Here is a 51,490-nt window from a genome sequence, read left to right on the forward strand (position 1 = left end):
AAATCACCTTGCATAAAAAGTTGTTCAAGCGCGATTTTTGTGGGCTTCCAATTCCACCAACTGCTATTATTTTTACTGAAACTTTCAAATTCTCTCGATTTTTGCGGGCCATCGATTCTTATCTTGTCATATACATCACGCATGACTTGAGCATCAGCCTTAAAGTAACGAGATTCACCATTTTTTATGCTTAACATTTTGGGAAGCACAAATCGAAAATCCTGCATCGGCAAATATGCGGCAGCATGAAACCAATATTCAAATATCCGAGCTTCATCAACTAATTGATCGAGCCATCGTGATTGATAATCTGGAATTCGAGTCCAAAGCGTATGATGATGTGCTCGAGCGACAACAGATAAGGTATCGATTTGTACGTAACCTAACTGTTCAATTGCAGAAAGCACAGCTTCTTTCCCTGATCCAAATGGCTGCTTTTGAGTTAATCCTTGAGCTTTTAATGTCATTTGTCTTAGTTTTTTTGATAGATCCGTGTGTATTATCGACATAATTTCTCTCAGTTATTTCTATTCAAAAATTGAGTATTTCATATTACTTTTACTCTAAATTTTAAATCATTTCTTTTGTTGGTTGAGATGCTAGATGATTATTTGCGCTATTTTATCAAATAATAAAATCAACTTCTTTTTCTATACAGCGTTGGCTATGATTGGAGCATAAATATTTTAAATCAATTTATTAAGAGCACTTATGAGTACTGAGTTTTCATTAGATAAACAACAGCAAAAAGAAATTTTACCCTTCGCACCTAAAAATTTATGGTTACTATTCTTTCAACCGAAAAAGTTTTTTTCTTTACCAGCTATTTATCATCCTCGAAGTATCATCCTTGCTGCCTACATTATTGGCATGTTTTCTGTCATGGATCGAGTCGATCAAAATTTGCTTAAAGCCGAATTCAGCAATCGTCAATCGTTCATGCTTGATGTTGCCGATGCTTGGTGGAGTTATTGGTTACTCGTTTTGGGTGTAGGAACACTGTCTGCCGTAATTGTTTGGCTCATACATGGTTGGTGGTATAAAAAGCGTTTACAATTTTCTGGTGTCAAAGATGCAGATCCTCAACTGGCAAGGCATGTTTGGGCATTACAGTCATTGGTTGCTGCTTTACCCGTTATTGTGGTCACGGTGTTACAAACGTTGTTGTATAACAACTATCTTGATGCTTATGAAAACTCGACTATTCTCAACTTCGTGGCGTTGCCTTTTATGTTTTGGTCATGTTGGGTGAGTTATCGAGCAGCAAGTTTGGTGTTTAATACGAATGCTTGGGCAAAGTTTTGGTTCTTAGGATTACCCATTATTTTTTATTTGCTCGCGATGGGGTTGTTGACGGCTTTATTTATAAATGCATGAATGGATTAAGAAGGAAGGCATCTAGCCTTCCTGCTTTTAATATCAACGTGCAGTTAATGCTTCACCTTCAAACTTCACACCATCCCAACCATTTTGCATAAATTGGCGAATGTTCTGATGGTCACTTGCATCAGGCGTGGCAACAACTGAAGCATAATGTTCAGCAAATAAAGCTAAAGTATCTTCTGTATTTAAGCCTTCGATTTTAGCAAAAGAAAACACTTTGGCACTGCCTTGGTTTTCAGTGGCAGCGTTGTATTGTGCGCCGTTTTGAAAAGCGGTCGGAGTATGTACATAACGTGTTTCAATAAATGCTAATACATCTGCAAATTTTGCTGAGCCATCTTTTAATTTTGCCAATAATGCTTGAGCCATGTTCAGTTCCATGTTGATTGAATCAATGGCAAGCATCATAGCATCGAAAAGCAAGAAGAAAAGTATTCTGCTCTATCAACTAGACCTGAGTACATAAGCAGTTTATGCTCGTGAAATTTTTTAACTTAATGAAAAATAATGAATAGACACCATTTTAAGTTATCTTCACAGCATGTTTTTATGCGACTTTTAAGCGGTATTTTAAGTTGTGGTTTTTTGCTGAGTATACGACGTTTGGTTCTGAGATTATTACCATTCATGCGTTTACAAAGTCGAGTTAGTAATATCGTTTATCTATCTTGGCTTGTCGATGTTGAACAAGTCCGCCAACATCATCCGAAGAATATGCCCATATGGGAAAAGCAGGGCAAAACAATTTTTACAATTCTCACTTACCAACATCATTATTTGGGATTTCAGTTTTTAGGTCGATTAAGAAAGTTAATGCCATCCCCTAAACAAAGTAATTGGCGGTTCTATTTAAATCAATCGTTTCCTAAAACCGTGATTTTTGAACAAGTGATTTTAGATCAATATTTATATGTCATCGGAGGACGTCTCGCCAGTGATGTACTTCCAGCACAATACGCTTCAAAATTTCATCATCAAAAGAACGATCTACAACAAACTATTAAAACAGAGATCGTTGTAGATGAAAATTACTCTTTAAATAGCGAGGTCAAAATTACAGCACAGAAACGGCTTCCCAAGGAATGGCAAGACCTGTTTGCTTCTTGGGATGATGCGGTACTGTTTTTGGTAGATCAAGATCATGCATGGGCAGAATGGGTCGATCAACCGACAGAGATGTCACAAGGTGATATCAATATGCCTATACAATTTCAACAGATTGAAGCAGCTGAAATTTGTGCATTAAAAGCACCAGTGTTATTAAAGCAATTTGGACTAAACAGTGATGCAGAGGCTTTGGCTTTTGTGGTGCCAGCATTAGATTTTTATGTGATCGGAGAAAAAAAGCTAGCAACTGGTACATACATTGTGGATAACTAAGTGCTTATACACAGTCTAATGACGCTTCAAAAGATGTATTGAGTTGTCTAAAATTTATGTTATTTTAGGGAAAAGGAGATGGCATTCCTCCTACTACAAACCGCCACTATGGCTAATGATGCCTACGTTACCCTGAACAGGGGACGTAGGTCTGTGCGTGCTCTGTTCCCTTTTTGGAGTTCGCGCATGCAAAAATCTTACAATAATATTGATCAATTGATATCTAAAGCGTATTTATCTCCGACGCTGTCTTTGGAGTAAATGATGTATTTTCCACTACTTTCAATCGCTTTAGGTTCTGTCTTAGGCGCATGGCTGCGTTGGTTTCTTGGTTTAAAACTAAATCCGATCTTTCCGAATATTCCTTTGGGAACAGTGACTGTTAATTTTGTCGGTGGCTTTATTATTGGTTTTGCCATTTCCTATTTTTCTCAAAGTTCATTAAGCCCCAATTACAAACTATTTGTGATCACAGGTTTCTGCGGCGCTTTAACGACTTTTTCGACATTTTCTGCTGAGATTATTAGCTTATTACAAAGTGGTAAATTGGGTTATGCCTGTGCAGCCATTCTGATTCATGTGATTGGCTCTCTGATATTCACAATCATTGGTATGAGTTTACATCAATGGCTGAGCGCTGCTTAGAAGGAGACAATAGGATGAATACTGGATTTTTAATTACCTTTTACACCTCACAAAATCGTAGTTTTGAGGGGCAGCCAATCAATGAATGGCTCGTTGTATTAGCAAAGCAAATGAAATTACGTGGAGCTACAGTAGTAGGCGGATTAGAAGGTCTAGATCATCATGGTCTATTTCATTCTGCTCGTTTCTTTGAATTGGCTGATCGACCTATCCAAATCCAATTTGCGGTAACAAATGAACAAGCAACTGAGTTATTAAGTTATTTGGACAGTCAACAGATTTCACTCTTTTATGTAAAGACGCCAATAGAATTTGGTTTTATTGGACAAGCTAGCAACGATAGGTAATTTTTTAGGCATAAAAAAAGAAGTCTAAGTGGAGGAGATAGGCTTAGACTTCGAATAGATACAGATTAAATCACGAAACTTAAATGAAGATTAAGCTTTGCGGCTAAAGCGTGAAAAGCGTTTGTTAAAGCTTGCAACACGACCTTCATTACTTGCTTGACGTACTTCACCAGTATAGAAAGGATGTGAGGCACTTGAAATATCAAGGGTTACATATGGGTAAACTGTGCCTTGATATTCTTTAGTTTGTTTGGTTTGCAATGTGCTACCAATTAAAAAGTAAACATCAGCATTGGTATCATGGAAAAGGACTTGCTGATATACAGGATGAATATCTTTACGCATTTTGATTGACTCCTACTAATATTGAAATGTTATAACATAACTATGTGTGAAGTCAATTTTGAGTTTTTCAAGCCTACTCGAAGCTATGCTAGAGTCGGATTCATTGTATGAAATAGCAGATGAAAGTCGTAAAAATTATTTTACTAAATGAATATTTTTCTAAAATAACGAATATCATTCATAAAACTAAAATTTTAAAGATGCTTAACTGGGTACTAATTCTTCAAATAAATCATTCAGGTTGTCATGCACTTTGAGGTGAATGAGGTTCCAGTAATGTCCTGAAATGGTTCGATTAACCATTAATGTATCTGGAGACGGCTTAAATACATCCCAATATTTCAATGACTTTTTAACAAGTCGCATGCCATCATGATGTGATGAATTTTCAGCAAAATCATAATCTGTGCTAAGTGGACGTAATAAAATTTCAATCCATTGCACATACAACTCACTTGGGAACTTTTGTTTTTCTGCAATCGAATGTAGTTCAACTAGTAAGTCTTCAACCTGAGCAATATCTTCTTGACGAGCTGCATTAACCAGTGCTTTGAAGTGCTGAATGATTTCAGGTGAAAGTGTTTTGACGCTGCCATAATCATAAATAATCACGCTGCCATCTTCACGGAAAGCAAAATTGCCAGGATGTGGATCGCAATGGAAACGTTTTAGGAAAAATATTTCCTGTCCTAATGCTCGAATAAGACGACGACCTATTTGATTACGGGTTTCAACTGACCATGAACTTGCCGTTTCAATGGACTCGCCTTGTTCAAGGCTTAAAGTGAGGACGCGCCGAGATGAGTATTCTTTATAAACTTGAGGAATGATAATTTGCATATCCAGCTTTTCATGGAATGTTTTAAAGACTTCTAAATTCTGCGCTTCAATTTCGTAATTCAATTCAGCTGAAAGACTTTCTTGGATTTCTTGAAATAGTTGATCTTGTAGCTTCTTATCAATCTTGATGACACCCATTAAGCGCAATGCCAAACGGACTTGTTTCAAGTCACTTTCACAGGCTTGGTCAACGCCTGGATATTGTACTTTCACCACAACGGCTTGCCCATTCGGGAGTACGGCACGATGCACTTGACCAATAGAGGCTGCTGCAAAAGGTTCAGATTCAAAAGAACTAAAGATTTGGTTTAAAGGTTTTCCGAGTTCTTTTTCAACTTGTTGTTGAATCGCAGCGAATGGCATAGCGGGGGCTTGGCGCTGTAATTTGGCAATTGCTTTCGCCACTTCAGGTGGGAAAATATCTTTGTATTGAGATGCAATTTGTCCCACTTTCATCACCGCACCTTTCATTTCTCCAAGGGTGTCAGCAATCTGCAAGCCGATATCTTGGAACAACTGGCTACGTGCCGCATTTTTTTGTTCTTCATCTGCGGTTAGATTTCGAATTGAATTGGCCACACTTTTGCTAGCAATACTTGCGGTCATACCCGCCAGTTTTAAAAAACGCTTACTGGGAGAGCTTGCATGTTTTGCCATATGTGCTTGACCTCAGACGACCATTTTAAAGTGATTCTTTGATCATAGGCGACAAAACTTAAATTGCCTATAACAAAATGTTAAGTGATGTAAGTATTCAATTATGGTGAGCAGCAGAAGAATCTGAATAGCAGCAATCTACAAGAAAGGAATTTCAAAATAGGGACATTACCTCTATGTAATGTCCCTATTGGCAGCGTATCTATGCCGCCTGTAATTGGAATCGGAAATAATTTATATATTTTGTGCCAAACGTTTATTGTTCAAATATAAACGTCCAATCAGTAGAACGCAGGCAATGGTTAAACCAATAATTAAGCCGAGCCAAACACCTGCAACGCCCCAAATGGTATAGCGAGCTAAATACAAACCGATTGGGAAAGCAATCACCCAATACGCCATAAGGGTAATCCACATCGGTGCTTGTGTATCTTGCATACCACGTAAGCATCCTGCAGCACTGACTTGCCATGCATCCATCAATTGATATGCCATAGCAAACCAGAGTAAGTACATCGCGACTGGAATAACGTTAATATCAGTGGTGTAGATCGCTACAATATAAGGACGAGCAACAGCAATTAAGGTCATGGTAATGGCTGCAAAAACAGTTGCGCTGATCAAGCCAACAGTTTGTACTTGACGCATTGCTTGCCAGTTCTGTTCACCATAATACATACCAACTCGAATTGTCAGGGCGATGGCGAGTGATAAAGGAATCATGAACAACTGTGAGGTGACCGAAATCGCAATCTGGTGCGCTGCGATCGCATTTTCACCCAATGGACTCAGCACAATAGCGCCCGTACTAAAAATACTGACCTCAAAGAAAACTGCTAAACCGATGGGAAAGCCAAGTTTTAAAATTCGTTTAACCCATGTTGGATCAATTTTTTCCCATTTTGTGAAAATTGGTGCTTGTTTGTATGCTTTTGCTTTTGAAATATAAATGGCTAAGGTAATGAACATTAACCATTGTAAAATTGCCGTTGCGAAACCACAGCCCGCACTTCCTAAAGCTGGAATTGGTCCAAAGCCATACATGAAAATCATATTTAATGGGATAAGAACTAACAGTGCAGCTAAGCTAATCACAGTTACAGGACGTGGATGCCCTAAAGCTTCTGAGTAACTGCGTAAAGCGGCATACATCATCACCGCAGGCATACCAAAGCCAATCGCGTGTAAAAAGAGACTCGCCTTTGGTAATAAGCTTTCAGGCACACCAAACAAGGGTAAAAACATAGGCATACATTGCAAAATAAGCATTGCAACAATACCGAGGATTACAGCAACCCATAGTGACTGACGAGCAATCGTTGGAATCTTTTCAGGTGTTTTAGCACCACGTGCTTCCGCAACCAAAGGTGTCGTTGCAATCATGATTCCTGCAAATAAAAGCATAATAGGAATCCACAAACCGACGCCAACTGCAATCGCTGCAAGATCGGCAGCTGATAAGTGTCCCGCCATTATGGTATCAACCAAACCTAGACCAGCTTGCGCAAACTGTGTGATAAGTATAGGAAGCATGAGATGGAATAGTTGTTTAAGTTCAAATCGCTTGGTTGTAGCGTGGGGCACAAAAAAATACTCTTATTAAAATGAGGGGAATTAGCGCTGTAGTGTGAGTAAAACGCCAATAAAGATGACAATACTACCGATTACGCGTTGCCAATTAATCGATACTTTTTCGGTTCCTAACCACCCAAATTGGTCAAGTAACATTGAAATAAACAACTGTCCGAAAATGACTAAGCCTGAAAAAGTTAAAAATCCGAGCTTTGGTGCAGTATAAATGCTCATACTAATCGCATAAACCCCAAGACAGCCGCCAATCCATAAAAACCATGGAATTTGTGAAAGTTCACTTAAATTTGGTTTGCTTGCACTTTGAAAATAAACCAAAACGGCTAATACGACTGTACCGACTAAAAAAGAAAGAAGAGCCGCTTGCAGTGGGGATTGTAGATGTTCACGTAGTTGCGCATTAATCGCGGTTTGAAATGCCATTGCCACTCCTACACCTAAAGCAAGAGGAAGAAAAAGAAGCAATTGACTTGAAATTTTAATCATATTATCCGTCTAATTGTTGTTTGTCGTTCCAGTCTAACTGAATACGTAGATGATGATAAGCCGATTGATGGAGTCATGTTAAAATAACAAAATTCTAGTATCGAGCTTCTATTTTGAGTCAATTAAACCCAGCCAGTATTCCACTTTCACTTTATATTCATATGCCTTGGTGTGTGCGGAAATGTCCGTATTGTGATTTTAACTCGCATGCTGTTCCTGATGGGCAATTGTCAATGGATTTGGAGCAGCAATATCTTGCTGCATTAGTGGCTGATTTTGAAACTCAAGTCGGAATGGCACAAGGTCGAACAATTCATAGTGTGTTTATTGGCGGTGGGACACCATCGTTGATTTCTGCAAAGGGTTATCAATGGTTATTTGATCAACTTAAAGGACTTTTAGCTTTTGACGAAAACTGTGAGATTACTTTAGAAGCAAATCCTGGCACTGTTGAGCATGACCCATTTAAAGACTATTTAGCCGTTGGAATTAATCGCCTATCTCTAGGTGTGCAAAGTTTTGATTCTGAGCATTTACAGCGTTTAGGACGTATTCATTCAGCGAATAATGCTTTAGATGCGATCCAACAGGCACGTCAGGCGGGTTTTGAGCGCGTTAATGTCGACTTGATGCATGGTTTGCCACAACAAAGCCTAGAGCAAGCATTAAATGATCTGAAACTTGCTGTAGAGCAAGGTGCGACACATATCAGTTGGTATCAGTTGACTATAGAGCCAAATACTGTTTTCTTTAGAACTCAGCCTGTCTTACCTCAAGATGAAGTTTTAGAAGAGATTCAAGCACAAGGTGAAGCTTATCTGAAAGCCAATGGCTACATTAATTATGAAGTTTCTGCATGGCGAAAAGAAAAGCCTTCAGCACATAATTTAAATTATTGGCAATTTGGGGATTATCTAGCGATTGGTGCAGGTGCTCATGGAAAAGTGACACGACCTGATGGAATTTATCGTTTTCAGAAAACCCGTTTACCGAAAGATTATTTAGCTAAAGTGCCTGCTGAGCATGGGCAAATGAAACGCATTGAAGCAGAGGAGTTGCCCTTTGAGTTTATGATGAATGCTTTGCGTTTAAATAATGGTGTCAATTCCGAATTTTATGCGCAAAGAACGGGTCTTGAATTGAATGATTTAGATGCAACGCTAAAACAATTGCGTGAGAAGAAATTATTGATTGCCGATGTGAATCGAATTGCTTGTACAGAGCAGGGGCATATCTTTTTAAATTCTGTTTTGGAAGCATTTTTATAATCGAAAATGAAAGAGCCTTAAACAGCGATATTTAAGGCTCATATTACTTTGTCATCATTTAGAAAGATAATGAGCACAAAATAAAAAAACCTCATCAGAATATGATGAGGTTTTTAGAATTTGGTGGGTCGTCCGCGATTCGAACGCGGGACCAACGGATTAAAAGTCCGCTGCTCTACCAGCTGAGCTAACGACCCAATAAGGGTTCAAAACATAAGATGGTGGGTCGTCCGCGATTCGAACGCGGGACCAACGGATTAAAAGTCCGCTGCTCTACCAGCTGAGCTAACGACCCAATAAGGGTTCAAAACATAAGATGGTGGGTCGTCCGCGATTCGAACGCGGGACCAACGGATTAAAAGTCCGCTGCTCTACCAGCTGAGCTAACGACCCAAAGCAAGTATCTAAGCATCGCTTAAATATGCTACACAAGAAAAACTAATTCGTTCTAAATGTGTCTTTGTTTTGATGTTGCGTATTCTAGCAAGTTATTCAGCTAACACAAGAGGAAATTTAAAAACATGTGCATGATTGTTTATAAAAAGCACGATTTCCTCTTATTTAGCTAAAAAATAAACTAGAAACGGTATTGATAACTTTGAATATTCTCAAAGATCTCGCTATTTACATCACAATAACTCGTTGCGCCAGGTAATAAAACCAGTAGACGTTCAGATGTTTTATTTGGATTAAATGCATCTTCTTTCAGTTTATTCTTTTGGTATTTAAATGTACCAGTTGTTTCAACTTTCTCTTGCACGCGTAAGAAAACAGGAATCGCGTAAGACGGCAAGCATTTCTTGAAGACACTGACCATTTCACTTAAATCAGTTTCATTCAGCTCTTGTCCCTCTACCAGTGTAATCGCTGCCATACCTGCACGACCATTGGTATTTGGAATTTCTACGCCATAAACCACAGCTTCTGCGATTTTTTCATATTCGCAGACCATGTTTTCAACTTCAGTTGTGGAAACATTTTCGCCTTTCCAGCGGAAAGTATCTCCTAAGCGATCTACAAACTGTGCATGACGGAAGCCAATATCACGGACTAAGTCACCTGTATTGAAGTATGAATCACCTTGTGTAAATACATCTTTCAAAATGACAGATTTATTCTTCTCAGGATCTGTATAACCATCAAATGGTGAGCGGCTCGTGATCTTACCGACCAGTAAGCCGACTTCACCTGTTTTGACTTTTTTGCAATAGCCTTTTTTATCGCGCACCAGTTCGTTCTTTTCTTTATCAAACTCAACAATCGCGTAAGGTGTTGGAGAGAAGCCAACCGTATTATCAAAGTTAAAGATATTACTAAAGCCAACGTTCCCTTCACTTGATGCATAAAGTTCTAAAACTTCCTCTACACCAAAGCGTTCTTTGAATTTACCCCAGATATTAGGACGCATCCCATTACCGATCATTTTCGTCACACGATGACCACGATCTAAATCAGTGGCAGGTGCATCGATCAAGTAACGACATAGTTCACCAACATAACCGATAGCTGAAGCATTAAACTTCTGAACATCTTTCCAGAATGAACTGGTTGAATATTTACGTTTCACAGCAAGTGTTGCACTACCAGCAATCACGCCACACCAGCACACAACCACACCAGTAGCATGGTAGAGAGGCAAGGTCACATACATCACATCATCTTTACCAAGATTTAAGATATGACCATAAGTACCGTAAGCAAGTGTCCAACGGCTATGTGTGAAGATGACTGCTTTTGGTAAACCCGTCGTACCAGAGGTATAGATATAAAATAATCCATCTTTACCAGTTACAGTACGTGTGGTTGATGGATTAAATTTTGGAAATTGGTCAATTTGCTCAGCGAGATTAACGTAACCTTTTGGTGCTTTGCCTGCATTTTTACGTGTTTCTTGATCGGCAAACCAATGGAAGCGATCTTCTGCTATCTTTAATTCTTGACGTGCTTCATCAATTGCAGCACGAACCTCTTCGCCCGCAATAACAGCAATTGGATTGACCAAATTGATACTATGAGCCAGTACTTTACCGACCTGTGAGGTATTAACGAGAGCAATCGTTACGCCAATTTTAGCCAAAGCAACGATTGTTGCAATGAGCTCAGGACGGTTTTCCACCATCACTGCAATAACATCACCTTTTTTAGCACCAATCGATAAATAGTAATGTGCAATTTGGTTTGCCCATTCATTTAAAGCTTGATAGCTATAGCTTTGTTCTTCATATAGCAGTGCGATACCCTGTGGATTACGCTTGACTGCTTTTTCAAAGGCGATCCCTAAACCTGCTGGTGAAGTTGGCGTACGAATATAGGCCTGCTTAAGTCCATTGAGGATATGAGGTACTTTAGTGATGAAATTTGGGAGTCGAGTTGCAACATCACCAAGCGTAATAATATCGGTCTGCGTAGTTTGGCTCATATCAATCCTGTTTATTTTTCGATCAGTCCAAATGGCTATCTGTTAAAACACAACCATTAACATCATTGTTGTTGATGCTGTTTGTAATGGTAATTCCCTAGAGTAATCAACCTAATCTGACAAAATAACAAAAAAGCCTAGTCATCGAAATGACTAGGCTTTGGCTTATTACGTGCAATTTAGCAAATTACTCGTTCCCTACGGTTGCTTTTTTCGGTGGACGACCACGAGGACGGCGAGGACGCGCTGATTTATCTTTATCAACTTCACCTTCTTCAGTCACAGCAACTTGCTCTTTTTTATCAGCAAGTTCAGGTGCCTTGGCAGTAACTTCTTCAGTTGCTTCTACGGCAGTAGTTTCATTTTCAGCAACTGGCTGTTGTTCTGAAATTTCAACTGCTGCAACCTCGGTAGCTGTTTCAACTGTTTCAACTGTTTCCGCAGTTTGAAGTTCTAAAGGCTGTTGTTCAGGTGCTGTAATTGTTACTTCTGCTTGAGTTGCAACAACTTCTTCAGACACTTTTACTTCTTCTTTCGATTCAGTATTTTCCACAGCAGGTGAACTTACATTAGACGCAATATGTGCTTCTTTTGCTTGTTCAGCCGCTAATTTCGCTAAACGGCGGCGTTCACGTGGATCATTTGCTACACGAACTTGCGTGTCTACAGATGGTGTTAGAGCCAATACTGGAGCTGGTTCGACTTCTTCAGTAGGCTTTTGTGTTGGAAGTTCAACGTCACGAGTAACAGGACGTTTTTCCTCAGTAACAGCAGTTTCAACTGTTAGAGTACTTACATACTGATCAACGAACTTTTGTAAAGCACGGTTGAATGTTGTAATCAAGCCAAACTGCTCGATTAAAATCGTGCAATCTTCACCATATACATGACGAATTAAGCTACCCACAGTGTACTGTCCTAAGGTTGGAACTTGAGATGGTACAACTTTAGGTGTACTCGCTTTCTGCTGCGATTGAGCTTTACGTTGTTCGCGATGGCGTGAACGTGGGTCGTTACTAGCGCGTTTTGCTGGCGTAACTGCTGGTTCTGCTACCTCTGTCGTTTCGACTACAGCTTCCTGAACTGGAGCAGGGGTTTCAACTGTTTCGACAACTGTCGTCGGTGCAGTTTCAACTTTTGCAGTCGGCTCTGGCGATTGCTGTGCATTGAGCGCAACAATTTCGCTTTGTCCTTGATCAATGTTCACAATCAAGGCTGTGTTCATTGCTTCTGCACGAGGAGCTTCAATCACATCAACTTTAACTTGTTGAGGATTATTGACTACTGGAGCAGCGGTTGGAACTTCATTCAAAACGCTTTGGTCGCGATGACGATTTGGACGATTTGAACGCTGTTGATTGTTGCGATCACGACGTGGCAATGGGTTTGAGTCATTACCATGTACAGCGACATCATTATGTTGCGGCTGATTTTGATGCTCTTGTGGTTGTTGGCGTTTTTGTTGACGCTTTAACTCACGTTGCTCTTGGCGTGATGGTTGTTCTTGACGTGAAGAAACTTGAGCAACTTCTTCATGTACTTGGGCTTGTTGCTCATGTGCATGGACGTGTTGTTCACGTTGTTCTTTATGTTTACGTTTCTTCGGATTTTGAGATTGGTTTGGACGATGAGATTTTTCATCTTTCTCAAATGTCTCTCTCGCTTCTTGCTTCACAGGTGCTTGTGACATATAAGCGTTATTAGCGGTTGGAGCGACAGTTTCAGTCGGCGCAACAGCAACATTGACCTGACCAAATTGACCACGGCTCACTGCACCGTTATTAATCATTTGTTCAATTGATGCTGCGGCATTTTGAGCAGAACGTGATTGATCAATGGTTTGAGCTTGTTTTTGAACAAATAAGTTTTCTAACCAAGCGCACGGACTAGCAGACTTTTGTGTGGTCGCTTGAGTTTGCTTTGGTTGAGCAGCTTGTTGTGGCGCATTTTTCTTTTGCGCTGTGGCCGCATTATTTTGAGCAGGAGCAGCATGATGATGCTCTGCTTCTTCTAAATGCCAGTCAGAAGATTCATAACCTAATTCTTTTTCACTTGAACGTGTTGCTTCAGTACGTTCGTAGCTTGATGGGGCAAAGCCATCTGGATTGAACTGAATTTGATAATGTGGTGTTTCTAAATGAGGGTGAGGTAATACCGTTACACGAACATTTGAAGTTTGTTCTAAATAAACCAAGCTATGGCGTTTTTCATTCAATAAGAAGGCTGCAATTTCAACAGGCACTTCAACTTGAACTTCACCTTGGCGTTCACGTAAAGCAATTTCTTCGACCTTACGCATAATCGAAAGTGAAAGCGAACGTAAGTCACGTACCATACCTGTACCATGACAGCGTGGGCACACATAACCAGTCGCTTCTTCTAAAGAAGGACGTAAACGTTGACGGCTCATTTCCATAAGACCGAAACGTGAAAGCTGACCGAATTGAATACGTGCGCGATCGCTTTGCGTTGCTTCACGTAATTTTGCTTCAACCATACGCTGGTTGCGGTCTTTGGTCATGTCGATGAAATCGATAACAACCAAACCACCGATATCACGTAGACGAAGTTGACGTGCAATTTCTTCAGCTGCTTCTAAGTTAGTATTGAGCGCTGTTTCTTCAACATCATGACCACGTGTTGATTTCGCAGAGTTAATATCGATTGATACCAACGCTTCAGTCTGGTCAATCACAATTGAACCGCCAGATGGAAGTTTCACTTCACGTTCGTAAGCCGTTTGAATTTGGCTTTCAATGCCAAAATGAGCAAACAGTGGCTCATTCAAGGTATACGTTTTTAATTTATCGAGCTGACGTGGCATGACCGCTTTCACGAAGTTATATGCTTCGTTGTATGCTTGTTCGCTATCAATCAGAATTTCTGCAACGTCATCACGTAAGTAATCACGAATTGCGCGAGTTACAACACCTGCTTCTTGATGAACCATCATTGGTGATGGACCAGAACTTGCTGAACCTTGAATTTGAGCCCAAAGATCGAGCAAATGTTGTAAGTCGAGTTGTAACTCTTCTTGGGTACGTCCAATTCCCGCTGTACGCACGATTACGCTCATGCCACGCGGTAAATTCAAAGACGCTAAAATTTCTTTCAACTCTTCACGAACTGAACCTGAAATTTGACGGCTAATACCACCACCTTTCGGGTTATTTGGCATTAAAACTAAATAACGACCTGCAAGTGAGATAAATGTTGAAAGTGCAGCGCCTTTATTGCCACGTTCTTCTTTTTCAACCTGAACTAATAATTCAGTGCCTTCAGTAATGAGTTCACGAATATTTGAGGTTTGACGAGGGTCTGCTTTGAAATACGAGTTTGCAATTTCTCGCATAGATAAAAAGCCTTGACGCTGTGCGCCATACTCAACGAAAACCGCTTCTAAAGACGGTTCAACGCGAGTGACATGACCTTTATAAATATTTGATTTTTTTTGTTCACGAGTGCGGTTTTCTAAATCGAAATCGTAAAGACGACTACCAGTGATAAGTGCAACGCGAACTTCTTCGGCGTGGGTTGCATTAATCAACATACGTTTCATGGGTGTGACACCTAATAGTGATGCACACAAACAACAGGCTCACTCGGTTTGAGCAAACATCAACTTGGCGCGATCAAGATTCAGGAGCGACTTGATATATGAAGCTCTGAAACCACTGACTGTAATATCCAGCTTTGGGTTTTGATTCGGTTACTTCGATGTCAGCAACGCTGCTTTAATCTTAGGGCTTTAGATATTTCATCCATGGCATACATCTGTGAAATACCACAAGACCCGACATAATCAAAGTTTCCTGTACGCTTCACTGGCGGGTGAGCGGTGCATTGGATGGCGACTTTCACTGTCATTAAGCATTGAAGTCGATCCATCTGGAAGTCTTGATACGGAATTATCATCGTATCTGTGCTTAGCAGTTCCAATGCATCAACGCTTTAGCCTGAATGCGACATCAGGGAGCAAATTGTCTGATGTGGATCAGTTTACGTTTAATAACCAACAAATTTGTTGGCGACATATTTTTTATGAACAAACTGTATGTGCTGATGCACAATTAAACGCAACAGTTTGTCATTTTGCCGATATAATAAGCCTTCGGCGTCGGCATAATTCTTTAGGACCTATTCGAGCTATTGGTGAATATCTCATCGATCTGAAATTTTATCTAAATAAAATTTTTGATTTGAAATTCACTTACGAGGGTATCCGTGTGCTGAATATACCAAACCTTGTCGCATCTGCCTATGGGCTAAGTTTAGGTTTCTTGTGAAATAACTTAGCTAAATGATCAATTTTTAATCATATTTAGCAAATCTTGGATTAATCGAGCGTATGAATTCTACACAACAATGGCAAAGTGTCACTTGGTTTGACGTTGACGAACATCAAGAAGGGCAGCGAATCGATAATTTTTTATTTACCCGATTAAAAGGTGTTCCAAAAAGTCGCATCTACCGTTTGATCCGTGAAGGTCAAGTACGAGTCAATAAAAAAAGGATAAAAGCAGAAACACGTTTGAGTATTGGTGATCAAATTCGAGTTGCACCTATTCGCTATGAACAAAAGGATGAAAGCGATGTTCCTGTTAGTGATGGTGTCGCACAAAGTCTACTCAGCCGTGTAGTCTATGAAGATGAAGGTTTATTGGTGATTAATAAACCTTCAGGTATCGCCGTGCATGGTGGTAGTGGTGTCGCTTATGGCTTGATTGAGGCTTTGCGTGCAGCCACAGGTAAAAAATATTTAGAATTGATTCATCGTATTGACCGAGATACTTCTGGTTTGGTCATGATCAGTAAAAAGCGTAGTACCTTAAAGTTGCTGCAAGACTTATTACGTGAGCACAAAATTCAAAAGACCTATGCTGCGATTGTCAAAGGGCAAGTCAGCCTAGATCAACAATTGATTGATGCACCGTTATTACGTTATGAACTTGCCAATGGCGAGCGTCGTGTACGTGTGACCAAAGAGGGAAAACCAAGTAAAACTGACTGGAAAGTGGTAGAACGTTTTAAAACTGCAACTTTAGTGCATGCTTCTCCGCTTTCGGGGCGTACTCATCAAATTCGTGTGCATGGTTTGAGTATTGGTCATCCTTTAATTGGTGATGATAAGTATGGTCATAACACCGCATATGCTGGACCAGAAGCGCGACGCTTATGTTTACATGCAATGCGCCTCGAAATTCCGAATTATCCAATCATTGAAGCGCCTATGCCTGAAGACATGCAACAAGTGATCGATCAGTTGAGAAAGAAAAAATGAGTCAAAACATTGAGTTAGTCATCTTTGATTGGGATGGCACTTTATTCGATTCGGTTGGTCAAATCGTTGCAAGTCTGCAATATGCTGCACAGCAATTTGAGCAACCGCTAACATATGAAGCTGCCAAAAGTATTATCGGTTTAGGTTTGCCCGAAGTGATGCAAATCTTATTTCCACAGGTACCGCATTTACAGCAAGAAATTTTGCAATGTTATGCTGACCACTATGTGGCTAACTCTAAAGGTGACGCTTGGTTTCAGGGTGTTGCAGAGCTTTTGGCTGACTTAAAGCAACAAGGATTAAAACTGGCTGTTGCAACAGGTAAAAGCCGAAAAGGGCTAGATCGTGTGTTAGCACAAACTGAGAGTCATGATCTTTTTGATATTACTCGTGCTGCGAGCGAGACCAAGTCGAAGCCTGATCCACTGATGTTGCAAGAAATTCTCGCAGCGTTAAATGTTGCTGTCGAAAATGCAATTATGATTGGTGATACCAGTTATGATCTTGAGATGGCGCAGCATCTGAATATGTCACGGATTGGTGTGAGTTATGGCGTGCATAGTATTGAGATTTTGCAGCAATACCAACCTTTAACTATTGCTGATAATGTGCAAGATTTACATGCGTATTTGCAAAATGTATTGAATGTCACAGCTTTAACTGAAAGCTAATTGATCTATACGATGTAAATGACAATGATGGAGTTGCCAGCAGCTCCATCAGCAATAATAACAATAGGGATCGCATGAGTCGCTCAATCCGTTTACTGCATTTACTACAGCTTTTAAGAGAATACCGCTATCCAGTGACTGCCCAAGTGTTGGCCGAGCGTTTGCAAATCAGTCAACGCAGCGTATACCGTGATATTGAAAGCTTACGTGATCAAGGAGTCAATATTGATGCCGCTGCGGGTTTAGGTTTTCAACTGAAAGAAAATTTTTTATTACCGCCGATGACATTAAATGAAACCGAAATTGAAGCTATTTTTTTAGCTTTAAATTGGCTTAATGAGATTCCTGATCAAGCGTTAAAGTCGGCTTCAAGATCGGTACTTGCTAAATTAAATGCGGTATTACCTGAGCATTGTCAGCATTTATTACAACAAACTACTTTAAGGTCAATGCAGACGTGGCTACCAGTCGATGAGCGATGGGTTGAACAAGTTCGGGTGGCGATTCGTCAACAGGTCAAAATTGTGGTTGATTATGCTGATGAGCAGCAGCGAGTGAGTACAAGGGTTTTATGGCCTTTCGCTTTGGGCTATTTTAATGATCGTATTGTTTTAGCAGCATGGTGTGAATTACGTGATGGCTTTCGGCATTTTAGAATTGATCGAATTCAGCAACTGAGTTTAAGCCAAGAATTATATCCACATTTTAAACAGCAACTTTTTCAACAATGGTGGATCGAAGAAGTTTGTCGTTCGACTACTGACAAAAACTGACAATCATAAGTATTAAATTTAAATAAGACCAATAAACCAACAAGGAAATATCAAAAATGGCTCTTAAACTTTATACCAATAGTTTTTCACGTGGCGTTGTTGTCGATTGGCTGTTAATCGAACTTGGCATTGAATGTGAACGCATTGAAGTGGCTTTTCAGACTGAAATGAAGACGGCTGAATATTTAAAAATGAATCCTTTTGGAAAAGTGCCTGTTTTAGTAGATGGTGATGTTGTGATCTACGAGTTAGGTGCTGTTTGTGCCTATCTTGCGGATAAATTTAGTGAAAAAGGTTTATCTCCGGCCTTTGATGATCCGCAACGCGGGGTTTACTATAGATGGTTATTTTTCATTTCTGGTCCATGGGAAGCGGCAGCAACAGACCGTATGTTAGGTTTAACTGAAGTGACAGCAGAACAAAAAACTTCGATTGGCTATGGAGATTATGATGACGCGTATAATGCCTTTGTGCTTGGATTAAGTGAGGCAGCGCCTTATTTATGTGGTGAACAATTTACTGCTGCGGATGTATTGGTCGCTGCCATGTTATTTTGGCAGTTGAAAATGGGTGAGGTACAGTCACATCCTGCAATTGAACGTTATTTACAAAATGTGAGTCAGCGTCCAAGCTATGCAAAGTTTGCTGAATTTTTTAGTCATGCGGGATAAAGAAGTATAGTAAAAAGCCGATTTGAATCGGCTTTTTTTATTTAACTGGCATAGAGTGCAAGTTGATCAAGTTCAAAGACTTGTCTAATTTCTTCTAAAAACTGTTCTGCGGCAGGGCTAGGCTCAGTTTTATGGAAACTCATGAACACGTCTAAACATGGTAGCGCATAGTCCAAAGGCCTAACAACAATTTGATCTGTGGCTAATGCCTGCATATAAGAGGGTAAAATTGCGCAACTTTGCCCTGTATGAACGGCATGAATACTGTCAGCAATACTATTGCTTTCAGTGATATTTTTAAATTGGAGCTTTTGTTGCCCGATATATTTAAAGATGGTTTGCGATAGCGGCTGAGAAAGTTTATGAGACAGAATATTAAGCTCTAATCCATCTAGCTGTGCCACCTTAATTTCAGTTAATTTCGCCAAAGGATGTTGTTTCGGCAGCATAAAAACTAAAGGTTCTTTTAAGACTAGCTGGCTTGCAAAGTGATCATTTTGGAAGTCTTGATTAATAAAAATAATGTCTAAATCACCTTTCTTTAATTCAGCAATTTGATCACTTTCTTTTAGATTAAATGTATTAATTTGAAGTTTGGGCGTTTTCACGCGTAGCCGCGGTAAAATATATGGAAATATTCTAATTTCAGCTGAAGGCACAAAACCAATTCTCAAACATTGAACTTTCGCAGCAGCGACTTGTCGTGCCATCGTCACGGCTTTATCTGCTTGAGTTAAGGTTAAACGAGCTTGTTCTAAAAAAACTTGACCTTCTTCTGTTAGCTCAACTTTTCGTTTGGTTCGATAAAATAATTGCACCCCAATATCATCTTCTAAATCTTTGATTTGTTGGCTTAAAGAAGGTTGTGCGGTATGTAGTTTTAATGCAGCTTTGCTGAAACTCAGCTCTTCAGCAACCGTGATAAAGTAACGTAAATGTCGTAATTCCATAAGACTGATCCAAGTATGTCTTACTATTGTTTTAGGCGTTTTGTGTTTTAGAAAGTAGTTCTAGTGGCGTATTATATATTAGCTGCTTTTATAAACAATAAGACTCATTCTAAAATATAAAAAATGTATTAAAAAATGAAGACACTACTCAAGATTTTTAATTTTTTATAAACGAATAGAGCTTACAAAAAAATTATATTGACTCAACTGGATAAAATCAGCATAACTAACAATCGAATACTTGAATGAGATTTGATGATACTGATCTCATGAAAGCTTTTAAAAAATCATACAAAAGATTGATTTGAAAAAAGTTACAGTAGAGGACTTATTGCGATCCTAAAGTCAACCTGATGTGATCAGACTCACCATAGAAGAAGTACATGAAAGATAAGCCGACATTAACCTATCAATTGCCGACCCAATCTTGCTTGAGCCATACTTTTGGGAAGCCGCCTTTTCCACATGAGGCTTCTGATCATTGTGGTGTAGACCGTTTTTATAATTCAGAAAGACGCTTAACTCCTTATGACCGTAAGGGCTTGTTAAAGTGGCTGGCTACACGTAAATCGTTTACATGGAAAGTTGATCAAACTCATGAATCCAATTTACGTAATCAAATGCTTGAGTTACCACAAAATCGACCTCATGCTGATTTAAATAATTGGCAAATTTGGTTTGTTAGTCATGCAACAGTACTCATTCAAATCGGTCCTTATAACTTTCTAACAGACCCTGTGTGGTGTGAATACGTCAGTCCGAAACATGGACAAGGTCCTCGACGTGTTTGTCCAGCAGGGATCGCATTAGAACACCTTCCAACCATTCATGCCGTGTTGCTCAGCCATAATCATTATGATCATATGGATTTAGCGACATTAGATTGGTTGCATGAGAAGTTTAAAATGCCGATCTATACGGGTTTAGGAAATGGCTACTATTTAGCTAAGCATTTGCATGTAATTGAAATGGATTGGTGGCAGGAAATTCCTTTTCATGATGAAATAAAAATTGCTTATACACCTGCGCAACATGCATCTGGTCGAGGAGTGAGAGATCAAAACCGAGCGCTATGGGGCGGGTTTTCCTTATTAGCCAAAACAGGACATTGTTTTTTTGCTGGTGATACGGGCTATGCAGGGCATTTCAAAAAAATTCATGAACGTTATGGTGATGCAAGGATTGCGCTGTTGCCTATTGGTGCTTATGAGCCGCGAATGTTGATGCGTTATGTACATATGAATCCTCAAGATGCCTTCCACGCGCATTTGGATTTACATGCGCATCGTTCTCTTGCAATTCATTATCGAACTTTTCAACTAACGGATGAAGATCGTGATGCACCAGAACATGAATTACAGCAAGCAATGAAGACATCTTCGAAATTAGTGAACCCTTTTTATTGCATTCGTGAAGGACACTTTATTCGAGCATGATGGTTCAGCCAAATGTTGATTTTTCATTGGAGCTGAGAGAAAAATATGATGTTAGATGATGTGCATCCTGAAAACTATGCAGAGCTGCTTGTAGTTTGGGAGGATTCAGTTAGAGCCACTCATGATTTTATTACTGCGGAAGATATTGAATTCTTTAAATCCATTATCATGGAACAGGCTTTTCCTGCTGTCACACTAAAATGTGTCAAAGATGATATAGGTGTAATTCTTGGCTTTGTCGGAGTTGCAGATCATAAAGTTGAGATGCTGTTTATCCAAAATGCTGCAAGAGGACAGGGAATTGGCAAACAGTTATTAGCTTATGCCGTGGAGCAACTCGGTGCGACAAAAGTGGATGTAAATGAGCAGAATCCACAGGCTGTTGGCTTTTATCAGCATTTGGGGTTTAAAGTAGAATCTCGTTCACCTTTGGATGATATGGGAAAACCTTTCCCAATTTTGCATATGGGTTTGTAGATTGCATACTTTTTATTGCTGACAGGTATTTTTGGTATGGAGTAGCGAACTTATACACCATAAAGCAATTACAGATAGGCTACCAAGAGCAATATTCATCACGACTGGATTAAAGGCTTGATAGATTTGATTGGGATAAATAAATATGACCAAAATAAATAACCCAATCAGACTTAGAATGTTAAGCCAATGCAAATATTTGTGTGTCATAAATAAAAAGAGGCTGCCAAAAATAATCTCCGCAATCCCTGAGAATGAAATGATCCATGAAATATAAGCCGTTGGAATCTGAAAAAATTGCCAAACATATTGTTCACCTTCAACTTGAAAAATAAATTTGGGAATTAAACCCTGATAAATCCATAGTAATGCAATGATCAGTTGGCTGAAATTTAAAATCTTTTGCAAAGTTTGAAGGGGATTATTCATATGCAGGCATCATCCAAGAGAAAATGTTTTTGAATATCAGGTGTCACCAAATAACACTGCTCAGTTTTTCCAAATAGACGATAGCGATTTAAGGCAATACAGCGATATGTAAAATCTCGAATTGCTTGTGGGATGATTGTCGCGTATTTCAAATGAGAATAGGGAAAATCTAGGTGTTGAATAATTTCTAGAAAAGCTGTTGATTCCGTATAAATCTTACCTTTTTTCAGCAATACCATCGTTTCAAAATGATCTGACAGTGCTGATCATGTTGAATCATAAAGTCAGCCCAAGCTGAACACAGCACACATACGGCATCAAATAAGATGATGTTATGGTTTTGAATCAGTTGTTCTAAGTGGTTTGCCATTGTTATTGTTCTGATCAGATATTGAGTAAATTGTCACTCACTAGCATGAAAAAAGCCATCCGAAGATGGCTTTTTATTTCAATGTTTTAAGACTTAAAGAAAGCTTGGTAAATGACGAGCTGGATCGGTTTCACGGGCAGCTTGAGCATCTGTAACCGTCATGCCTAATGCTTTTGCTACACCTTCACCATAAGCAGGGTGACATGCATAGCAATTGCGGATATGACGATATTTGATGAAATCTAAAGCATCGCCTATTGCACGTGCGGTATTACCAAATAGTGCATCTTGTTGCTCAGGAGTCATCAGTTCAAACAAAGCACGGGGTTGGCTGAAGTAGTCATTATCATCTTCACGATAATCCCAGAAATCAGCATCACCAGTAATTTTCAGTGGTGGCTCTTTGTATTGAGGCTGCTCTTGCCATTGACCGAAGCTGTTTGGTTCGTAGTGTGGCAAACCACCATAATTGGCGTCGATACGACCTTGACCGTCACGGTGATTACTATGAACAGGGCAACGTGCAGCATTGACTGGAATTTGTTGGTAGTTCACACCCAAACGATAGCGTTGAGAGTCAGCATAGTTAAATAAACGTGCTTGTAACATGCGATCTGGTGAAACACTGATGCCTGGTACAAGATTGCTTGGGGCAAATGCTGATTGTTCGACATCTAAGAAAAAGTTCTCAGGATTACGATTCAGTTCAAATTCACCGACTTCAATCAATGGATAGTCGCCATGAGGCCAGACTTTGGTTAAATCAAATGGATGATAAGGTACTTTTTCTGCTTCCTGTTCTGGCATTACCTGAACGAAAAGCGTCCATTTTGGATAGTCTTGACGTTCAATCGCATCGAATAAATCACGTTGATGACTTTCGCGATCTTCACCGACGATATTTCCTGCTTCAGCATCAGTGAGATTTTTAATGCCTTGTTGCGTTCTAAAGTGGAATTTCACCCAAAAACGCTCGTTTGCTGCATTGATAAAACTATAAGTATGGCTACTAAAACCATGCATATGGCGATAGCTAGAAGGAATACCGCGATCAGACATCACAATGGTGACTTGGTGCAGTGCCTCTGGCAATAACGTCCAGAAATCCCAGTTATTGGTTGCGCTACGAAGATTGGTTTTTGGATCACGCTTCACTGCTTTATTTAAATCGGGAAATTTACGTGGATCACGTAAGAAGAATACAGGGGTATTATTTCCCACCATATCCCAGTTGCCTTCTTCGGTATAAAACTTTAAAGCAAAACCACGGATATCTCGCTCGGCATCGGCAGCACCACGTTCACCTGCTACCGTAGTAAAGCGAGCAAACATTTCTGTTTTCTTACCGATTTCACTGAAGATTTTAGCGCGGGTATATTGAGTAATATCATGGGTAACTGTGAAGGTACCAAAGGCACCTGAGCCTTTGGCGTGCATACGACGCTCAGGAATCACTTCACGAACAAAATTAGCAAGTTTTTCATTTAGCCACAAATCTTGGGCGAGGAGAGGTCCTCTAGCACCAGCTGTCATACTGTTTTGGTTATCGACTACAGGGGCGCCAAAATCAGTAGTTAAGTGGCTATAAGGACATTTTTTATCGTCTTGGCTCATTTTATATCTCCAGTAGGCTGACTTGTGAGCGAAGTCATCCTGACTATTTGACCGTTCAAAGTTATGAATGCTTGAGAGCTCATTTGCAAATTGGGGATCAAAATTTCAGATGCCTAATTAGGTTTTGCACATGATCTGTTCACATCCTTTGTATTTTTACTCTAGGTTGATGAAGGTTTTTTTTCCAATGGATTAAAGTTGATGTCTTAAATGCTTTATTCGATTGAACGTGTTTAAAGCTTAAACTTTATCTGGTTTTTTGTTGTTATATGAATTGTTAAAAAATATAAAAATTATTTAAAAAATAAATATTTATTTACTGTTTTTTGCAGTATTTGTACTCTTGTATCTAAAGCAGCCATAAAGCTATAAAAGTGATAATTTTTTATAAAAAAGTGTCATGGAACATGTAGGTTTTCTGTAAAAACGGAATTTTAGTGCTGATCAATGTAAATTTTATTGAATAATTTCTTGGTTAAAATGCTAGAAAAATGTAAGAAAAAAAGAATTTATTTTGTTTTATGGTATTTTTAAATTTGTTTTTAAGAGATTAAAAGAATGAAAAAAATTGTTTTTAGCTTGGGATTATCACTTACTGTTTTAGCTGGATGCAGCACAACTCCACAAAGTGAAGTGAATAGTCATAATTCCAAGTTGTTGACCGTTGAGTTTATTGGAAATGGTTCTTATCGCGTACCACAACAGGGTACGGTGAGTTTATATGCGCTTGAAACACGCATGGCTGATGCACCTGCAACATTGATTCAACAAAAGAAAGTTGAAGTTTCTCAAGTGCCTTTTTCAGTTGATTTTAAAATACCTGCCGATCATAAAAAGTTGATTCAACCGCAATTAAAACAAGGGGCGGAAATCACTTACTATGTAACATGGGAATCTGATGTGACGACTCAAACCGTTAAAGACAGTATTAAGATTGATTATGACCGAAAATTTCCACGCGTTGCTTTAGACAGTGGCAAGCAACAGGTTTATTTGATTGAAAGTAAATAAAATACAAACTGTAAAAAAGTAATGCTCAACTAAAAATCCGACTGATGATACGGTCGGATTTTTTATGCAAATCTGAAAGTTGTAATTCTAGTATCTAGTTAGAATAAATAATGATACTTCGCTCTAAATAGGATTAACTCTATACATTTAACATGCGATTGGATTTAACCATATCTGCCAAGCCATGTGTTCTAAAATAATGCTCAAGCCAACTTTTTACCAGTAATGGGTTGTTCATTTGCAATACATCATCGAGAAGTTTCTGCGCATCCGCCATTGGCACATGACAAATCGCTTTTCTGACACGGAGAATATTGCTTGAACTCATAGAAAGCGTGTTGAAGCCCATTGCCATTAATAAAATAGCTGATAATGGATCACCAGCCATCTCACCACAAACGCTGACAGGTTTCTGATGTTCATGGCATTCAATCACTAAGCGTTTTAAAGCGCGTAGTACTGATGGGTGGAAATGCGAATAGACATTGGCAACATGTGGATTATTACGATCGACAGCAAGTAAGTATTGAGTCAAATCGTTTGAACCCACAGAGAAAAAATCAACTAACTCAGCAAATTCAGCGATTTGTAATAGTACACTTGGTACTTCAACCATAATCCCGATTTTAGGTTTGGTGATTTTAACTTGTTCTTCTTCCTGAACTGCAATCCAGTCTCTTTCTAGTAAATAAAGAACCTCTTCGACTTCACTGACACTAGTCACCATTGGCAACAAAATATGTAAATTATTTAAGCCAATACTCGCCTTTAACATTGCTCGAATTTGTGCAGAAAAAATTTCTGGATGATCTAGTGTGAAACGTATGCCACGCCAACCCAATGCTGAGTTTTCTTCTTCAATACTGAAATAAGGCAAATCTTTATCCGCACCAATATCGAGGGTACGCATAATCACCGGTTTGTTGGCAAAATGGCTAAGCTGTTGACGATAGATGGCGCGTTGTTCTTCTTCACCTGGAAAACGTTCACGCAGCATAAATGGAATTTCACTTCGATATAAACCAACGCCTTTAGCACCACGTTGCACGCCGCGAACGACATCAATCATCAAACCTGTATTCACAAATAAAGGAATAGACACGCCGTCGGGGGTAATGGCATCTTTAGTTTCATATTGCTTTAAGTCTTTCGCAATTTGCTCTTCTTCTTTCTGAACTTCTTTATAACGCTGACGTAAACGTCGTGGCGGATTGACAAAGATCCGCCCTTGATAAGCATCGACGATCATTTCAATGTCATCAAGCGTGGTGATAGGTAATTCAGTTACACCAACTACAGTTGGAATCCCCAATGCGCGTGCAACGATCACCATATGAGAGTTGGCTGCACCTTCAGAGGTTACAATCGCTGCGATATTATCAACAGGGAGTTCAACCAGCGCAGCGGTGCTGATTTCTTCACCGATGAGAATACTATCAGGGCTAAGCTCACGATGACTGGTATCATTTTCTTGTAGGCAAGCGAGGATTCGGCGACCTAAATCTTTTAAATCAGAGACACGTTCACGTAAGTAGTCATCTTCCATTTGTGCAAAAAGCGCTACATGTTTATCGATGACTTTGCGAACAGCACCTTGAGCCCAACTACCTGAGCGAATATGGTCTTTAATTTCACTCGGTAATGCATTTTCATCTAACATTCTCAAGAACACGCTAAATAGAGCACGCTCTTCGGACATCAATGAATCTTGCATTTTTTCATCTAAAGATTGAATTTCTTGACGAACAGCAATGATCGCTTGATCGAGTAGTTCTAATTCTTCACTAATATCTTCCGCTTCGCGATCTGGAATCACACCTAAATCGGCGGGTGGATAAAGCACGATGGCACGACCTAAAGCGATACCACCAGCACCTGAAACGCCTTGGAAGGTTTTATAAGATGAACCACTGGTTGGCTTGCGAAAAACATCAATATTGCCCACGGCATGTGCATGCGCTATGACGCCTGAAAGTTGAGCACATAGTGTTACAAGAAAAGATTCAGCTGCCTCACTAAAGTCTTGAGGTTCTTTCTTTTGAACCACCAAAACACCCATTACTTTTCGGCGATACATGACTGGAACGCCAAGGAATGAGTTAAATAATTCTTCACCTGTTTCAGGTAAATAGGCGAAGCGATCATGTTTTGGTGCGTTATCTAAGTTGACAATTTCTTCGCGTTGACCGACTAAGCCAACGAGACCTTCACCGAAATTTAAAGAAACGTGCCCAACAGCTTCAGGTTTTAAACCTTTTGATGCCATTAACACATAACGTTTATTACGCTCATCCAATAAATAAATTGAGCATACATCCACATGCATCGCTTCAGCCACATGGTTGACCATGATGTCGAGTGATTCATGCAAACTGACGGACGCATTAATTTCTTGAACAATGCGTCTAAGTGTGTCGAGTTGCATGTTTGACATGGATGTTTACTCCAATTTATAAATCTTTATAGACCTAGTTATAACAGCTCTTATGTCAAAAATCATTGCTTAAAGTGATGATTTATTGACGTTTAACGTTGAGGTAATTGTAGACATAATTCCATCATCGCTCGGCGGTAAACATCACGTTTGAAGTTGACCACTTGACCTAACGGATACCAGTAACTCACCCATTGCCATTCATCAAACTCGGGTGGGTCTGATAGATTTAACTGAATATGATGCGGCGATGCCGTTAACTTCAGTAAAAACCACTTTTGCTTTTGACCAATACATACAGGATCAGAATCTGACCGAATGTACCGATGTGGCAAACGATAACGCAGCCAGCTTTTAGTTTGCGCTATTATTTGGACGTGTTCGGGCAATAAACCGACTTCTTCTCTCAGTTCACGATAAAGTGCCTGTTCAGGGGTTTCTCCAAACTGGATACCTCCTTGTGGAAATTGCCAAGCATTGTGACCAATGCGCTTTGCCCATAAAACTTGTCCATCATCGTTTGCCAAAATGATCCCGACGTTGGGTCGGAAACCTTCTGAGTCGATCATTTGGCTACCTAAATTTTCTCTATATCGTTGACTTTGATCTCGGGGACAGTCACTCTTCACGTCCAACTCGAAAAAGGTCAAAGTAAAATGTTTAAAATTGCTATGATCTTAACGAATTTTTAGTCACTTACGGAAATAGATTTACGTTTTTTTTCTTTAATTTGCATTTAAATGAGCATTTATATGAAATTGGCTTTGTTTGATTTAGATCACACCCTGTTAAATACCGATTCTGACCACTCATGGGGTGAGTTTTTAGTGAATGAGGGTTTGGTTGATCCAGTTCATCACCGCCAAATGAATGATAAATTTTATGATGACTATAAAGCAGGTCAGCTTGATCCAATTGCTTATAATGAATTTGTATTTGAGTTTTTGACGCAACATGACAATGCATATTTAACAGAATTGCATCTGTTATTTATGCAAAAAGTGATTCGCCCTCAAATGCGCCCGAAAGGATTTGATGCAATCAAGAAGCATCAAGACATGGGTCATGCGATTGTGGGAATTACCGCGACAAGTGATTTCATTACTGCACCTATTTTTCGTGAATTTGGTATTACCGAAATTATTGCCACCAATGCTGATGTCATTGATGGAAAATATACGGGTAAGGTGAAAGGACTCCCGTGTTATCAAAAAGGAAAGCTTGCTCGTTTGGATCAGTGGTTAGATGGGCGTACTGTTTCAGAATCTTGGGCATATTCAGATTCAATTAATGATCGTTTCCTGCTTGAGTATGCGAGCCATGCAATCGCAGTGAATCCTGATGATCGTTTAGAAAAACTAGCTCAAGAACAGCATTGGGATATTCAAGATTGGTCGATCGTATCCGTATAATCTTTGCTTTGCTCACATAGTACTTATTATGTTAGAAGAATAGGTATTATGTGAATCGGAAATATCGTGAATAATAAGGATTCAGAGCGTAGACGATATCGTCGCTCAGATTGGAGTGAACAGTTCCTTAGCCAAGGTTTTGATGCCTTGATTAGTGAATTTTTATTCTTCTTGATTATCCTTTTATTTGGGGGCGCAATAGGCGGCATTATTTTTGCCTGTATAACATTTGGATTTGGCGCATTATTTTTAGTTTTACCCTTTGTTATGCTGCTTTATTATGTTGTTAGGAAATTTGTGAAAAAATAAAAAATGAATGATCAACACCATGAGTTGAATGAAATATAAAAATTATTTATCTGATCCATTCAATTTATTGTTATAACACTACTGACATTTATATCGGGGGTGTTATGAAAAAACAACAACTTAAACTGCCAAAACAACTATGGACAGAAGAGAGCATCGATCTCACACGACATAGCTATCAAGGTAAGTTACTCACCAAAAATGAAGGTTTTAAACTCGGTAAAACGCAACGTAAAAGAATTCCCCGTGAGCAATTATCACAATTGTCAGAACGACCGAAAGGTACAACGGCTTTAAAGATTTATGATTGGAGCAATCAAGGGCGCTTAGAGCAACTTAAGCCGATTCGTGCCAAGCGTATGAGTGTTTCACCCTTTACGTTCTATCGTGGCATGCCGTCATTGATGTTGTTTGACCAAGCATGGGAACAAAATCACTCAGGGTTATTTCAACAGATTTGTGGAGATTGTCATTTAAGTAACTTTGGTGGTTTTGCTAGCCCTGAACGTAATTTATTATTTGGGATTAATGATTTTGATGAAACTTTGGTTGCGCCATTTGAATGGGATCTCAAACGTTTAGCGACAAGCTTTTTGATTGCAGCACGTGATATTGATCTCGCTGATAAAGTCGGTTTAAAAGCCATTAAAATCATGCTGAATAGCTATCGCCAGCATTTATTAGAAAATACTGAATTGTCACCTTTACAAGTTTGGTATGACAAAGTCGATGCGAGTACCTTATTAGAAAATACCGAATGCCGAAAATTGAGAAAGAAGCGAGAGAAGCATCTTGATTCAGCACAGAAAAGAAATGCGTATTCTGTTTTGCCGAAGCTCACTCAACAAGATAAAGAAACAGGATTTCGCTATTTTGTTGATGATTTGCCATTATTGTGGCATCCAAATGTAGATGAACCTTTTAGTCAAAGTGTCGATACCTTCTTTAAACAATATCGAGATTCATTGAAATACGATCGCCAAGTCTTATTTGACCGTTATCAACGAAGTGATGTTGCTTTAAAAGTGGTTGGAGTGGGGAGTGTAGGCACACGATCAGCAATTGCGTTATTTCAGGATGCAGATCGTGAACCTTTGATTTTGCAAATGAAAGAAGCCAACCCTTCAATTTTGAGCCCTTTATTTCTTGAAAAAGTGCAGCACGAAGGTGAGCGCGTTGTACATGGACAGCAACTCATGCAAGCTGCAAGTGATATATTCCTTGGATTCTCAACTTTAGAGCAACATTTCCATGTACGTCAGCTTCGCGATATGAAAATCTCAGTTGATTTGGCGGATATGGATGATGAATATTTTTATGAATATGCTGAAAGTTGTGGTCTGGCTTTAGCACATGCGCATGCAAAATCAGGTAATGCAGATGTTCTGATGGGCTACCTTGGTGAAGGAAATACCATTGTAAACGTATTACAAGAGTATGCCGTACAGTCTGCAGAACGTAATTTAAATGATTATCAGCAATTTATGAATGCAATCGCAGATGCTAAGATTCAAATCGCTGGGGATGAGGCTCTTTAAAAAATAAGTCTGCTACAGATTTAACAAGATAATTCAAAAGGTTTTAGAAAAATGTTCAATAAAATCATGTCAGGTTTGGGTATGCAAGCTGTGACAGTAGAAACTCGCTTGCACAATCCAACTTTACAAGCCGGTGAAATATTGCATGGGGAAATTAGTTTTAAAGGTGGATCATCGGATAAGGAAATCAATGGTTTGTATTTACAACTGATGACTATGGCAGAAGTTGAGTCAGGAGATCATGAGTTTAATCAGCCTTTGATATTGGATCAGTGGTTAATCAGTTCAAATTTTTTATTGTCTGCGCATCAAGCTCATCATATTCCATTCACTATGCAACTCCCTGAAGAGACACCAATTACAGAAGTATCTTGTCGTCGTAATGGGACTCGTGTTTGGATTAATACCCATATGGATGTTGATTGGGGGCTAGACGCAACTGATCGTGATTATTTAAAAGTGTTACCGACCGCTACTATGCAAGTATTTTTACAAGCGATGCAACAATGCGGTTTTGTCTTATCGAGTGTAGATGTAGAAAAAGGACAACTCACTGCACGTAACTTTAGATCAACTATTGGTTGTTACCAAGAGTTAGAGTTTGTGTCTTCACACATGTTTAGCGGTTTTAATGAGGTTGAAGTGTCATTTGTCGCTGAAGCACATCAGACGCATGTGATGTTGGAAGTGGATCGGACTTTGCGTTCAGATCAGTTATTAACGATGACACTTCCAAATCAACATTTAGATGTGCTTCAAGTAACTCAACAGATACGACGTTTACTACAAATTGGATAATTGATTTCGTTTAGACCTCCCAAAATGGGGGGTTTTCTTGTCATATTACTGTCATCATTTATTTCTAAGATGACAGTATGAAAATAACAATAAATCAGGAAGAACATACTTCCAATGTGCTGAGTGCATTACTCAAATTAAAACGCCAGCAACCAATGATAAAAACACGCTGGATCATGTTACCCATCTTAATCTTATTGGTCATGCATAGTTGGCAACAGCAATTTTTTACGGCTTGGGTACTTATTCCTTTCATCTGGACTGTGATCGTTGTGAATCAGGCACTGATTGTTCGAACGAGACGAGACAAATTAGAGAAGATTGAGCAACTTAAAATTAATCCAATTTTTTGGAATGAGTTACAACAAAAATATTCTGTGTTGGACTTAAAACAACGTCAATTGATTGAACAAGGTTTTAAAGATTATTTAGCATTACAGGTTTTGCAGAAACAAGCTTATGCAATGCCATCACATGCTGTTGATGAGCTATGGCATGTGATGCTGAAATATCCGATCCAATATCAGCAATTATGCCAGCAAACAATTGGTCGAGTTTTAACGCATAATCCTTATGACACAACAACAAAGCCTGAAGCACAAGCAGTTCAATTATTTGAATCTTGGAAATATAGTTGTATGTTGCATGAATTTAATCCACGAAATACCTCTCAATTATCACGATTATTTGCAATTGACCAGGTGTTGGGTTGGGAAAGTGGACAAACCTATGAACTTGAACAAATGACTAAAGACTTTGCCAAATATAAGCAAAATCAAACCTCATCCTCAAGCTGTGGTAGTAGTTGTAGCAGCTGTGGTGGCGGTAGTGATTAAATTGAGGATTAATCGACTCGCATCATACTAATTAGTTCTTCAGCAGCTTTGGACTGAATACGTGCAGGATGCCAAACTAAACCTAATTGCCGATTCATATTCAAATTTAAATCGAGTTGTTTTAAATCGTGGTTGAGTAAGGTTTTAGGCAGAACAGACCAACCCAAACCAATTGAAACTAACATTCTGATTGATTCTAATGGATTATTGCTCATCGTAATTTTTGGTTTTAAGCCTTTTTTCTCAAATTCTGCCAGTGTGATTTGACTCGTGTATGTGTGTGCAGCTGGCAATAGGCTCGGATAAGCAATTAAATCTTCTAATTTGAGTTGGGATTGTTGTGCTAAAGGATGAAAAGGTGAAGTCACAAAAACCAAAGGATCGTTCCAAATGGTTAAGTAGTTAAGACGATCATCGCCAATCGGCGGTAACGTTAAGAATGCTAACTCTAATTCACCTGCTAAAACTTGTTCATGTGCTTGCTCAGAATCAACAAAATGGACATCTAAGGTCACTTGTGGAAAACGTTGAACGAAATTTTTGAGCGGCTCAGCGAGATGATGCAAACCGATATGGTGACTGGTGCCTATTTTTAAGCGACCTTGTACCTGAGCTTGCTCATGACTCAGTGTATGATGAATTTCACCTAACTCATTCAACCATGTATGAACTTTAGGTAATAATGAATGGGCTGCGTGCGTAGGCTGAATGCCTCGCCCTGCGGACTCAAAAAGCTTAACGCCAAAATAATCCTCTAGGCTATGAATCCGTTTAGTCACTGCGGGTTGAGTGATAAATAATTGTTCTGCTGCGATAGAAATTGAACCTGTTTCCATCACTTTTACGAATGCTTCAAATGCAGCAAGATTCATATACATTTACCTAAAGTAAGTTACTTTTAATTTTTTCGAGGAAATGGGTTTAGAGATAATTCCAAACTTTTTCATGAAAGAAAAATGCAAAGGCTTGAACAGTCGGTTCAATTAAACTCAAAGTCGCTGCCATAATGAAATTTCCTGTAATTACATAGGCAACTATCATCGCAACACTAATATGCATGATGTAGTAACTCAAGGTTTTTTTTAAGGTACGCCGATTGTTGATTACAAATTGTTGAATGTTCGCCATAGTGCTCACCGTTACGAATATTGATTTATATTTAATTAAATAATAATCATTATCATTTAAAAAGTAAAAATGAAATTTCGATTGCTGATGATTGGATTTCTAGATAATTTAACTAAATTTAAAATAACAAACCGTGAGAAAGCATTGATTAGAAATTTAAAAGTGTTAAGTGAAGAATGTCTTACTTATGAAACAGCTAAAAAATACATGTATTCTAGTAAGAATAGAATTCTTATAAAAATAATATGTCTTGCTTCATTGATTGTTCTTTACTTGAATTTATATAAAATCATGTATTTTTTAATTTATTCAAAAATGAGTATAGAAATTGGTATTTTCTCTTATATGGGGGTAGGCGTTCTTATTGGTGTATTTATATGGATAATACTCCGAAGGAATGATGCGCATAATTTAAAAGTAAAGTTAATATTTAGTTCTAATTCAAAAAAATTAACGATATATCTGAATAATAAGAAAAAAGCTGACTTCTATCCTAATTTTATTGAAGCAAAATATGACTACATTCCAGCTATGTCTCGAAGCAATCAATTACCTACTCCTATCTTTTGTTTGAATTTATATAGTCTTAATAGGGCTAAAAAGTATTCGCTGGTGACAATTGATTGTACTAATATGATCATAACTAAAAATTTATTTGATCAATTTATTCTCGAGTATCAGCCTTTGATTGAATGGCTTAATTTACCTGTGCATAAGGATGGTAATCTTGAGCTGATGAAATATTATTTTCGAGATTAATCATTCCAAAAAGTTTGTGAATTGATAAAAATGATAAATTAGATTTATGTGAAACGATTGTTATAATCAATCTAAGATTAAAAATACCCAGACCTATGACAAGCACGATGGAGAGCGACGACATGGCAGGCAAGACATTGTATGACAAATTATGGGATGACCATTTAGTTAAGCAACGTGATGATGGCTCAAGCTTGATTTATATTGATCGCCACTTATTACATGAAGTGACCAGCCCTCAAGCATTTGAAGGTTTACAACTTGCTAATCGTCAGCCTTGGCGTTTAAGTGCCAATGTCGCAACACCTGACCATAACGTTCCAACCTCTAAAAAAGAGCGTGAACAAGGCATCGCAGGGATTGAAGATGATACCTCTCGTATCCAAGTGCAAACTTTAGATGATAACTGTAAGACCTTTAATATCGTTGAATTTGGTATTAATGATATCCGCCAAGGGATTGCACATGTTGTTGGTCCAGAACAAGGTTTAACATTACCAGGTATGACCGTGGTTTGTGGTGATTCACACACTGCGACACACGGTGCATTTGGTTGCTTGGCACATGGTATTGGTACTTCAGAAGTTGAACATGTGTTGGCAACACAATGCTTAGTACAGAAAAAATCAAAAAACATGTTAGTTCGTGTAGATGGTGTATTAGGTAAAGGTGTGACGTCTAAAGATGTCGTGTTAGCAATTATTGGCAAGATTGGTACTGCGGGCGGTACAGGTTATGCCATCGAGTTTGGCGGTCAAGTATTCCGTGATATGTCGATCGAAGGGCGTATGACTGTTTGTAATATGGCGATCGAAGCGGGTGCTCGCGTAGGTATGGTTGCTGTTGATGACAAAACTATTGCTTATGTAAAAGATCGTAATTATGCACCTAAAGGTGAGAAATGGGATCAAGCACTAGAATACTGGAATACATTGCACTCGGATGAAGATGCTGTATTTGATGCAGTTGTGGTACTAAATGGCGCTGAGATTGAACCACAAGTGTCATGGGGAACGTCTCCAGAAATGGTGATTCCAGTTTCACAAGCGGTACCAACTTTAGAACAAGCTAAAGATGATGTACAGCGCAATGACTGGACGCGTGCATATCAATATATGGGCTTGGATGCAGGTCAGGCATTAGCAGATATTCAATTAGATCGTGTATTCATTGGTTCTTGTACAAATTCACGTATTGAAGATATTCGTGCAGCTGCTGAAGTGGTTAAAGGTCGTAAAGTCGCGTCAAGCATTAAACAAGCGATGATTGTTCCGGGTTCTGGTTTGGTTAAACAACAAGCTGAACAAGAAGGTTTAGATCAAATTTTCTTAGAAGCAGGTTTTGAATGGCGCGAACCGGGTTGTTCAATGTGTTTAGCGATGAATGCGGATAAGTTACAACCTGGCGAGCATTGTGCATCGACTTCAAATCGTAATTTTGAAGGTCGTCAGGGGAATGGCGGACGTACTCATTTGGTTAGTCCAGCAATGGCAGCAGCGGCAGCAATTGCAGGTCATTTTGTTGACGTTCGTTCATTCTAAGGGAGCAAGATCATGGAAAAATACACTGTAGAACAAGGTGTTGTTGCACCTTTAGATCGTGCGAATGTCGATACTGACTTAATTATTCCAAAGCAGTTTTTGAAGTCTATTAAACGTACAGGTTTTGGTGATAATTTATTTGATGAATTGCGCTATTTAGATGAAGGTTATTTAGGGCAAGACATTATCAAACGTCCAATCAACCCTGAATTTGTGTTGAATAAACCACGTTATCAAGGCTCAACGATTTTGTTGGCGCGAACTAACTTTGGTTGTGGTTCAAGCCGTGAGCATGCACCTTGGGCGTTAAATGAATATGGTTTTCGTACCGTAATTGCGCCAAGTTTTGCGGATATTTTCTTTAATAACTGCTTTAAAAATGGCATGTTGCCTGTGATCTTATCCGAAGAGATCGTGGATCAGCTATTTAAAGAATGTGTTGAAACGGAAGGCTATCAACTTACGATTGATTTAGAAGCGCAAGAAGTTCGTACTCCAAAAGGCGATGCATTTAAATTTGAAATCGATCCATTCCGAAAGCATTGCTTGTTAAATGGTTTAGATGATATCGGTTTAACCTTACAGGTTGCGGACGATATTCGTGCTTTTGAAGAAAAAGCTAAACAAGTACGTCCTTGGGTATTTCAAGACATAAAAGCTTAAGGTTTATGTTTGGAGATTACGCAATGTCTTGGACAATTTAAACATAGCCATAGCGCAGACAATGAACTCTTGTTAACATGCTAGCGAATAATATTTTGCTTACATGTTACAAGACATGAGGACTGGGCTTGAATAATGAAAAGAAGACTCGCTCGCAGTATTTTACTGTGTCTATGTGTTGGTACGACATTAACGGCGTGTCAAAACGCACCTAATGTAGTCGATCAAGTTCGTATTGCACAGAACACATTAGAGTCGAAAGCGGAAAATACAACTTTATATTGTTCAGGCGTAGAAAATTGTGAGTTTGAGCGAATTGGTGATATTGCCGTGATTGATGCAAAAACGCACCGTATTAGCCAACAGGCAATGGAGCGAGGAATTGTACGATTACATGGTTCGGTTTTTACCCGAAAACAGCAGGTGTATTTGAGTGTACCTGCTAAACAATATGAAGTCGTTATTCGCTTTTATCCCATTTCGCCTGATCGAGCAGAGACTTTTCATGTCATCCATGCGTTTAAACCGCATCTGCGCTATACCTTTAAAATGTTCCGAGACAGAACATATCGTTCAGGCAGTTTGTTGAATGTTTCAGTGCCTGAACCATTATGTGTTGATTTACAGCAAGAACAGCATACCATCCGCCGTTTCTGTCGTCCTTTTGATGTCAGTACGGGTTTGGGTGAGTTTGTTGAGAAAAAGATTTAATCGACTAGCAGTGTGAAAGCTGCTCATATTGAACTGGAAAACTCATGTCAAAACATATTTTAATTTTAGCGGGTGATGGAATTGGTCCTGAAATCGTAGCTGCTGCTGAAAAGGTTTTAACCAAGGTCAATGATAAATTTAATCTCGGTTTGACATGGGAACATGGTTTGCTCGGTGGTTCAGCGATTGATGCACATGGTGAACCGTATCCTGCAGTAACCAGTGAACAAGCGAAAAATGCTGATGCGATTTTACTTGGTGCTGTCGGTGGTCCTAAATGGGATACGATTGAGCGTTCAATTCGTCCTGAACGTGGCTTATTGAAAATTCGTAGTGAATTAAACTTATTCGCGAACTTACGTCCTGCAATTCTTTATCCACAATTGGCTGATGCTTCTAGCTTGAAACCTGAAATCGTTGCAGGTCTTGATATTCTGATTGTTCGTGAGCTAACAGGTGGGATTTACTTCGGTCAGCCGCGTGGTATTCGTGAATTGGAAAATGGTGAGAAACAGGGCTATAACACTGACGTTTATTCAGAAAGTGAAATCAAGCGTATTGCTAAAGTTGCATTTGAACTTGCAGGTTTACGCGGTGGTAAAGTTTGTTCAGTTGATAAAGCCAATGTTCTTGAAGTGACTGAATTATGGAAGCAAACAGTCACTGACTTACAACAAGCACAGTATTCAAATATTCAGTTATCGCATATGTATGTCGATAATGCAGCTATGCAATTGGTTCGCGCACCTAAGCAATTTGACGTGATTGTTACAGGTAATTTATTCGGTGATATTTTATCTGATGAAGCTGCAATGTTAACAGGTTCAATTGGTATGTTGCCTTCTGCTTCACTGGATGAAAATGGCAAGGGGATGTATGAACCATGTCATGGCTCTGCTCCAGATATTGCGGGTCAAAATGTCGCAAATCCACTCGCAACCGTACTTTCTGTGGCGATGATGTTGCGTTACACCTTCCGCGAGGAAGCTGCGGCAAAAGCAATTGAAGATGCTGTAGGTCAAGTTTTAGATCAAGGTTTGCGTACAGCAGATATTATGTCTGAGGGCATGAGCAGAGTTGGTACAGATGCGATGGGTGAAGCTGTAGTTTCAGCACTTAACTAATTAAGTATTCTGAATAAAAAAACGCAGCATCAGCTGCGTTTTTTTATTCTCTATGATTAGTTAGCAAGCTTTACCTTCATAACGAATTGAGTGTGCAATTTGTTGTTGATCAAGCTTGAAAATAATATGGCAATAGAAATTGACATCGTATGATTGGCTATAGGTGGTACTGGTAGAAAGTCGTGAACCATCTGAGGTTCCCATGTTTAAAGGTACGGGAATATTCATTGGGCGAAGAACTGTATAAATTAAATGTTCTTTAGATTTTTGAGGGTGTTTTAGAGTCTGAAATCCTAAGCTTCGAAGATTAAGATTTTGTTCAATATGATCTACTGATTGACCGATATAGGGTTGTAGATAATCTTGAAGATTGGTTGATTGCCATGCAGGTGTCGCGCACCCTTGTAAAATTAAACCCAAGCCTAAGATAAAATATTTAGAATGAATCACGCTTATTTCCCTGCATTGATTATCTTTATATGTCTTTATTCTATTCCTAAAACAGAATAAAGACAAAAATATACGGACTTGTCTATTTGAGGGTAATGTTCAACAAATGCAAAATATGTTTAGATAGTTTTATTATTATGCAATGAGGAAGACTTGATGCAAAAGTTCATATTTGGACTTATTGTCGGTGCTTTATCAACAACTATTTATGCGGATAATTGTGACAAAACACGCAATACTTATGATGATATTTACTGTACAAATAAAATATATGCGAGTGCTGATGCGGATTTAAATAAAAACTATCAATTATTGAGAGCACAATTAAATCAAACTCAACAGAAAATACTTAAAAAATCACAACTTGCTTGGATTCGTCATCGTGATGCAGAGTGTACGGATGACCAACAGAATAGCGTCAATGTAGAATGTCGCTTAAACACCACACAACAACGCAATCATTGGCTTTTAGAACGCTTACGTGAATGTCAAACGGTGGGTTGTAAGACAACTCGTTTAAGTGAATAGCAGGAAAATAAGGTCGTAAAAAAAGCCACTTTAAGTGGCTTTTTTGCAATCACTAATCTTAGCGCGCGCGATAAGTGATACGACCCTTTGTTAAGTCATAAGGTGTCATTTCAACTTTAACACTATCGCCAGTCAAAATACGGATATAGTGTTTACGCATTTTACCAGAAATGTGAGCAATAACTTCGTGACCGTTTTCTAAACGTACACGGAACATCGTATTAGGAAGCGTTTCGGTGACAACGCCTTCGAACTCAATGAGTTCCTCTTTATTGGCCATGGCCTACCTGATGATCAAATTGGAAAGGCGCAAATTATAGTCAATTTATTTAAATTTTACAAGGTTAAGTCTTCTTAATGCTTTTTAGTCAAAAATGAGGAAAAACTGTTAGACAATCGATAATTTTTTTTAACAAAACTATCAGAATATTGTTGTCAGTTTGGTCAATCAACGTTAATCTAAAATTATCGTTATTGTCACAATAAAGTATCTACAGGGAAGGGCACTGCGTGGGTCAGTTAACAGATGCATCAGTTGTATTGCGCTTTGGTTATCAGGCAATTCGTAAAGCAGGATTGCCAACTGAAGAAATTTTAACAAAGGCAGGTGTGGCACTCAACCAAATCGATACTAATGCCAGAACACCATTAAGCGCACAAAACGCATTTTGGATCGCTGCACAGGAAGTCAGCAAAGATCCAGATATAGGATTACATCTAGGCGAACATTTACCTCTTTATCGTGGTCAAGTTATTGAACACTTATTTATAAGTAGTGAAACGTTTGGAGAAGGGCTAAAGCGTGCTTTGGCATATCAACGACTTATTAGTGATGCTTTTGATGCAAAGCTCGTCGTCGAAGATGGTCGTTGCTATCTGACCAATGCAGAGCAATTTTGGTCCGATAATCTCGTGAATCGTCACTTTTCTGAGTGTGCGATGTCAGGCATTCTAAGGTTCTTTAAATTTATTACTGAAGGACAGTTTCAGCCAATTTATATTGACTTTAACTTTAGTGAAGGCGCAGATGATGATGAGTATTTTCGTGTCTATGGTTGTCCAGTAAGTTTAGGGCAAAAAGCGACTCGTCTTTATTTTGATGCCGCTGTGCTTGATTATCCATTGTGGCAAGCTGAACCTGAGTTATTGCAGCTACATGAGCAATTAGCTATTGAAAAACTTCAAGAGCTTGCTCGCTATGATCTGGTTGGTGAGGTTCGCCGTGCGATTGGTTCAACCTTAGAAAGTGGAGAAACAACCTTAGAAACGGTTGCTGCACAGTTAACAATTACACCTAGACGTTTAAGAACGCAACTGAGTGAGGCGAATACGAGTTTTCAGCAAATTCTTTCTGATTATCGCTGTCGTCTAGCGAAAAAATTACTCGCGAATACCAATGAAAGTGTAGAGAGAATTGTCTATTTGACGGGTTTTTCTGAACCAAGTACTTTCTATCGCGCATTCAAACGTTGGACCAATGAAACGCCTGTTGAATATCGTAAAAGAAAACAACGTTAATTTTTTTTAAAATTCAAAAAGCCTGATCTCAGATCAGGCTTTTTTTATTCAGGTAAATTGAGCCAATGTGGTCCTAAAGCTAATTGTGGAAGATCAAATTGATCAGGATATTGCGCTTGGATAAAATATAAGCCATCGGCAGGAGCCGTAATACCTGCAGCCGTACGATCTTGTGCAGCAAACATAGTGTCAATATGGTCAATCTCATACATGCCTTGACCAATTTCAAGTAAACATCCCATGATATTACGCACCATATGATGCAAAAAACCATCTGCTTGAATATCTAAAACTAAGTATCGACCATGCTCAAATAAACGACAGTGCTTCACATGGCGAATAGGTTGATTGGACTGACATGCAGCAGCACGGAAAGTTTCAAAATTATGCGTGCCCTCAAATTTTGATGCAGCAGCCATCATTTTTTTTACATCAAGCGTTTGGTAAAGATGAGTGACTTGTTTATATAAAAGTGCTGGACGCATTGGTGCGTTATAGACCACATATCGATAACGACGAGCTGTTGCTTTAAAACGTGCATGGAAACTTTCATCCATACACTTGATCCATTGAATTGAGATATCTTTAGGAAGCTGACTATTCGCGCCCATAAGCCAGCCTCGCTCAGGGCGAATCGCTGTAGTATCAAAATGAGCAACCATATTGGTTGCATGCACGCCTGCATCGGTACGGCCAGCGCCATGCAATATAATTGCTTGGTCAGCAATTTTACTCAGAACCTTTTCAATTGTTTCTTGAACACTTGCAATGCCAGCTTGCTGGGTTTGCCAACCACGGTATTGAGTACCGCAAAATTCAATACCGATTGCATAACGTTGCATATCTTAACCTCAATATTAGTGTTGATGCCAATGTTCAAACCTTTGATCATGGGTCGGGTATTTTAAATACATTTGCAAAATTTTTGCATATAAATCAGCATGACTATGGCAATCATTCACTAAAACTTTAGCTGATTGAATCCATGAGCTCACTGCATAACGCTGATCAAGTTTTCCAAACGTGACTTGGGTGCTAATAATTGGTACACATTTCCTGTCATATAATGCAGTAAATAGCTCTAGAATCTCAGTATTCACTGCAATATTGCCAGTTCCAAATCCTTGTAGGACTAAAAAATCTGGTGGGGAAATCAAAAGATTTTTTAACTGCGCAATCAATTGTTGTTTTGCGATCGGCTGCAACATAAGGTTAAGTACACTGAGTTGAGCTGAATCTTCAATATTTTGATTTTCTACAATTAAATAATCTGAATTCGTTTCACAGTCTTGATCTGCTGCAATTCCAACAAAAGCATCCAGCTCTGTGGTATGTGCTTTTAAAGTCGTTTGTGCATGAAAAACATGTTCATGAAATGCAAGATAAACGCCAGTTGGTAAGGTGAGCACCTGTTCTAGTGCTAAGTAAAGATTACCACGTGCGTCTGTAAATTCTCTCGTATCATTGCCTTCTACATTGAGCAGAGGGTATTGACTACCTGTAATAATTGCGTGACAAGATTGACCTAAACAACGAGCCAGTGTGGCAGCCGCGTAGCTTAAAGTGTCCGTTCCGTGAATAATCACAAAGTGCTGAAAACCTTTCAACTGTAATTGTTGAACTTGTTGAACCAGTCGCAACCAGTCCTGAGCTGTGCAAGCACTACTGTCTATGATACTAGGTGCAGCAAAACACTCGACGTTTAAATGAGCAGGAATAGTTTTAGCAAGTAGAGGGAGAAAATCTTGTTCAGGCATTGGCATGAGGGGTTCACCAATACAACCGAACGTTCCACCCATATAAATTAAAGCAATTGTTTTCATAATAAAAAGTTATTCATCATAAAAAAAGCAGTCTAAGGAGACTGCTTATATTAGACTGATCAAATTCAGGAAGCTATTTTATTGAGTAACTTTTGCGAAAGTTGTTGTTGTTCTGGATTAAAGAGTGGTTGACTATTGTTCAATAGTAATTCTGCTGAAGCATACGCACCCAGTTCAATATACTGCTCTGCAAGATCTAAATTCAGCTGTGCTTCATTGAGTTGCTGTAGATCAGGGAATGATTGTACTAGCGGATCATTTGTAACTACATTAGAGCTGTGAGTAATCGGTGCAGAAAATTCAGCTTCAGGTTCTACAGTTGTTGATTCAGCGAGCTCAAATGAAAGTTCTGATTTTTCAATAACAGGTTGCTGTTCAATTTTAGCTTGAGGTTGATCAAAATTAAAATCTAGACTTGGTGCTTCAATGGCAACATCTTGAAAATCAGTTTTATTGGTCGCTACTTCTAAATTAGAAAAATTAAAGTCTAACTCTGGTTTTGCTTCTTCTGTTTTGCTTGGCTCAGCCGTTGGAGTGGCATCTAAGTTAAAAGAAAACTCTAATGGCTGCTGATCTTTTGTTTCTACAGTTTCAGTTTCAAGACTGACTGGTTCAGAAACTTGTTTTTGCTCAAAAGTAAAATTGAAATCTAATGGCTGAACTTCAGGAGCTGTTTCAACCGGTGTTTCTTGTGCTATTGGCGCAACCAATTCGGTTTGTAAATCATCAAATGATTCAGTGTTCTGTGATTTCGCAAGTGCGTCAAAATCGGCATTATTGTTTTGTGCAGGCGTTACTACTGGTGGCGTAGTTTGATGAAAATGGTTTGAGCTAGAGCTGAATTCAATTGAATCAGGTTGCTTATTTTTTTCATATTCACGTTGTTTTGCTTCAGCTGCTTCAGTTATAGCATCTAGTTTTAATGCTTTGATATGCTTGATCAGTTGATCAATAGCAAAGTCATCTTTTTGTGCTAAATGTATATCTAATAAAAATAAATATAATTCATGCTGTGAATTATCTTGTTTTAATAGTTGATTGATTTGAGCTTCAACAGCTTGATAGTTTTTGTCGGTAATTTGTTGTTCAATTTTTTGACGTAAGCTTTCGGAAATTGCTGTCGTCGTTTGTGGGGCTGGTTCTTGTTCTTCACGAACCAACGTCGTACGTGAAACTTTTTTTGCAGCTACTTTCTTCGTTGCTTTTGCAGCAGTACCTTTTTTAGGTGTTGCTGAACTTTGGTTGTCAGCGCGTTTTTTTAAAACGATTGCAACGACTAGTACAATGACTAGCAGTACAATGATTACAGTTGACATGATCTATACCCCTTAAAGATAGAGCCGCTTTTGTGCAAATTTATGAGAATGTTCTCGTAACTTAGTGTGTTGGCTTTTTAGTTTCTTGCTGTGCTTTCAACTGTTCTTGCAACTCAGCAAGTCGAGCATTTAATAGCTGAATACGTTGTTCCTTAGTACGCAATGCTAACTCTAACTGTGTTACGTTTCTTTGTAATGTAACGGTTTTTTCTCGTGCTGTCATAACTTTTAATGATAAGTCTGCACTGGTTTTTTGCTGCAATGTGTCTTTTTTCGCACTTCCTGTACTTGAATCTTGATTGCTTTCTGCAACGAGAGACATCTCAGCTTGTTGTAAGCGATATTTAGCTTTAGTTGAAGGTGAGCGAGGAGTCTGTGCTGCAATCTGATTCGCTATTTGATTTGATCGAACAGGAACACTATTGAGATTAAAGTTTAAGCGAGAACCTTGTCTTAGTCGATTCGCATTGCCATCAATAAATGCATGTTCATTTTGAGCTTTGATCTGATTCATGACTTGTGCGACAGGTTGTTGAGTTTGTGCCGAGATACGTTGAGCAATACGCCATAATGACTCATTACGTTGTACGATATGTTGTTTTTGACCCTCTGCAGTTTCAACAGGTGGTGTTGGTGTCTTTTTCTTCTTGGTTTCAATTGTAGGTTGTTTTACTTGAAGCGGCGCTGTTTTGTTTTGCTCGACTTCTTTTTTATCAGTTGCTTTTAATTCACCTTCAACAGGTGGCAGTGGCTCAGGTGATTTAGCAGTTTCAGCGATCGGGTTGTTGTTTTGCTGAGTTGGTGTTGGCGTTGCAGCTTCTTGGTTTGCTGCTTTTATAGTCTTCTCTTGAGTAGCGTTAACTTCAACTGCTGCTGGTTGCTGTAAATTAGTTGAAGACACCGTTGAAATTGCAGTTGGTGCAGAAGTACTTGCTTGAACATTATTTAATACAGGCGGTAGCGTAAATGGGGCATTTAACAGGTTTTCTTGTTTGTTATTTTGTTGTTTTGGAGTAGAGGTCGCTATATTAAAATGAGTACTTTCAGGTAAATTCAGTGCAATGTCTTTCTCACTCACAATAAATTTTGGCGTGAGCGATTTTTCATTATTTGTTTTTGCGATGTTATTTTTAACGCCTTGACGTATTGGTTGCTTGATATGTTTTAAATGACTGGCACTACCTTCTTGGATTTTTAGAATAATGTTGAGTTCAGAATCAATCATTGGACGAGTAGACGTGATAACAATAACACCTTCACCTTTAGTGTTACGGCGAGTGTAAAAGTTTAAACCACTGGGTGGTTGATGAGCCGCACCAATCATCATTAGATCTTCTGGCGTCGCTAAGCTAACATCTAACTTATCATTGCTATTGGCTTGGTGAAAACTCATTTCAGCATAGAGTAGCTCACCTGGCGCAGATTGGATTTGCAATGGGTCAAGTGTAATCGCATAAAGAGGTTGCGAAGAAAATATGGCTAAAATGGCAATTTTTAATTTGTTATAAACAGTCATCTCGATCCATGAAAAAGTGATGTTTTAGTCGGTAAAAAGTATACATTACCGTGATGTAAATGAATTGTAAATTCTTCAAATTTAATGACATAAAAAAAGCCGATCAAATGTGATCGGCTTTTTATTTTTAGTGATTTTTGCTTAGACGTTCTTGTATTCAACAAGAATACGTAACATACGGCGTAATGGCTCAGCTGCACCCCAAAGAAGTTGGTCACCTACAGTGAATGCGCCTAGATATTCTTTACCCATGTTGAGCTTACGTAAACGACCAACAGGTACAGTTAATGTACCTGTTACGGCTACAGGTGTTAAATCTGTCATTGACGCTTCACGGGTATTTGGAACAACTTTCGCCCATTGGCTTGATTGGCGAATCATATCTTCGATTTCATCAAGCGCAACGTCTTTTTTCAACTTTAAAGTGATTGCTTGTGAGTGGCAACGCATTGCACCGATACGAACACAGTGACCATCAATTGGAACGATTTGTTGATTACCTAAGATTTTATTGGTTTCAACTTGACCTTTCCATTCTTCTTTTGATTGACCACTTTCGAGTTGTTTGTCGATATATGGAATTAAAGAGCCAGCGAGTGGTACGCCAAAGTTAGACTTTGGAAAACCTTCACCACGTTGCAAGTCTGCAATTTGACGATCAATATCAAGGATCGCAGATTTTGGATCATCCAATAACGCTTTAGTATTGTTATATAAATAGCCCATGCCTGTGATCAGTTCACGCATATTTTGCGCACCAGCACCTGACGCAGCTTGATAAGTCATTGAAGTTGCCCATTCCACTAAATTATTTTGGAACAGCGAGCCTAAACCCATGAGCATCAATGAAACAGTACAGTTACCGCCGACAAATGTTTTAGTTCCATTAACTAAACCATCTTTGATCACATTTAAGTTCACTGGATCAAGTACAATAATGGCATCGTCAGCCATACGTAATGTAGACGCAGCATCAATCCAATAACCATCCCAACCTTCAGCTTTTAGTTTTGGGAATACATCAGAGGTATAATCGCCACCTTGACAGGTTAAAATGACATCCATTTGCTTCAGACTGGTAATATCTGATGCATCCATAAGTGCTGGGGCAGTCTTACCACCAAATGAAGGAGCTTCGCCACCTGCATTACTGGTAGAAAAATAGAATGGCTCAATATGAGCAAAATCATTCTCTTCAACCATACGTTGCATAAGGACAGAACCAACCATCCCACGCCAACCGACCAGACCTACTTTCATGTCATTGTGCCTCGGTATGTAAAAAACTTTAAAGGGGTTTGAGTGTATCAAAAGCGACCACAACTGCAAGCGTTACGTAAATAAAACGATAATTTTGTTGAGTGGAATAACTTGTTTATATTAGATACAAAATTGATAAAGCCATAACTTTATTGAAAAATCCACAGGATCTCTAAGAGTAAAATGAAATGATATGGATTGAGATTTGCGCAGTATTGGTTATTTGGCTCAGTGTTTGGTCTTTAATCCCTCGTGATGAATGGTGGTTTCGGGGAGCCGACTTTCCTCGCTTGCAAATTCTGGCGATCGGAATTCTTGCCTTACTCGGCTTGTTATTTATAGATGCTGAATGGAGTTTGGACAGGGAGATTTTATTATTCTGTACTATTGCAGCAGTGGCCTATCAATTAAAAATGGTATTACCCTATACACCTATATGGAAGAAACAAGTTCAGAAAGTTAAACCAGAACAGATCAATCAGGATCAAAAAATTTCATTATTGGTCGCGAATGTATTAACGCCAAATGATAAATATCATTTACTGCTTTCACATATTGAAAATCTTAAACCTGATATTGTACTTACGCTTGAGTCCGATCAAAAATGGCAAGATGCTTTACAGCCAATTGAAAAAGATTATCCGCATCGAGTTGCAGTACCTTTAGATAATTTATATGGCATGCATTTATATAGCCGTTTGCCCTTAATTGAGTCTGAAATCAAATTTATCTTGAGTGATGAGATTCCTTCGATACATGCCACATTAACATTGAATGCAGGAAATATCGTACAGCTGTATTGTTTACATCCGAAGCCGCCAAGTCCCACGGAGGCGAAAGATTCAACTTTAAGAGATGCTGAGCTTTTAATTATTGGTGATCGTATCAAAGATTTAGATCAAAGCTGTATTGTTATGGGGGATCTAAATGATGTGGCGTGGTCGAGAACTACGCGGTTATTTCAGCGCATCAGCGGTTTACTTGATCCACGCGTTGGTCGCTATTTTATGAATACTTTTCATGCTGATTATCCATTATTGCGCTGGTCACTTGACCATGTCTTTCATAGTACAGACTTTGGATTAGTCGATATGAAACGTTTAGATCATATTGGTTCGGATCATTTTCCAGTGTATGTAGTTTTGCAAACATCGACTGTATTTGAGCAAGAACAGCAAGAACTTGAACAGACAGAAGATGATGAAGAGGAAGCACAGCAGGCGATTCAAGAAGGAATAGAAAAAGCTGAACGTGAAGAAAAAAAGGTGGTAGATAGTCTTGCACAGCCGCATAAAAAGATGATGAATATTCAAGATAGGCAAACTGTGGTGTAAGCATTATCGTACAATGATTTAGGCCTGCAACGAATAGTCCGAATTGATTAAAAGGTTTATTCTAAATACATCAGCACAGGGACGCAGGAATGGATTTCCGATTAAGGATAGCGACGCTGAGAAGGAAAAAGCATTATGGATATGATGCATGCGATGGAAGCAGGATAAAAACAAAGAGTGAAAGCACAACCTCATTTGCCCGAGTTTAGCAGGATGCGAAACTCGGGTTTTAATTTTTTAATGTATGGATTTAAATCGTTACATCTTATTTGACTTTTCTTACCTTACTTAAGGCATCGGCTCAGCTTCAGTAATAGGAAGTTGAATGGTTGGCTCTTCAGCAATCACTTTTGGAATAAGACGCTTTTGCATGATAACTGTGATCTGAGCTGCTTCACATTTATCCCATACAGTTTCATTTTTAGGTAAATCTGTACTATAGAAAGAATAATAGTTTACGGTAATAGGTTCTTGAGTTTCAGCAAACTTCAGATCTACTTCATAACGTCGTATTTCAAAAGGCTTTAAAACTTGAAGGCTATCTTGATCAGCCGCACATTTGAGAGATTCCCCGGGCAGAATATTCATCGTCCCTATTTCATAATCAATCTGACGACAGAGCGGAGTAAGCGCATAAACATAATTCGGTGTGGTGTTTTCAATCTCAATTTGTAAAGGTGAGATTGCGAGTGATCGAATGGTTTCAGGTGGTATAGGTTGCTTATTATCTGCATAAATGAACCTCATCCGACGTTGTACACCCGAGCAGGTACTTTCTGATTCGGCAGGAATTTTAGCCACATATTCATAGTGTTCATCTCCATCGCCAGTTGATGGATTGGATGAATTATCATTGCCTCCGGGAACTGGTTTTTGCGTACCTGAACCACTTCCACCTAGGCTTACATTGGCAGCCAAAAAGTTTTCGCCACAGCCGATTAGACTTATGGTGGCGCTGTAAAGTAAAAGTGACAAACAGAAACGCTTCATTTTATTTATCCTTATATTGATAAGGAATTTGCAGCTTTGTTTCCTTATCATATTGATAGATTCCTAAACGAAATTGATAAGTCGCATCTTGTTGGTTTTGGTCTTTTTCACAGCATTGAATGGCCGCATTCAGTAATTGTTTTGCCATGTTCTGCCAAAGTTCAATACTGAGTTGACGCAAAGATTCTATGGACTCTAAAGTGAGTTTTTCGGCATGAACTGCTTGTTCAAGATGGGTAAATGTTTTCTCACTGATAAAGTTGTCGACGCCTGCTGCGAGATGATCAGTTAAATTGGCTGAAAATAATGCCTTACTTTCTTGCATCTGATTATCTGGCGTAAAACTATGTTGTTGTAAAATGACATCCGATCCTTTTTGTTCTACGACACCTAGACGTTGTAGTTCAAATAGAATTGAGCGGGGATGTTTCTCGGTTGAAATATATCGTACCAATGCTTCAAAACTATTTTCGTCGCCAGAGACAGGAATTTGATGCGGTAAATCAAGTGCAATCCAACGTGCAATGACACGAGCAGGGACACTAATGGCAAAATTCGGAGTCGCCTCTGCATTTATTTGGTTGGCTTGCTGTCTAAATGCACTCACATCTTTCCGATGTAATCCTGATAAAAGACTGACCGCTGAATCTGTTTTATTTTGCTGAATTCGTTCTAATTCCGCTAAAGCTTGATCATAGAAAATTGGTTTTAAGGCTGCAACGAAATCGGTATAACCAACGCCTGAATGAATAAGCCAACGTGCAATATGCTGCATCATCGGAAAAATACTTTCCAATGTGGTTTCTGCATCTTGGGGAATAATTCCTTGTGCATTTGCAGGATTTAATTCGGTGCTAATCATCATTTGGTCGATTGGTTTTTCCATATAAACACCATTATCAAATTTTTTTGAACAAGCCTATTTCAATTATCTATCCCTTTAAATTTGCGAAGGATAGGGGAATGATTCGGCACCGCCATTATCAATATTAAAATGAGTAAAAGATACACTTATAGACACGTGTAGGCTCTCAACACAGTGCCACCAACCGATCGGAATAAATAAAGCATCGCCTTCATTTAAAATACATTCAATTTTAGAGCATTTTTTTAGCTCAGGAAATTGTTCAATCATCTGTGGATCATGCGGATCGGCAATTTGGCTAAACACGGCAACATCATTATATAAATGCGGGGTCTGCATCGCTGGTATCAGCGTCACTTTTTTCTTGCCATAAATTTGGACTAAAAAATTATTGGTGAGGTCATGATGAAGTGGGGTAAAAGCTCCTTTGGGTCCAAACCAGATGAAACTACGCTTCCGAACTTGTTCATGATCAGTGAAATCATGAAATTCACCAATGTCTTTAAACAATTCCGACAAATTTGAATGACTTGCTTTGGCATTGTTTGCCGTCATATAAAAGTTATTTGAATGTGGGTTTTGTTCTATCAAATCTACAAAGTCATTCATCGTCATCTGTGTTTTATGCTGAATCGAATTCCTTTCAAATAAAGGGTCGCGTTCCCGATTAAATTGAACTTCAATTTTTTTATCAGCAATCGTTTTTCTAAAATATTCAGGAGACCATTTTTTCCGTGCATCCCAATGGTCAATCGCATTATTTAAAATCACAGGTAAATTTCGACTGTAATAATGATGAACAAAATGTTCAAAACTTGGTACTTGAATTCGCTCAATTTTATTGTAAGCAATGTTTAAACGAGCAAAACGATCTAAGGTATCCAATAACCAATTTCGTTTCTGCAATAAAAAATGCTGTTGTTGGGCAATTTTAAAATACGGGTTTTGTTTTAAATGAACTAGTTCATTAGCGATGTCAATTTCATTTAAGCCTTGCGCTTTAAGCGTTTGATAAATCAGTTCTTTAGTCTTTTGTTCAAATAAGGCTTGTGCCAGCCAAGTTTTTTGTTCTTGGGTCAAATCTTGTGCAGGATTAGATCGGTTTTTTTGTTCTACGATTTGCTCTAACCAACTGAAATGTTCCTGAGCTTGTTGATTGGATTGCGTGCTTGTTTGGGTTGGATCAATTAATCCCTCTTTTAATAAAATTTGAGCTAATTCCTCTGGAGCGCAACCTCTTTGTATATTTTCGATTAACCATGCATTCCAATTTTCAGGTAATGCATTGAATTGCTGTATTAAATTAGCATGTGTATCCATACATCTTGACCCATCAATATAAAGATTTGACCTTCTGTTATTAATTTAAGCATAAAAACATTTGCACTCAAGAAGAAAAGTGTTAAATTTTCACATGTATAATATGTGAAAAAATCACACAGAGAGCTCAGCAATGAAAAATATATGGACTCAAATAGCAATAAGTATGACTTGTGCTGCATTAGTGGGTTGCGGAGGAAGTTCATCATCGGATAATAAACCGACTCCGACTCCGACTCCGACTCCGACTCCGACTCCGACTCCGACTCCGACT

51 protein-coding genes, 3 tRNA genes, 1 pseudogene and 1 riboswitch (1 of these 56 running past the window's edge) are annotated in these 51,490 nt (G+C 38.8%); of the genes and pseudogenes, 26 read left to right on the top strand and 29 right to left on the bottom strand.

The features are described from left to right. Nucleotides 1–509, bottom strand: partial view of a winged helix-turn-helix domain-containing protein gene (locus F933_RS11070; RefSeq protein ID WP_005061166.1) — the 5' portion only. Its footprint begins 706 nt before the window's first position; only the first 509 of its 1,215 coding nucleotides appear in the window; the start codon lies at nt 507–509; its stop codon lies off the left edge, out of view. A 202-nt stretch (nt 510–711) separates the two neighbouring features. Between F933_RS11070 and F933_RS11075 the strand changes: the two genes are divergently transcribed. Next, on the top strand, nt 712–1,377 hold the full coding sequence (locus F933_RS11075; RefSeq protein ID WP_005061168.1) for a YIP1 family protein: 666 nt from the start codon (nt 712–714) through the stop codon (nt 1,375–1,377). A gap of 42 nt (nt 1,378–1,419) precedes the next feature. Here the strand turns inward: F933_RS11075 and F933_RS11080 are convergent, their stop codons facing one another. Beyond that, entirely contained in the window at nt 1,420–1,752 is a 333-nt protein-coding gene (locus F933_RS11080; RefSeq protein WP_005051163.1) for a HopJ type III effector protein, read from the bottom strand. A gap of 138 nt (nt 1,753–1,890) precedes the next feature. Between F933_RS11080 and F933_RS11085 the strand changes: the two genes are divergently transcribed. The 3 genes from F933_RS11085 to F933_RS11095 all read left to right on the top strand — a co-directional run bounded on the left by F933_RS11085 (nt 1,891) and on the right by F933_RS11095 (nt 3,755). Further along, complete coding sequence (locus F933_RS11085) at nt 1,891–2,763, top strand: DUF2071 domain-containing protein (RefSeq protein ID WP_034710781.1); 873 nt, start codon at nt 1,891–1,893, stop codon at nt 2,761–2,763. Between the two features lie 65 nt (nt 2,764–2,828). Continuing rightward, nucleotides 2,829–2,895: riboswitch (Fluoride riboswitch) on the top strand. Nucleotides 2,896–3,027: 132 nt separating this feature from the next. Further along, entirely contained in the window at nt 3,028–3,408 is a 381-nt protein-coding gene (gene crcB / locus F933_RS11090) for a fluoride efflux transporter CrcB (protein WP_005051167.1), read from the top strand. A 14-nt stretch (nt 3,409–3,422) separates the two neighbouring features. Beyond that, nucleotides 3,423–3,755 carry a DUF190 domain-containing protein gene (locus F933_RS11095; RefSeq protein ID WP_005061172.1) on the top strand — a complete coding sequence of 111 codons (333 nt, stop codon included), beginning with the start codon at nt 3,423–3,425 and terminating at the stop codon, nt 3,753–3,755. A 90-nt stretch (nt 3,756–3,845) separates the two neighbouring features. On the opposite strand, the gene F933_RS11100 is transcribed toward F933_RS11095, so the two are convergent. From F933_RS11100 to F933_RS11115, 4 genes are all read right to left on the bottom strand, one after another. Next, nucleotides 3,846–4,100, bottom strand: coding sequence for a type B 50S ribosomal protein L31 (locus F933_RS11100; protein ID WP_005061174.1), 255 nt, complete (start codon nt 4,098–4,100; stop codon nt 3,846–3,848). A gap of 204 nt (nt 4,101–4,304) precedes the next feature. After that, the gene (locus tag F933_RS11105) at nt 4,305–5,597 is read right to left on the bottom strand and encodes an ABC1 kinase family protein (protein WP_005061176.1); all 1,293 of its coding nucleotides are present in this window, start codon (nt 5,595–5,597) and stop codon (nt 4,305–4,307) included. A 234-nt stretch (nt 5,598–5,831) separates the two neighbouring features. Beyond that, the gene (locus F933_RS11110) at nt 5,832–7,181 is read right to left on the bottom strand and encodes an MATE family efflux transporter (RefSeq protein ID WP_005061178.1); all 1,350 of its coding nucleotides are present in this window, start codon (nt 7,179–7,181) and stop codon (nt 5,832–5,834) included. Nucleotides 7,182–7,211: 30 nt separating this feature from the next. Then, nucleotides 7,212–7,673 (bottom strand): DMT family transporter, encoded by a 462-nt coding sequence (locus tag F933_RS11115; protein ID WP_034710783.1) that lies wholly within the window; start codon nt 7,671–7,673, stop codon nt 7,212–7,214. 113 nt (nt 7,674–7,786) lie between these two features. Here F933_RS11115 and hemW point away from each other — a divergent pair, with 113 nt between their 5' ends. Continuing rightward, nucleotides 7,787–8,941 carry a radical SAM family heme chaperone HemW gene (hemW, locus tag F933_RS11120; RefSeq protein WP_005061181.1) on the top strand — a complete coding sequence of 385 codons (1,155 nt, stop codon included), beginning with the start codon at nt 7,787–7,789 and terminating at the stop codon, nt 8,939–8,941. 121 nt (nt 8,942–9,062) lie between these two features. Here the strand turns inward: hemW and F933_RS11125 are convergent. The 5 genes from F933_RS11125 to F933_RS11145 all read right to left on the bottom strand — a co-directional run bounded on the left by F933_RS11125 (nt 9,063) and on the right by F933_RS11145 (nt 14,919). Beyond that, nucleotides 9,063–9,138 (bottom strand) — tRNA-Lys (locus tag F933_RS11125). 22 nt (nt 9,139–9,160) lie between these two features. After that, a tRNA-Lys gene (locus F933_RS11130) sits at nt 9,161–9,236 on the bottom strand. A 22-nt stretch (nt 9,237–9,258) separates the two neighbouring features. Further along, nucleotides 9,259–9,334, bottom strand: a tRNA-Lys gene (locus tag F933_RS11135). A 184-nt stretch (nt 9,335–9,518) separates the two neighbouring features. Continuing rightward, nucleotides 9,519–11,360: a long-chain-acyl-CoA synthetase gene (locus tag F933_RS11140; protein ID WP_005061183.1), complete on the bottom strand. Its 1,842-nt coding sequence runs from the start codon at nt 11,358–11,360 to the stop codon at nt 9,519–9,521. 187 nt (nt 11,361–11,547) lie between these two features. Continuing rightward, complete coding sequence (locus F933_RS11145) at nt 11,548–14,919, bottom strand: Rne/Rng family ribonuclease (protein ID WP_005061185.1); 3,372 nt, start codon at nt 14,917–14,919, stop codon at nt 11,548–11,550. Nucleotides 14,920–15,136: 217 nt separating this feature from the next. Here F933_RS11145 and F933_RS11150 point away from each other — a divergent pair, with 217 nt between their 5' ends. The 5 genes from F933_RS11150 to F933_RS11170 all read left to right on the top strand — a co-directional run bounded on the left by F933_RS11150 (nt 15,137) and on the right by F933_RS11170 (nt 18,756). Further along, nucleotides 15,137–15,646: a hypothetical protein gene (locus F933_RS11150; RefSeq protein ID WP_223880489.1), complete on the top strand. Its 510-nt coding sequence runs from the start codon at nt 15,137–15,139 to the stop codon at nt 15,644–15,646. Between the two features lie 62 nt (nt 15,647–15,708). Continuing rightward, nucleotides 15,709–16,641, top strand: a complete 933-nt coding sequence (locus tag F933_RS11155) for an RluA family pseudouridine synthase (RefSeq protein ID WP_005061187.1) — start codon at nt 15,709–15,711, stop codon at nt 16,639–16,641. Further along, nucleotides 16,638–17,312, top strand: coding sequence for an HAD-IA family hydrolase (locus F933_RS11160; protein WP_005061190.1), 675 nt, complete (start codon nt 16,638–16,640; stop codon nt 17,310–17,312). Before F933_RS11155 ends, F933_RS11160 begins: the two co-directional genes overlap by 4 nt. Nucleotides 17,313–17,386: 74 nt before the next feature. Further along, a complete protein-coding gene (locus F933_RS11165) occupies nt 17,387–18,085 on the top strand; it encodes a helix-turn-helix transcriptional regulator (RefSeq protein WP_005061192.1) in 699 nt (232 codons plus the stop codon). Nucleotides 18,086–18,141: 56 nt separating this feature from the next. Continuing rightward, a complete protein-coding gene (locus tag F933_RS11170; RefSeq protein WP_005061195.1) occupies nt 18,142–18,756 on the top strand; it encodes a glutathione S-transferase family protein in 615 nt (204 codons plus the stop codon). A 41-nt stretch (nt 18,757–18,797) separates the two neighbouring features. Here F933_RS11170 and hcaR read toward each other — a convergent pair whose 3' ends face one another. Beyond that, on the bottom strand, nt 18,798–19,706 hold the full coding sequence (gene hcaR, locus F933_RS11175) for a DNA-binding transcriptional regulator HcaR (protein ID WP_005061197.1): 909 nt from the start codon (nt 19,704–19,706) through the stop codon (nt 18,798–18,800). Between the two features lie 383 nt (nt 19,707–20,089). On the opposite strand from hcaR, the gene F933_RS11180 reads away from it, so the two are divergent. Beyond that, the gene (locus tag F933_RS11180; protein WP_005061198.1) at nt 20,090–21,142 is read left to right on the top strand and encodes an MBL fold metallo-hydrolase; all 1,053 of its coding nucleotides are present in this window, start codon (nt 20,090–20,092) and stop codon (nt 21,140–21,142) included. A 45-nt stretch (nt 21,143–21,187) separates the two neighbouring features. Continuing rightward, on the top strand, nt 21,188–21,619 hold the full coding sequence (locus tag F933_RS11185; protein WP_005061199.1) for a GNAT family N-acetyltransferase: 432 nt from the start codon (nt 21,188–21,190) through the stop codon (nt 21,617–21,619). A gap of 12 nt (nt 21,620–21,631) precedes the next feature. On the opposite strand, the gene F933_RS11190 is transcribed toward F933_RS11185, so the two are convergent. From F933_RS11190 to F933_RS11200, 3 genes and pseudogenes are all read right to left on the bottom strand, one after another. Then, a complete protein-coding gene (locus F933_RS11190; RefSeq protein WP_005061202.1) occupies nt 21,632–22,048 on the bottom strand; it encodes a DoxX-like family protein in 417 nt (138 codons plus the stop codon). Next, a pseudogene (locus tag F933_RS11195) lies at nt 22,045–22,418 on the bottom strand (thiol-disulfide oxidoreductase DCC family protein). The gene F933_RS11190 and the pseudogene F933_RS11195 overlap by 4 nt, the downstream one beginning before the upstream one ends. A gap of 93 nt (nt 22,419–22,511) precedes the next feature. Further along, complete coding sequence (locus F933_RS11200; RefSeq protein WP_005061206.1) at nt 22,512–24,032, bottom strand: catalase; 1,521 nt, start codon at nt 24,030–24,032, stop codon at nt 22,512–22,514. Nucleotides 24,033–24,590: 558 nt separating this feature from the next. Here F933_RS11200 and F933_RS11205 point away from each other — a divergent pair. Next, a complete protein-coding gene (locus F933_RS11205) occupies nt 24,591–25,043 on the top strand; it encodes a hypothetical protein (RefSeq protein WP_005061208.1) in 453 nt (150 codons plus the stop codon). A gap of 139 nt (nt 25,044–25,182) precedes the next feature. On the opposite strand, the gene ptsP is transcribed toward F933_RS11205, so the two are convergent. Beyond that, the gene (gene ptsP, locus F933_RS11210; protein WP_005061209.1) at nt 25,183–27,477 is read right to left on the bottom strand and encodes a phosphoenolpyruvate--protein phosphotransferase; all 2,295 of its coding nucleotides are present in this window, start codon (nt 27,475–27,477) and stop codon (nt 25,183–25,185) included. A 92-nt stretch (nt 27,478–27,569) separates the two neighbouring features. Beyond that, a complete protein-coding gene (locus F933_RS11215; protein WP_004659132.1) occupies nt 27,570–28,046 on the bottom strand; it encodes an RNA pyrophosphohydrolase in 477 nt (158 codons plus the stop codon). Between the two features lie 183 nt (nt 28,047–28,229). Here F933_RS11215 and F933_RS11220 point away from each other — a divergent pair, with 183 nt between their 5' ends. From F933_RS11220 to F933_RS11235, 5 genes are all read left to right on the top strand, one after another. Further along, on the top strand, nt 28,230–28,889 hold the full coding sequence (locus F933_RS11220; RefSeq protein WP_005061211.1) for an HAD family hydrolase: 660 nt from the start codon (nt 28,230–28,232) through the stop codon (nt 28,887–28,889). A gap of 66 nt (nt 28,890–28,955) precedes the next feature. Further along, nucleotides 28,956–29,198: a hypothetical protein gene (locus F933_RS17065; protein WP_005061213.1), complete on the top strand. Its 243-nt coding sequence runs from the start codon at nt 28,956–28,958 to the stop codon at nt 29,196–29,198. A gap of 104 nt (nt 29,199–29,302) precedes the next feature. Beyond that, a complete protein-coding gene (locus tag F933_RS11225) occupies nt 29,303–30,736 on the top strand; it encodes a DUF2252 domain-containing protein (RefSeq protein ID WP_005061215.1) in 1,434 nt (477 codons plus the stop codon). Between the two features lie 51 nt (nt 30,737–30,787). Beyond that, nucleotides 30,788–31,534: a sporulation protein gene (locus tag F933_RS11230; RefSeq protein ID WP_005061218.1), complete on the top strand. Its 747-nt coding sequence runs from the start codon at nt 30,788–30,790 to the stop codon at nt 31,532–31,534. Nucleotides 31,535–31,611: 77 nt separating this feature from the next. Continuing rightward, entirely contained in the window at nt 31,612–32,370 is a 759-nt protein-coding gene (locus tag F933_RS11235) for a glycine-rich domain-containing protein (RefSeq protein ID WP_005061220.1), read from the top strand. Between the two features lie 8 nt (nt 32,371–32,378). Here the strand turns inward: F933_RS11235 and F933_RS11240 are convergent, their stop codons facing one another. After that, nucleotides 32,379–33,242 carry a LysR family transcriptional regulator gene (locus F933_RS11240; protein ID WP_005061221.1) on the bottom strand — a complete coding sequence of 288 codons (864 nt, stop codon included), beginning with the start codon at nt 33,240–33,242 and terminating at the stop codon, nt 32,379–32,381. A 49-nt stretch (nt 33,243–33,291) separates the two neighbouring features. Further along, the gene (locus F933_RS11245) at nt 33,292–33,498 is read right to left on the bottom strand and encodes a DUF2061 domain-containing protein (protein WP_034710790.1); all 207 of its coding nucleotides are present in this window, start codon (nt 33,496–33,498) and stop codon (nt 33,292–33,294) included. Between the two features lie 87 nt (nt 33,499–33,585). Between F933_RS11245 and F933_RS11250 the strand changes: the two genes are divergently transcribed. The 5 genes from F933_RS11250 to leuB all read left to right on the top strand — a co-directional run bounded on the left by F933_RS11250 (nt 33,586) and on the right by leuB (nt 38,296). Then, nucleotides 33,586–34,257, top strand: coding sequence for a hypothetical protein (locus F933_RS11250; protein ID WP_005061226.1), 672 nt, complete (start codon nt 33,586–33,588; stop codon nt 34,255–34,257). Between the two features lie 122 nt (nt 34,258–34,379). Beyond that, on the top strand, nt 34,380–35,798 hold the full coding sequence (leuC, locus tag F933_RS11255; RefSeq protein WP_005061230.1) for a 3-isopropylmalate dehydratase large subunit: 1,419 nt from the start codon (nt 34,380–34,382) through the stop codon (nt 35,796–35,798). Between the two features lie 12 nt (nt 35,799–35,810). After that, nucleotides 35,811–36,461 carry a 3-isopropylmalate dehydratase small subunit gene (gene leuD / locus F933_RS11260; protein WP_005061233.1) on the top strand — a complete coding sequence of 217 codons (651 nt, stop codon included), beginning with the start codon at nt 35,811–35,813 and terminating at the stop codon, nt 36,459–36,461. A 135-nt stretch (nt 36,462–36,596) separates the two neighbouring features. Next, nucleotides 36,597–37,172, top strand: coding sequence for a hypothetical protein (locus F933_RS11265; protein ID WP_005051240.1), 576 nt, complete (start codon nt 36,597–36,599; stop codon nt 37,170–37,172). Nucleotides 37,173–37,216: 44 nt separating this feature from the next. Further along, a complete protein-coding gene (leuB, locus tag F933_RS11270; protein ID WP_005061236.1) occupies nt 37,217–38,296 on the top strand; it encodes a 3-isopropylmalate dehydrogenase in 1,080 nt (359 codons plus the stop codon). 60 nt (nt 38,297–38,356) lie between these two features. Here leuB and F933_RS11275 read toward each other — a convergent pair whose 3' ends face one another. Then, on the bottom strand, nt 38,357–38,743 hold the full coding sequence (locus F933_RS11275) for a hypothetical protein (RefSeq protein ID WP_081400530.1): 387 nt from the start codon (nt 38,741–38,743) through the stop codon (nt 38,357–38,359). A gap of 159 nt (nt 38,744–38,902) precedes the next feature. Between F933_RS11275 and F933_RS11280 the strand changes: the two genes are divergently transcribed. Beyond that, a complete protein-coding gene (locus F933_RS11280) occupies nt 38,903–39,274 on the top strand; it encodes a lysozyme inhibitor LprI family protein (RefSeq protein WP_005061240.1) in 372 nt (123 codons plus the stop codon). 58 nt (nt 39,275–39,332) lie between these two features. On the opposite strand, the gene infA is transcribed toward F933_RS11280, so the two are convergent. Beyond that, nucleotides 39,333–39,554 (bottom strand): translation initiation factor IF-1, encoded by a 222-nt coding sequence (gene infA / locus F933_RS11285; RefSeq protein WP_001284370.1) that lies wholly within the window; start codon nt 39,552–39,554, stop codon nt 39,333–39,335. A 230-nt stretch (nt 39,555–39,784) separates the two neighbouring features. On the opposite strand from infA, the gene F933_RS11290 reads away from it, so the two are divergent. Next, on the top strand, nt 39,785–40,792 hold the full coding sequence (locus tag F933_RS11290; RefSeq protein WP_005051248.1) for an AraC family transcriptional regulator: 1,008 nt from the start codon (nt 39,785–39,787) through the stop codon (nt 40,790–40,792). Between the two features lie 44 nt (nt 40,793–40,836). Here F933_RS11290 and truA read toward each other — a convergent pair whose 3' ends face one another. The 5 genes from truA to asd all read right to left on the bottom strand — a co-directional run bounded on the left by truA (nt 40,837) and on the right by asd (nt 46,707). After that, the gene (gene truA, locus F933_RS11295) at nt 40,837–41,634 is read right to left on the bottom strand and encodes a tRNA pseudouridine(38-40) synthase TruA (protein WP_005061243.1); all 798 of its coding nucleotides are present in this window, start codon (nt 41,632–41,634) and stop codon (nt 40,837–40,839) included. Between the two features lie 15 nt (nt 41,635–41,649). After that, nucleotides 41,650–42,615: an asparaginase domain-containing protein gene (locus F933_RS11300; protein ID WP_005061245.1), complete on the bottom strand. Its 966-nt coding sequence runs from the start codon at nt 42,613–42,615 to the stop codon at nt 41,650–41,652. Between the two features lie 65 nt (nt 42,616–42,680). After that, entirely contained in the window at nt 42,681–43,931 is a 1,251-nt protein-coding gene (locus F933_RS11305) for a hypothetical protein (RefSeq protein WP_005061247.1), read from the bottom strand. Between the two features lie 61 nt (nt 43,932–43,992). Next, on the bottom strand, nt 43,993–45,447 hold the full coding sequence (locus F933_RS11310) for a type IV pilus assembly protein FimV (protein WP_005061249.1): 1,455 nt from the start codon (nt 45,445–45,447) through the stop codon (nt 43,993–43,995). Nucleotides 45,448–45,588: 141 nt separating this feature from the next. After that, a complete protein-coding gene (asd, locus tag F933_RS11315) occupies nt 45,589–46,707 on the bottom strand; it encodes an aspartate-semialdehyde dehydrogenase (protein WP_005061251.1) in 1,119 nt (372 codons plus the stop codon). A 188-nt stretch (nt 46,708–46,895) separates the two neighbouring features. Between asd and F933_RS11320 the strand changes: the two genes are divergently transcribed. After that, nucleotides 46,896–48,041: an endonuclease/exonuclease/phosphatase family protein gene (locus F933_RS11320; protein ID WP_005061253.1), complete on the top strand. Its 1,146-nt coding sequence runs from the start codon at nt 46,896–46,898 to the stop codon at nt 48,039–48,041. A 288-nt stretch (nt 48,042–48,329) separates the two neighbouring features. On the opposite strand, the gene F933_RS11325 is transcribed toward F933_RS11320, so the two are convergent. From F933_RS11325 to F933_RS11335, 3 genes are read right to left on the bottom strand one after another with little or no spacing between them, the layout of a single operon-like run. Next, nucleotides 48,330–49,031, bottom strand: a complete 702-nt coding sequence (locus F933_RS11325) for a hypothetical protein (RefSeq protein ID WP_005061256.1) — start codon at nt 49,029–49,031, stop codon at nt 48,330–48,332. 1 nt (nt 49,032) lies between these two features. Continuing rightward, on the bottom strand, nt 49,033–49,917 hold the full coding sequence (locus F933_RS11330) for a DUF6502 family protein (RefSeq protein WP_005061259.1): 885 nt from the start codon (nt 49,915–49,917) through the stop codon (nt 49,033–49,035). Nucleotides 49,918–49,971: 54 nt separating this feature from the next. Further along, a complete protein-coding gene (locus tag F933_RS11335; RefSeq protein WP_005061261.1) occupies nt 49,972–51,216 on the bottom strand; it encodes a cupin-like domain-containing protein in 1,245 nt (414 codons plus the stop codon). Nucleotides 51,217–51,490 lie beyond the last annotated feature (274 nt).

This window comes from Acinetobacter beijerinckii CIP 110307 (assembly GCF_000369005.1).
Taxonomy (GTDB): Bacteria; Pseudomonadota; Gammaproteobacteria; order Pseudomonadales; family Moraxellaceae; genus Acinetobacter; species Acinetobacter beijerinckii.

What these genes read in the sequence shown, in the direction of transcription:
- ptsP (WP_005061209.1), bottom strand. Translation starts at nt 27,477, where the DNA reads ATGTCAAACATGCAACTCGACACACTTAGACGCATTGTTCAAGAAATT.
- F933_RS11225 (WP_005061215.1), top strand. Translation starts at nt 29,303, where the DNA reads ATGAAAAAACAACAACTTAAACTGCCAAAACAACTATGGACAGAAGAG.
- F933_RS11140 (WP_005061183.1), bottom strand. Translation starts at nt 11,360, where the DNA reads ATGAGCCAAACTACGCAGACCGATATTATTACGCTTGGTGATGTTGCA.
- F933_RS11320 (WP_005061253.1), top strand. Translation starts at nt 46,896, where the DNA reads ATGATATGGATTGAGATTTGCGCAGTATTGGTTATTTGGCTCAGTGTT.
- F933_RS11280 (WP_005061240.1), top strand. Translation starts at nt 38,903, where the DNA reads ATGCAAAAGTTCATATTTGGACTTATTGTCGGTGCTTTATCAACAACT.
- F933_RS11085 (WP_034710781.1), top strand. Translation starts at nt 1,891, where the DNA reads ATGAATAGACACCATTTTAAGTTATCTTCACAGCATGTTTTTATGCGA.
- asd (WP_005061251.1), bottom strand. Translation starts at nt 46,707, where the DNA reads ATGAAAGTAGGTCTGGTCGGTTGGCGTGGGATGGTTGGTTCTGTCCTT.
- F933_RS11095 (WP_005061172.1), top strand. Translation starts at nt 3,423, where the DNA reads ATGAATACTGGATTTTTAATTACCTTTTACACCTCACAAAATCGTAGT.
- F933_RS11245 (WP_034710790.1), bottom strand. Translation starts at nt 33,498, where the DNA reads ATGGCGAACATTCAACAATTTGTAATCAACAATCGGCGTACCTTAAAA.
- F933_RS11160 (WP_005061190.1), top strand. Translation starts at nt 16,638, where the DNA reads ATGAGTCAAAACATTGAGTTAGTCATCTTTGATTGGGATGGCACTTTA.
- infA (WP_001284370.1), bottom strand. Translation starts at nt 39,554, where the DNA reads ATGGCCAATAAAGAGGAACTCATTGAGTTCGAAGGCGTTGTCACCGAA.
- F933_RS11330 (WP_005061259.1), bottom strand. Translation starts at nt 49,917, where the DNA reads ATGGAAAAACCAATCGACCAAATGATGATTAGCACCGAATTAAATCCT.
- F933_RS11155 (WP_005061187.1), top strand. Translation starts at nt 15,709, where the DNA reads ATGAATTCTACACAACAATGGCAAAGTGTCACTTGGTTTGACGTTGAC.
- F933_RS11235 (WP_005061220.1), top strand. Translation starts at nt 31,612, where the DNA reads ATGAAAATAACAATAAATCAGGAAGAACATACTTCCAATGTGCTGAGT.
- F933_RS11250 (WP_005061226.1), top strand. Translation starts at nt 33,586, where the DNA reads ATGATTGGATTTCTAGATAATTTAACTAAATTTAAAATAACAAACCGT.
- leuC (WP_005061230.1), top strand. Translation starts at nt 34,380, where the DNA reads ATGGCAGGCAAGACATTGTATGACAAATTATGGGATGACCATTTAGTT.
- F933_RS11305 (WP_005061247.1), bottom strand. Translation starts at nt 43,931, where the DNA reads ATGTCAACTGTAATCATTGTACTGCTAGTCATTGTACTAGTCGTTGCA.
- truA (WP_005061243.1), bottom strand. Translation starts at nt 41,634, where the DNA reads ATGCAACGTTATGCAATCGGTATTGAATTTTGCGGTACTCAATACCGT.
- F933_RS11335 (WP_005061261.1), bottom strand. Translation starts at nt 51,216, where the DNA reads ATGGATACACATGCTAATTTAATACAGCAATTCAATGCATTACCTGAA.
- F933_RS11205 (WP_005061208.1), top strand. Translation starts at nt 24,591, where the DNA reads ATGAAAAAAATTGTTTTTAGCTTGGGATTATCACTTACTGTTTTAGCT.
- F933_RS11105 (WP_005061176.1), bottom strand. Translation starts at nt 5,597, where the DNA reads ATGGCAAAACATGCAAGCTCTCCCAGTAAGCGTTTTTTAAAACTGGCG.
- F933_RS11185 (WP_005061199.1), top strand. Translation starts at nt 21,188, where the DNA reads ATGATGTTAGATGATGTGCATCCTGAAAACTATGCAGAGCTGCTTGTA.
- F933_RS11180 (WP_005061198.1), top strand. Translation starts at nt 20,090, where the DNA reads ATGAAAGATAAGCCGACATTAACCTATCAATTGCCGACCCAATCTTGC.
- F933_RS11215 (WP_004659132.1), bottom strand. Translation starts at nt 28,046, where the DNA reads ATGATCGACTCAGAAGGTTTCCGACCCAACGTCGGGATCATTTTGGCA.
- F933_RS11265 (WP_005051240.1), top strand. Translation starts at nt 36,597, where the DNA reads ATGAAAAGAAGACTCGCTCGCAGTATTTTACTGTGTCTATGTGTTGGT.
- F933_RS11200 (WP_005061206.1), bottom strand. Translation starts at nt 24,032, where the DNA reads ATGAGCCAAGACGATAAAAAATGTCCTTATAGCCACTTAACTACTGAT.
- F933_RS11075 (WP_005061168.1), top strand. Translation starts at nt 712, where the DNA reads ATGAGTACTGAGTTTTCATTAGATAAACAACAGCAAAAAGAAATTTTA.
- F933_RS11145 (WP_005061185.1), bottom strand. Translation starts at nt 14,919, where the DNA reads ATGAAACGTATGTTGATTAATGCAACCCACGCCGAAGAAGTTCGCGTT.
- F933_RS11220 (WP_005061211.1), top strand. Translation starts at nt 28,230, where the DNA reads ATGAAATTGGCTTTGTTTGATTTAGATCACACCCTGTTAAATACCGAT.
- F933_RS11170 (WP_005061195.1), top strand. Translation starts at nt 18,142, where the DNA reads ATGGCTCTTAAACTTTATACCAATAGTTTTTCACGTGGCGTTGTTGTC.
- crcB (WP_005051167.1), top strand. Translation starts at nt 3,028, where the DNA reads ATGTATTTTCCACTACTTTCAATCGCTTTAGGTTCTGTCTTAGGCGCA.
- F933_RS11300 (WP_005061245.1), bottom strand. Translation starts at nt 42,615, where the DNA reads ATGAAAACAATTGCTTTAATTTATATGGGTGGAACGTTCGGTTGTATT.
- hcaR (WP_005061197.1), bottom strand. Translation starts at nt 19,706, where the DNA reads ATGGAATTACGACATTTACGTTACTTTATCACGGTTGCTGAAGAGCTG.
- F933_RS11080 (WP_005051163.1), bottom strand. Translation starts at nt 1,752, where the DNA reads ATGGCTCAAGCATTATTGGCAAAATTAAAAGATGGCTCAGCAAAATTT.
- leuB (WP_005061236.1), top strand. Translation starts at nt 37,217, where the DNA reads ATGTCAAAACATATTTTAATTTTAGCGGGTGATGGAATTGGTCCTGAA.
- F933_RS11115 (WP_034710783.1), bottom strand. Translation starts at nt 7,673, where the DNA reads ATGATTAAAATTTCAAGTCAATTGCTTCTTTTTCTTCCTCTTGCTTTA.
- leuD (WP_005061233.1), top strand. Translation starts at nt 35,811, where the DNA reads ATGGAAAAATACACTGTAGAACAAGGTGTTGTTGCACCTTTAGATCGT.
- F933_RS11190 (WP_005061202.1), bottom strand. Translation starts at nt 22,048, where the DNA reads ATGAATAATCCCCTTCAAACTTTGCAAAAGATTTTAAATTTCAGCCAA.
- F933_RS11230 (WP_005061218.1), top strand. Translation starts at nt 30,788, where the DNA reads ATGTTCAATAAAATCATGTCAGGTTTGGGTATGCAAGCTGTGACAGTA.
- F933_RS11240 (WP_005061221.1), bottom strand. Translation starts at nt 33,242, where the DNA reads ATGAATCTTGCTGCATTTGAAGCATTCGTAAAAGTGATGGAAACAGGT.
- F933_RS11310 (WP_005061249.1), bottom strand. Translation starts at nt 45,447, where the DNA reads ATGACTGTTTATAACAAATTAAAAATTGCCATTTTAGCCATATTTTCT.
- F933_RS11165 (WP_005061192.1), top strand. Translation starts at nt 17,387, where the DNA reads ATGAGTCGCTCAATCCGTTTACTGCATTTACTACAGCTTTTAAGAGAA.
- F933_RS11100 (WP_005061174.1), bottom strand. Translation starts at nt 4,100, where the DNA reads ATGCGTAAAGATATTCATCCTGTATATCAGCAAGTCCTTTTCCATGAT.
- F933_RS11325 (WP_005061256.1), bottom strand. Translation starts at nt 49,031, where the DNA reads ATGAAGCGTTTCTGTTTGTCACTTTTACTTTACAGCGCCACCATAAGT.